The sequence below is a fragment of the Streptomyces fradiae genome, from assembly GCF_041270065.1.
In the GTDB taxonomy this organism is placed as follows: domain Bacteria; phylum Actinomycetota; class Actinomycetes; order Streptomycetales; family Streptomycetaceae; genus Streptomyces.
The window spans coordinates 1087372-1145042 of sequence record NZ_CP065958.1 but is presented as its reverse complement, the minus strand read 5'-3'; the positions used below and the strand labels follow the sequence as shown (position 1 = coordinate 1145042).

General features: G+C 75.0%; 46 protein-coding genes (2 of these 46 only partly in view). 27 read left to right on the top strand and 19 right to left on the bottom strand.

Annotated features, from left to right (window positions below; translation table 11 throughout):
* Both ddaH and JAO84_RS05055 read left to right on the top strand, forming a co-directional pair.
* Positions 1-576, top strand: the 3' portion of a protein-coding gene (gene ddaH, locus JAO84_RS05060) for a dimethylargininase (protein ID WP_370410772.1). Its footprint begins 237 nt before the window's first position; the window shows 576 of its 813 coding nt (coding positions 238-813); the start codon falls outside the window, past its left edge; the stop codon is at positions 574-576.
* A 197-nt stretch (positions 577-773) separates the two neighbouring features.
* Entirely contained in the window at positions 774-980 is a 207-nt protein-coding gene (locus JAO84_RS05055) for a hypothetical protein (protein WP_370410771.1), read from the top strand.
* A 65-nt stretch (positions 981-1045) separates the two neighbouring features.
* Here JAO84_RS05055 and JAO84_RS05050 read toward each other — a convergent pair whose 3' ends face one another.
* Positions 1046-4291, bottom strand: coding sequence for a BTAD domain-containing putative transcriptional regulator (locus JAO84_RS05050; protein ID WP_370410769.1), 3246 nt, complete (start codon positions 4289-4291; stop codon positions 1046-1048).
* 294 nt (positions 4292-4585) lie between these two features.
* Between JAO84_RS05050 and JAO84_RS05045 the strand changes: the two genes are divergently transcribed.
* Positions 4586-5626, top strand: a complete 1041-nt coding sequence (locus JAO84_RS05045) for a hypothetical protein (protein ID WP_370410767.1) — start codon at positions 4586-4588, stop codon at positions 5624-5626.
* Positions 5627-5654: 28 nt separating this feature from the next.
* On the opposite strand, the gene JAO84_RS05040 is transcribed toward JAO84_RS05045, so the two are convergent.
* The gene (locus JAO84_RS05040; RefSeq protein ID WP_370410765.1) at positions 5655-6878 is read right to left on the bottom strand and encodes an erythromycin esterase family protein; all 1224 of its coding nucleotides are present in this window, start codon (positions 6876-6878) and stop codon (positions 5655-5657) included.
* Positions 6879-6947: 69 nt separating this feature from the next.
* On the opposite strand from JAO84_RS05040, the gene JAO84_RS05035 reads away from it, so the two are divergent.
* Positions 6948-7682, top strand: a complete 735-nt coding sequence (locus tag JAO84_RS05035; protein ID WP_370410763.1) for a MerR family transcriptional regulator — start codon at positions 6948-6950, stop codon at positions 7680-7682.
* 115 nt (positions 7683-7797) lie between these two features.
* Positions 7798-8994 carry an acyl-CoA dehydrogenase family protein gene (locus tag JAO84_RS05030; protein ID WP_370410761.1) on the top strand — a complete coding sequence of 399 codons (1197 nt, stop codon included), beginning with the start codon at positions 7798-7800 and terminating at the stop codon, positions 8992-8994.
* Here JAO84_RS05030 and JAO84_RS05025 read toward each other — a convergent pair.
* Positions 8957-9163, bottom strand: a complete 207-nt coding sequence (locus JAO84_RS05025; protein WP_370410759.1) for a hypothetical protein — start codon at positions 9161-9163, stop codon at positions 8957-8959. The genes JAO84_RS05030 and JAO84_RS05025 overlap by 38 nt on opposite strands.
* Before the next feature lie 357 nt (positions 9164-9520).
* On the opposite strand from JAO84_RS05025, the gene JAO84_RS05020 reads away from it, so the two are divergent.
* Complete coding sequence (locus tag JAO84_RS05020) at positions 9521-10642, top strand: hypothetical protein (RefSeq protein ID WP_370410758.1); 1122 nt, start codon at positions 9521-9523, stop codon at positions 10640-10642.
* 52 nt (positions 10643-10694) lie between these two features.
* Entirely contained in the window at positions 10695-11786 is a 1092-nt protein-coding gene (locus tag JAO84_RS05015; protein ID WP_370410756.1) for a phosphotransferase family protein, read from the top strand.
* A 21-nt stretch (positions 11787-11807) separates the two neighbouring features.
* Here JAO84_RS05015 and JAO84_RS05010 read toward each other — a convergent pair whose 3' ends face one another.
* Positions 11808-12176: a hypothetical protein gene (locus JAO84_RS05010; RefSeq protein ID WP_265867084.1), complete on the bottom strand. Its 369-nt coding sequence runs from the start codon at positions 12174-12176 to the stop codon at positions 11808-11810.
* Between the two features lie 235 nt (positions 12177-12411).
* Here JAO84_RS05010 and JAO84_RS05005 point away from each other — a divergent pair, with 235 nt between their 5' ends.
* The 4 genes from JAO84_RS05005 (at position 12412) to fxsA (ending at position 16374) form a co-directional block, all read left to right on the top strand.
* Positions 12412-12852 carry an Lrp/AsnC family transcriptional regulator gene (locus tag JAO84_RS05005; RefSeq protein WP_189976755.1) on the top strand — a complete coding sequence of 147 codons (441 nt, stop codon included), beginning with the start codon at positions 12412-12414 and terminating at the stop codon, positions 12850-12852.
* 56 nt (positions 12853-12908) lie between these two features.
* The gene (locus JAO84_RS05000) at positions 12909-14531 is read left to right on the top strand and encodes an amidohydrolase (protein ID WP_370410754.1); all 1623 of its coding nucleotides are present in this window, start codon (positions 12909-12911) and stop codon (positions 14529-14531) included.
* 402 nt (positions 14532-14933) lie between these two features.
* On the top strand, positions 14934-15707 hold the full coding sequence (locus JAO84_RS04995; protein ID WP_370410752.1) for a polyprenol monophosphomannose synthase: 774 nt from the start codon (positions 14934-14936) through the stop codon (positions 15705-15707).
* Positions 15708-15774: 67 nt separating this feature from the next.
* Positions 15775-16374, top strand: coding sequence for an FxsA family membrane protein (gene fxsA, locus JAO84_RS04990; protein WP_370410750.1), 600 nt, complete (start codon positions 15775-15777; stop codon positions 16372-16374).
* A 114-nt stretch (positions 16375-16488) separates the two neighbouring features.
* Here the strand turns inward: fxsA and JAO84_RS04985 are convergent, their stop codons facing one another.
* The 4 genes from JAO84_RS04985 to JAO84_RS04970 form a co-directional block, all read right to left on the bottom strand.
* Positions 16489-16863 carry an RNA polymerase-binding protein RbpA gene (locus JAO84_RS04985; protein WP_026278069.1) on the bottom strand — a complete coding sequence of 125 codons (375 nt, stop codon included), beginning with the start codon at positions 16861-16863 and terminating at the stop codon, positions 16489-16491.
* 255 nt (positions 16864-17118) lie between these two features.
* Positions 17119-18492: an MFS transporter gene (locus JAO84_RS04980; RefSeq protein ID WP_370410747.1), complete on the bottom strand. Its 1374-nt coding sequence runs from the start codon at positions 18490-18492 to the stop codon at positions 17119-17121.
* 85 nt (positions 18493-18577) lie between these two features.
* Complete coding sequence (locus JAO84_RS04975) at positions 18578-19345, bottom strand: glycerophosphodiester phosphodiesterase (protein WP_370410745.1); 768 nt, start codon at positions 19343-19345, stop codon at positions 18578-18580.
* The gene (locus JAO84_RS04970; protein ID WP_370416663.1) at positions 19342-20010 is read right to left on the bottom strand and encodes a YitT family protein; all 669 of its coding nucleotides are present in this window, start codon (positions 20008-20010) and stop codon (positions 19342-19344) included. Before JAO84_RS04970 ends, JAO84_RS04975 begins: the two co-directional genes overlap by 4 nt.
* 156 nt (positions 20011-20166) lie before the next feature.
* On the opposite strand from JAO84_RS04970, the gene JAO84_RS04965 reads away from it, so the two are divergent.
* Positions 20167-21669, top strand: a complete 1503-nt coding sequence (locus tag JAO84_RS04965; protein ID WP_370410743.1) for a PLP-dependent aminotransferase family protein — start codon at positions 20167-20169, stop codon at positions 21667-21669.
* Positions 21670-21753: 84 nt separating this feature from the next.
* On the opposite strand, the gene JAO84_RS04960 is transcribed toward JAO84_RS04965, so the two are convergent.
* Positions 21754-23448: a hypothetical protein gene (locus tag JAO84_RS04960; protein WP_370410741.1), complete on the bottom strand. Its 1695-nt coding sequence runs from the start codon at positions 23446-23448 to the stop codon at positions 21754-21756.
* A gap of 43 nt (positions 23449-23491) precedes the next feature.
* Positions 23492-23686: a hypothetical protein gene (locus tag JAO84_RS04955; RefSeq protein WP_128976945.1), complete on the bottom strand. Its 195-nt coding sequence runs from the start codon at positions 23684-23686 to the stop codon at positions 23492-23494.
* Positions 23687-24041: 355 nt separating this feature from the next.
* On the opposite strand from JAO84_RS04955, the gene JAO84_RS04950 reads away from it, so the two are divergent.
* The 6 genes from JAO84_RS04950 (at position 24042) to JAO84_RS04925 (ending at position 35130) form a co-directional block, all read left to right on the top strand.
* Positions 24042-24488, top strand: coding sequence for an ankyrin repeat domain-containing protein (locus JAO84_RS04950; protein WP_370410739.1), 447 nt, complete (start codon positions 24042-24044; stop codon positions 24486-24488).
* A 231-nt stretch (positions 24489-24719) separates the two neighbouring features.
* A complete protein-coding gene (locus JAO84_RS04945) occupies positions 24720-26141 on the top strand; it encodes a HEAT repeat domain-containing protein (RefSeq protein ID WP_370410737.1) in 1422 nt (473 codons plus the stop codon).
* Between the two features lie 364 nt (positions 26142-26505).
* Complete coding sequence (locus tag JAO84_RS04940) at positions 26506-27633, top strand: glycosyltransferase family 4 protein (RefSeq protein WP_370410735.1); 1128 nt, start codon at positions 26506-26508, stop codon at positions 27631-27633.
* Positions 27634-27812: 179 nt separating this feature from the next.
* On the top strand, positions 27813-28994 hold the full coding sequence (locus JAO84_RS04935) for a glycosyltransferase (protein WP_370410733.1): 1182 nt from the start codon (positions 27813-27815) through the stop codon (positions 28992-28994).
* A 1103-nt stretch (positions 28995-30097) separates the two neighbouring features.
* Positions 30098-31072, top strand: a complete 975-nt coding sequence (locus JAO84_RS04930) for an SGNH/GDSL hydrolase family protein (protein ID WP_370410731.1) — start codon at positions 30098-30100, stop codon at positions 31070-31072.
* Positions 31073-31497: 425 nt separating this feature from the next.
* The gene (locus tag JAO84_RS04925; RefSeq protein WP_370410729.1) at positions 31498-35130 is read left to right on the top strand and encodes a hydantoinase B/oxoprolinase family protein; all 3633 of its coding nucleotides are present in this window, start codon (positions 31498-31500) and stop codon (positions 35128-35130) included.
* Between the two features lie 357 nt (positions 35131-35487).
* On the opposite strand, the gene JAO84_RS04920 is transcribed toward JAO84_RS04925, so the two are convergent.
* The 4 genes from JAO84_RS04920 to JAO84_RS04905 form a co-directional block, all read right to left on the bottom strand.
* The gene (locus JAO84_RS04920; RefSeq protein ID WP_370410727.1) at positions 35488-36360 is read right to left on the bottom strand and encodes a biotin-dependent carboxyltransferase family protein; all 873 of its coding nucleotides are present in this window, start codon (positions 36358-36360) and stop codon (positions 35488-35490) included.
* Positions 36357-36983, bottom strand: coding sequence for an allophanate hydrolase subunit 1 (locus JAO84_RS04915; protein ID WP_370410725.1), 627 nt, complete (start codon positions 36981-36983; stop codon positions 36357-36359). The genes JAO84_RS04920 and JAO84_RS04915 overlap by 4 nt, the downstream gene beginning before the upstream one ends.
* Complete coding sequence (locus JAO84_RS04910; RefSeq protein WP_370410723.1) at positions 36980-37744, bottom strand: LamB/YcsF family protein; 765 nt, start codon at positions 37742-37744, stop codon at positions 36980-36982. The genes JAO84_RS04915 and JAO84_RS04910 overlap by 4 nt, the downstream gene beginning before the upstream one ends.
* A 68-nt stretch (positions 37745-37812) precedes the next feature.
* Entirely contained in the window at positions 37813-39093 is a 1281-nt protein-coding gene (locus JAO84_RS04905) for an MFS transporter (protein WP_370410721.1), read from the bottom strand.
* Between the two features lie 167 nt (positions 39094-39260).
* On the opposite strand from JAO84_RS04905, the gene JAO84_RS04900 reads away from it, so the two are divergent.
* From JAO84_RS04900 to JAO84_RS04885, 4 genes are all read left to right on the top strand, one after another.
* Entirely contained in the window at positions 39261-39980 is a 720-nt protein-coding gene (locus JAO84_RS04900; protein WP_370410720.1) for a GntR family transcriptional regulator, read from the top strand.
* Positions 39981-40443: 463 nt separating this feature from the next.
* Positions 40444-41991, top strand: a complete 1548-nt coding sequence (locus tag JAO84_RS04895) for a hypothetical protein (protein ID WP_370410718.1) — start codon at positions 40444-40446, stop codon at positions 41989-41991.
* Positions 41992-42982: 991 nt separating this feature from the next.
* Positions 42983-43879, top strand: coding sequence for a hypothetical protein (locus JAO84_RS04890; RefSeq protein WP_370410716.1), 897 nt, complete (start codon positions 42983-42985; stop codon positions 43877-43879).
* Between the two features lie 58 nt (positions 43880-43937).
* Positions 43938-48614 carry a hypothetical protein gene (locus tag JAO84_RS04885; protein ID WP_370410714.1) on the top strand — a complete coding sequence of 1559 codons (4677 nt, stop codon included), beginning with the start codon at positions 43938-43940 and terminating at the stop codon, positions 48612-48614.
* A 71-nt stretch (positions 48615-48685) separates the two neighbouring features.
* Here JAO84_RS04885 and JAO84_RS04880 read toward each other — a convergent pair whose 3' ends face one another.
* The gene (locus JAO84_RS04880) at positions 48686-49195 is read right to left on the bottom strand and encodes a hypothetical protein (protein WP_370416662.1); all 510 of its coding nucleotides are present in this window, start codon (positions 49193-49195) and stop codon (positions 48686-48688) included.
* A 425-nt stretch (positions 49196-49620) separates the two neighbouring features.
* Between JAO84_RS04880 and JAO84_RS04875 the strand changes: the two genes are divergently transcribed.
* Genes JAO84_RS04875 through JAO84_RS04860 form a run of 4 tightly spaced genes read left to right on the top strand, consistent with a single transcriptional unit; the run spans position 49621 to position 53893 of the window.
* On the top strand, positions 49621-52440 hold the full coding sequence (locus JAO84_RS04875) for a nitrate- and nitrite sensing domain-containing protein (protein ID WP_370416661.1): 2820 nt from the start codon (positions 49621-49623) through the stop codon (positions 52438-52440).
* Entirely contained in the window at positions 52437-52874 is a 438-nt protein-coding gene (locus JAO84_RS04870) for a roadblock/LC7 domain-containing protein (RefSeq protein WP_265867063.1), read from the top strand. The genes JAO84_RS04875 and JAO84_RS04870 overlap by 4 nt, the downstream gene beginning before the upstream one ends.
* A gap of 16 nt (positions 52875-52890) precedes the next feature.
* Complete coding sequence (locus JAO84_RS04865) at positions 52891-53304, top strand: DUF742 domain-containing protein (protein ID WP_265867062.1); 414 nt, start codon at positions 52891-52893, stop codon at positions 53302-53304.
* A complete protein-coding gene (locus JAO84_RS04860; RefSeq protein ID WP_265867061.1) occupies positions 53285-53893 on the top strand; it encodes an ATP/GTP-binding protein in 609 nt (202 codons plus the stop codon). The genes JAO84_RS04865 and JAO84_RS04860 overlap by 20 nt, the downstream gene beginning before the upstream one ends.
* Positions 53894-53913: 20 nt before the next feature.
* On the opposite strand, the gene JAO84_RS04855 is transcribed toward JAO84_RS04860, so the two are convergent.
* The 3 genes from JAO84_RS04855 to JAO84_RS04845 are packed head-to-tail and all read right to left on the bottom strand — an operon-like array spanning position 53914 to position 56492.
* Positions 53914-55101 carry a lipid-transfer protein gene (locus tag JAO84_RS04855; RefSeq protein WP_370410711.1) on the bottom strand — a complete coding sequence of 396 codons (1188 nt, stop codon included), beginning with the start codon at positions 55099-55101 and terminating at the stop codon, positions 53914-53916.
* Positions 55098-55607, bottom strand: coding sequence for a Zn-ribbon domain-containing OB-fold protein (locus tag JAO84_RS04850; RefSeq protein ID WP_265867059.1), 510 nt, complete (start codon positions 55605-55607; stop codon positions 55098-55100). Before JAO84_RS04850 ends, JAO84_RS04855 begins: the two co-directional genes overlap by 4 nt.
* 45 nt (positions 55608-55652) lie before the next feature.
* Complete coding sequence (locus tag JAO84_RS04845) at positions 55653-56492, bottom strand: M15 family metallopeptidase (protein WP_370410708.1); 840 nt, start codon at positions 56490-56492, stop codon at positions 55653-55655.
* Between the two features lie 59 nt (positions 56493-56551).
* On the opposite strand from JAO84_RS04845, the gene JAO84_RS04840 reads away from it, so the two are divergent.
* Entirely contained in the window at positions 56552-57100 is a 549-nt protein-coding gene (locus JAO84_RS04840; protein ID WP_265867058.1) for an NUDIX domain-containing protein, read from the top strand.
* 121 nt (positions 57101-57221) lie between these two features.
* On the opposite strand, the gene JAO84_RS04835 is transcribed toward JAO84_RS04840, so the two are convergent.
* Positions 57222-57671: the final stretch of a glycoside hydrolase family 31 protein gene (locus JAO84_RS04835; RefSeq protein ID WP_370410706.1), read on the bottom strand. 1923 nt of this gene lie beyond the right edge of the window; only the last 450 of its 2373 coding nucleotides appear in the window; its start codon lies off the right edge, out of view — the gene reads right to left on this strand; it ends in the stop codon at positions 57222-57224.

Sequence of the window (57671 nt, the reverse complement as noted above, 5' to 3'; positions counted from 1 at the left end):
GACGGCAGGGTGCTGGGCGCCCGGTTCCGCAACGCCGAGCGCGCCGCGGAGGGCCCGGCCTACCTGGAGTGGTTCCGCGCCAACGGCTTCGTCACGCACGACCCGGTCCATGTCAACGAGGGCGAGGGCGACCTGCTGCTCACGGGCAGCTGGCTGCTGGCCGGGCGCGGCTTCCGCAGCGTCTCCGCCGGGCACGCGGAGGCGCAGGAGTTCCTCGGCCGCCCGGTGATCGGCCTCGACCTCGTGGACCCGCGCTTCTACCACCTGGACACGGCGCTCAGCGTGCTCGACACCGACGAGGTCATGTACTACCCGGGCGCGTTCTCGGCGGGCAGCCGCGCGGTGCTGCGCCGGCTCTTCCCGGACGCGGTCCTCGTGGCGGAGGCCGACGCGGAGGTGTTCGGGCTCAACGTGATGAGCGACGGCCGCAACGTGGTGCTGCCGGAGGCGGCGACCGGGGTGGCGGCCAGGCTGCGCGAGCGCGGCTTCCGGCCGATCGGGATGGACCTCTCCGAGCTGTTCAAGGGCGGCGGCAGCGTGAAGTGCTGCACGCTGGAGATCCGCGAGGCGGTCTGAGCCCGATCACCGACCGGATCACCGACCGGATCAACGCCCCGATCAACGCCCCGATCAACGATGCCGATCGACGTACGGTGCTCGTACGTCGATCGGCCGTTGAACGCGCCTTGCCATGCTGATCCCATCAGCCCGGAACACTCCGGAAAGTCCCGCGAAACCCCTTCCCATCAGGGAAGACGTCCCAGGGAGCAGTCATGGCGAAGCGTGCGAACATCCTCGGTGCCACCCGGATCCGGCTGGCCCTCGCGGCCCTCGGCCTCGGCGCGGCGATCGCCCTCGGCGCGGCCGGTACGGCGACGGCCGACGGCGCCGACGCGACCGGCACGTCCACCACCCAGCCGGCCCCCGCCCCGACCCCCACCCCGACCGACGACACGGACTGGAACAGCACCGGTTCCTGACCGGCGGCCGCACGAACGGCAGCCGCACCACCGAGCAGTACCGTTTCTCCAGGATCTCCAGGATCTCAGGGATCGACCAGGGCGAACGCCGGCTCCTGGAGCAGCCCGGCCACCTCGGCGGCCTCCGGAAGTCCCAGCCGGCCGAAGATCTCGTACGCCTGCCGCAACCGCGCCCCCGCCTCGGCCCCGCGTCCGAGGTCCGCCAGCGAGCGGCCGAGCACCACCAGCGCCTGGGCCTGGTCCCGTTCCGCCCCCAGCTCCTCGCAGAGCACCAGCGCCTGACCGGCGTGGTCGAGGGCCTCGTCGGCCCGGCCGAGCGAGCGGAGACTGTCCGCGAGCCGGTAGCGCGCGTGCGCGGCCCGGTCCCGCAGACCGGCGCCCGTCGCCACCGTCAGACACTCGACGAACCAGGTCACCGCCTCCTCGTGCCGCCCGAGCCCGTGCAGTGCCAGGCCGAGGACGTACAGCGTGTACGCACGACCGGGATCGTCCTGCCGGGTCCGCAGCTCCGCGAGCACCTCGTGACAGATCTCCACCGCCTCGGCCGCCCGCCCGCTGCGCACCCGCGCCAGCGCGGCGTTCACGGTCGTCACCAGGGCGCCGGAGCGGTGCCCCAGTTCATTGGCGAGCAGCAGCGCCTCGTCGTAGTGGTTCACCGCCTCGTCGAAGCGGCTGAGGAACTGGCAGATCAGCCCGAGATCGTTGAGCGCCTGCCGCAGGATCACCGTGTCGCCGGCCGCCCGCGCCGCCTCCACCGCCTGTCGTGCCGCCGCCTCGGCCGCGTCGAGGCGGGTCGCCGCCAGGGCGACGTTCCCGCGCAGGAAATGCGCCCGCCCGGCGGCCCGCAGGTCGCCGTGCCGGATCGCCGCATCCGCCAGCGCGTCGGCGGTGGTGGCGAGTTGGCGGCTCGGCGGGGTGAGGACGAACGGGGTCAGCGCGATCAGCAGGTCGATCGCGGCACGCAGAGCCGTTCCCCGCACACCGTCCGGCGCCGTCCCACCCCCACCCGCGGCACCCGGGGCCACCGCGGTTCCCGTGGCTCCTGGAGTTCGTGGGGGAGCCTCTCCCGCGTCGGCGGCCACCTGGGCCGCGAGCGCCGCCGCGCCCGCGCGCTCCGCCACGACCCAGTCGCGCGCGGCGGCCCAGCCGGCCAGCGGTACGCCGGGGGAGCGGGCCGGACCCAGCGCGCCCGCCGCCGGATCGCCCGGGACCGCGTGCTGGAACGCCGTGCAGGCGGTGGCGAGCAGGTGGTCGAGGAGCCGGTCCCGGGCCGCCATCGCCTCCCCGCCCGCCGGTGAATCGCCCGCCGGCGAGGTGCTCCCCTCTTCCGCCGGGCGCCGTCGGGCGAACGCCCGCAGCAGGTCGTGGTACCGGTACCGGCCCGGGAAGGGCGACTCCACCATCGCCACGTCCACCAGCGCCTCCAGCAGGTCCTCGGCGTCGTACTCGTCGAGGTCGAGCAGCGCCGCGGCGGCCGGCAGCCCGATGTCGGGCCCGTCCACCGAGGCGACGAGCCGGAACGCCCGGGCCTGGTCCGCGGTCAGCTGGCGATAGCTCAGTTCGAAGGCGGCGGCGACCGCGAGATCACCGATCCGCAGCTCGTCGATCCGCCGCCGCTCGACGTGCAGCCGACGGCTCAGCGTCTCCACCGTCCAGCCCGGCCGGGCCGCGAGCCGGGCGGCCACGATACGGACCGCGAGCGGCAGGTACCCACAGGCCACCACGAGATCGAGCGCCGCCTCGCGTTCGGCGTCCAGCCGCTCCTCGCCGATGGTGCGGCCGAGCAGGGCCAGTGCCTCCGAGGGCTGGAAGACGTCCAGATCGACCTGCACGGTGGCCGGCAGCCCGGCCGGCCGGGTACGCCCGGTGGTCAGGACCGCGCACCCGACCGAACCCGGGAGCAGCGGCCGGATCTGCGCCAGGTCCTTGGCGTTGTCGAGCACCACGAGCAGCCGCCGCCCGTCCACCACGGAACGGAACAGCGCCGAACGCGCGTCGAGACCGTCCGGCACCGCGTCACCGGACACTCCGAGCGCCACGAGGAACCCGCTGAGCACCGCCTCCGGATCGGCCGGCAGGGGATCGGAGCCGCGCAGGTCCACGTACAGCTGCCCGTCCGGATAGAACTCCCGCACCCGGTGGGCCACGTGCAACGCGAGCGCCGTCTTGCCGACGCCGCCCATGCCGACCACGGTGGCGATCACCAGCGCCTGCGCCGACGGCGCACCGAGCGCCTCGTGCAACACCCGGACGGGCGCCGTCCGCCCGGTGAAGTCGGCGGCGTCCGGGGGAAGTTGGGCGGGACGCGGGGGCGCGGCCGCAGCCCGACCGACCCGCTCGTCCTGCTCCTCGCGAGGGCCGGATCCGTCCTCCCGGGAACCGGCCGGGCCCGGGGCGTCGTCGCCTGCGCCGCCCCGGACGAGGCCCGTCTCCCGCTCCGCCGGCACCTCCGCCCGCGCAGGAGCCCCCGGCTCCACTGCTCCCGTCGCCGTCGCCGTCGCCGTCGCCGTCGCCGTTGCCGTCGCCGGGCTCGGCTCCGGAGCGGCCAGTGCCGGGTCGCCCTCCAGGATCCCGCGATGCAGCTGGTCGAGCTCCGCGCCGGGCGCGACGCCCAGCTCCGCGAGGAACAACTGCCGCGCACCGCGGTAGACCGCCAGCGCGTCCGCCTGTCGCCCGGCCTGGTAGAGCGCCCGCATCAGCAGCCCGTACGCCCGCTCGTGCAGCGGGTGTTCGGTGGTGAGCGCGGTCAGTTCGGGGATGCACCGCGAGTGGCGGCCCAGGGTCAGGTCGAGCCCGATCCGTTCCTCCAGGAGGGTCAGCCGCAGCTCCTCCAGGCGCTGCCGGTGCCGCTCCGCGAACGGTCCGGGGATGCCGGTCAGCGGTTCGCCCTGCCACAGCTCCAAGGCCTGGTTGAGCAGGTCGCGGGCGCGCAGCGGTTCGGTCCGCGCGGTCCGCTCCGCCTCGGCGGCCAGTGACTCCGCCTGTGCCGCGTCGACGGCGAGCTTCGGCAGCACCAGCCGGTAGCCGTCGCCCATCGACACCAGCACGCTCGACGCGGGCCGGGCGCCCTGGCCGGATCTCGCCCCCTCGTCATCGGCGCCCGGGTCCCCCGCGTCCAGCATCTTGCGCCATCGCCACGCGTACGTACGCACCGTCGTCATCGCCGCGCTCGGCGGCTCCTCGCCCCACAGCGCGCCGATCAGATCGGTGGCGCTCGCCGAGTACCCCGGCCTGAGCAGGAGAACGGCCAGCATCGCCTGCTGCTGCGGACTTCCCACCTTGAGCGGAGTCGCCCCACGGTGAGCCCGCATCAGACCGAGTAACGAGAAACGGAGATCGCCCATACTCTGCCCCCACCCGCCCCAGAACACAGTGGCCGCCCCGTTCGGCGCACATGTCAGCCTTTGTGTCACCTTATTAACCACAGCGTCGCACTCGGTGTCGAGAGTCTGTCGAGTCTGTTGAGCCTGTGGTGATCAGGTGTTGAACCCCGAAGGTCAGAATCGCCGTGCCGCGGGCCTGCCGGAGACGGAACGGCGCAGCCCGCCCGCCCCCTCGGCCGCCGGTGGCGCCCGGGCTGACCATACATTCGGAGGCGGATGTCCGTGAATACCGCATTGCTGTACCGGTTGCTCGACACCGACCCGGCGGACGGGCCCGCCGAACTGCTCCACCGTGCGCGGGCCGACCGTCACCTGCCGCACCTGGTGCTGTCCGCGCTGGCCCGCGACGGCGTACGGATGGGGGAGCCCGCCCGCGCCGAACTCCGCCGCGCCCACGACCGCGCCGCCCACTACGCCCGCCTGGCGGCCGAACTGGCCCGGTCCACCGGCGTCCGCGCCATCCGGGGCCTCCCGCTCGCCGGCTACTACCCCGCGGGCCTGCTCCGGCCGCTGGACACCCTCGACCTCGTCGCGCCCGACCAGGCGGCCCTGTGGCAGGCCGTCATCCGGCTGGTCACCGACCGGCCGGTGGAGCACATCGACGTCTCCCTGCTCGGCGACCGGCCCCACCACACGGCCGTCACCGTCCACTGGCCCGCCGAGGACCCGCTGGCCGACCCCTGGTACCGCGTCCACCTCACCACCGCGGCGCTGCCCGGCGACGGCTCGACCGTGCCCGTCCGGCCGTACCTCGCCGCCGACCAGCACGTCGAGTGCCTCATCGCGCTCGCCGAGGCCCGCCTGCGGGAGCCCGCCCGCTCACCCGGCGCCGTCACCGTCCTCGACGTCGCCGGCCTCACCGGCCGGCCCTTCGAACCCGCCGAGACCGCCGCCGTCCTGGCCGCCTACCGACTGGCTCCCGAGGCGGCCGGCCTCCTCGACCACGCCGCCGGCCATCTGCCGCTCGGCCCACTGGCCGCCGTCCGCGCCGCGCTCGCCCCGGAGCTCGCCCCCGAACGCCGCCGCCGCGCCGAGGCCGCCACCAACCGACGCCTCGTCACCCGCCACGGCGCCCTCCTGCGCCGCACCGTCATCCGTCACACCTGGGACGAGTCCCGCCTGCTCACCCCGGCCCCCGACACCCCCCTGCTGCTCACCCCCGTGGCCGACTACCTCCTCACCCCCACCCCCGTCACCCCCGTCACACCGACCCTCCGCACCGCGGCCCTGAGGGCCCTCCACGAGTGGGACACCGTGTGCTGAAGCGCTGATGCGAGCCTGCCGGCGCCGGTCACGGGGTCTTCGGTACGTCCCTGACGAAGACCAGCCCGTCCGCCGCGCCCAGGTGCGCCGGGTCCAGCGGGGCGTAGCCGAACCAGGGGGAGACGCGCGCCTCCGGGAGCGTGAGGGTCGCCGCGAGGCGGCGCGCGTCGACGAGGGAGGGCGTCGGGGGGAGCTGCTCGTGCAGCAGGCCCTCCAGGGTGTCCGGCGCGGGTGTGTCCACGCCCTGGTGGCGGAGGGTGCCGAGGGCCGTGGGGAGGAAGGCGTACTCCGCGCCGAGGCGCGCGCTCACCTGGGCGCCGGCGCTCCACCACTCCAGCGGGTCGCCGCCCATTCGCATCGTGCTCTTCTCCCGCTGGAGGTGGGAGTTGTGGGCGTACACGAGGACCGGGCCGCGGTCGGCGAGGGCGAGCAGGTTCTCGGCCATCATCCGGCCGCGGACGCCGAGGAGCCGGGGGAGCCGGGCGGGCGAGGTGTCCGCCATCCAGTGGTGGTACTGGAGCAGGCCGCGCGCGGTGCGCGCGTGGAGGCGGGCGAGGTCCACCTCCTCCCGTGAGGCCGCCGCGAGCAGCAGCGGTGCCTGCTCGTCGAGCAGGGCCGCCAGGTCGTCGGCGATCAGCCGCAGTTCCACGGCCTCGGGGGAGCGGCCCACCGAGCGGGTGGGGTCGTACATGACGGCCGGTTCGGTCCACCGCTCGTCGGTGCCGAGCAGCCGGTCGAGGCCGTCCGCGGTGCAGGGCAGCAGGGCCGGGTCCACCCGTGCGGCGAGCCGGGCGTGGAGCGCGGTGAGGGCCTGGCGGGGGCTCGCGGCGGCGGTGATCTCCAGCGGGCCGTCGAAGCCGGCGAAGCGGAGCCGGTCGTCGGCGGGCCGCCCCTCGTTGAAGGCGCGCATCCAGCGCACCAGCGCCCGGTTGGCCGCGGAGGCGCCCCAGCCGTGGCTGATCCCGCGCTCCACGACCTCGTCGAGGGCGCCGCCGGCGCCCCCGGTCACGTACGCGTCGACGAGCAGCCCGGCGAGGCAGTCGCTCTCCAGCGCGATCGTCCGGTAGCCCTCCTCCTCGACGAGCTGCCGGAAGAGCGCGTTGCGCAGGTCGAGCAGGAAGTCCTCGCGATGGGTGGGCTCGCCGAGTGCGAGCAGCCGGGGCGGCCGGGGCGGGTGGGGCCGGTCCTGGAGCAGCTCCAGGACGGCGGCAGCGGAGAGGGAACGGGCGGTGTCCTTGATGTCAGTCGCCATGCCTTCAACCGTATCGTTGAAGCCTCGGTGGAGACTTTTCGTCGACTCTCCCGCGATATCGTGGACTTCATGGGGCAGAATCTTCAAAGCAGGGGTATGGGCGGGCGGCTGCGGCCGGTCGACCTGGCACGTGCGCACGGGCTGTCCACCCAGGCGGTCCGCAACTACGAGGACGCCGGCATCCTCCCGCCCGCCGCCCGCACCCCCTCCGGCTACCGCGCCTACACCCCGCTCCACGCGAGCGCCCTGCGCGCCTTCCTCGCCCTGCTGCCCGGCCACGGGCACCCGACGGCGACCGCGATCCTGCGGGCCGTGCACGAGGGCGACCCCGACGAGGCCTTCCGCCTCGTCGACGAGAGCCACGCCCTGCTCCTGGAGGACCGCCGGACCCTCCGGGCCGTGGAGAGCGCCCTGCGCGATCTCGGCCCGAACCCCGCGAGCGGGCACGACGGGTCGCCCGGGGACACCTTCATCGGGCCGCTGGCCCGCCGGCTCGGCATCCGGCCCGCCACGCTCCGCGCCTGGGAGCGCGCCGGGCTGGTGCGCCCGCGCCGGGACCCCCGTACCGGATACCGGGTGTACGCGGAGGCCGACGTACGGGACGCCCGCCTCGCCCACCAGCTGCGCCGCGGCGGCTATCCGCTGGAACGGATCGCCCCGCTGCTCGAACAGGTACGGGCCGCGGGCGGCCTCGAACCCCTGGAGGGCGCGCTCGGCGACTGGCGCGCCCGGCTCTCGGCCCGGGCCCGGGCGATGCTGGCCGGGGCGGCGGAGCTGGACGCGTACCTCCGCGAACGCGGCTGAGCGGGCACCCGTCAGGGGCTCCGGCGCCCCGGAACCGTGAGACCGGGCCGGCGACCGGGCATAACCCTCCCTGCAGGACCCGATCCCCGATCCCCTCAGGGAGGAGCGCGCCGCCATGGTCGAGCAGGTCGAACGCCGGCTGCCCACCGACGAGGCCCGGGAGCTGCTCGCCCTGGTCCGGGAGATCGCCGCGCGCGAGATCGCGCCGGGCGCCGCCGACGAGGAGGCCGCCGGGCACTTCCCGCGCGAGCTGTTCCGGCTGCTGTCCGCCTCCGGGCTGCTCGGACTGCCGTACGACTCGGCGTACGGCGGCGGCGACCAGCCGTACGCCGTCTACCTCCAGGTCCTGGAGGAACTGGCCGCCGCCCGGCTCACCGTGGCCCTCGGGGTCAGCGTGCACAGCCTCTCCTGCCACGCCCTGGCGGCCTTCGGCACCGACGAGCAGCGGGCCGCCCACCTGCCCGCGATGCTCGGCGGCGGACTGCTCGGCGCGTACTGCCTGTCCGAACCCTCCTCCGGCTCCGACGCGGCCGCGCTGCGCACCCGGGCGGTCCGGGACGGTGGGGGTACCTCCCGCTCGGGCGAAGCCGCGAGTGGGGGAGACTGGGTGCTCGACGGCACCAAGGCGTGGATCACCCACGGCGGGATCGCCGACTTCTACACCGTCATGGCCCGCACCGGCGGCGAGGGCCCCAAGGGGATCACCGCCTTCCTGGTGCCCGGGGACGCGCCCGGTCTGAGCGCCGCCGCGCCCGAGCGGAAGATGGGCATGAAGGGTTCGCCCACCGCACAGGTGCACTTCGACGGGGTACGGGTCCCCGACGCCCGCCGGATCGGGGCCGAGGGGCAGGGCTTCGCCATCGCCCTCGCGGCCCTGGACTCGGGGCGGCTCGGCATCGCGGCCTGCGCGGTGGGCGTGGCGCAGGCCGCGCTGGACGCGGCCGTGGCGTACGCGCGGGAGCGCCGCCAGTTCGGCCGGCCGATCGCCGACTTCCAGGGGCTGCGCTTCCTGCTCGCCGACATGGCCACCCAGGTCGAGGCGGGCCGGGCGCTCTATCTGGAGGCGGCCCGGCTGCGCGACGAGGGCCGGCCCTTCGGCAAGCAGGCCGCCATGGCGAAGCTGTTCTGCTCGGACGCGGCGATGCGGGTCACGACGGACGCGGTGCAGGTGCTCGGCGGTTACGGCTACACCGCGGACTTCCCCGTCGAGCGGCTGCTGCGGGAGGCGAAGGTGCTCCAGATCGTCGAGGGCACCAATCAGATCCAGCGGGTGGTCATCGCCCGTCACCTGGCCGGACCAGAGTCCCGTTGACCCGGACCGTGCGGTCCGCCCAGACGGGGCCCGCGGCGAGCCGGCTCCATTCCTGGTCGCGCAGGCCCGGCAGGGTCTTGCCGTGGCTGGCCCACAGGTCGAGCACCGCCTTGTAGATGGGCGGGTCGGCGGGATGGGCCGGCGAGGCGGCCGGCGCCGGAGCGGGCATGGGGGCAGGCGCCGGGACGGGGGCGGGGGCCGGCCGTGAGGTGGCGGCCTGCGCATCGGGCGCCTGGGCGGGCGCGGGAACCGGCGCCGGAACCGCCTGCTGAACCGATTCTTCAGAACGCGGCTCGGACTGTCGATGCCGGCCGTATCCGCTGGGTGTCGTATACAGCGTGGTCATGCCCGGACCAACGCTTCGGCACGGGCCCCGGTCACCGCCGGGCGCGGTCGAGCGGGAGTTCGAGACGTCCCCAGGGGTGCTCGCGCGCGGGCCTGCCAGCGCTCCGCGGTGCACGACTCTGGCCGCCGGCTCGGCTTCTGACGTACCGTCAGATCTCCATCGCCGCCGAGGAGGTCACACGTGTCAGACGACCGGCCCGTCCCGCTCGACGAATACCCCGTGCACCAGGCACCGCTCTCCATGAAGCACCACGTCAGCGGCGACCGGAACGCCTACGACCGGTGCATCTTCCACGTCTTCGACCACCAGGGACGCGCCCTGCTCATCGCCGGGCTCGGCGTCTACCCCAACACCGGGGTGGTCGACGCCTACGCGACCCTGCGCACCGGGGACCGGCTGCACGCGGTCCGCGCCTCCGACGCCCTCGGCGAGGACCGGATGAACCTCTCCGTCGGCCCGCTGACCATCACCGTCGACGAACCGCTCAAGCGGCTCTCCCTGCACTGCGACCCCGATCCCGCCGACCCCGACGGGCTCTCCTTCGACCTCACCTGGACCGGCGACTTCCCGGCCGTCTGGGAGCCGCACCACACCCAGCGGCGCGGCGACCGGCTCACCCTGGAGGGCCGCCGCTTCGTCCAGGCCGGGCACTGCGCGGGCGTGATCCGCGCCGGCGGCGAGGAGTTCGCCGTCACGGCGGGGGAGTGGACCGGCACCCGCGACCGCAGCTGGGGCGTGCGCCCGCTGCCCGGCGAAGAGCCGGGCCGCGCCGAGGAGTTCCGCCCCGAGGGCTTCCACTGGCTCTGGATCCCGATGCGCTTCGAGGACCGCTTCGTCATGGTCGTGGTGCAGGAGGACGCCGACGGCTACCGCACCCTCAACGAGGCCCTGCTCGTACGCGACGGGCACCGCGACACCCAACTCGGCTGGCCCCGCACCGACATCACCTACCGGCCCGGCACCCGCGACCCCGAACGGGCCGTCGTGCACCTCACCGACCCGGCCGGCAAGCCCCTGGAGGCCGGCGTCGAGATCCTCGCCTCCTCCCCGCTCGCCGTCGGCGCCGGCTATCCGCCCGCCCCCGACTGGCAGCACGGCAGCTGGCAGGGCCGCGACTGGACCGACCGCCGGGTCTACGACCTCTCCGACCCCGCCGCCCACCCCCTGGCCGCCTACGGCGTCACCGACCACGCCGCCCGCTTCACCCTCGAAGGGCAGACCGGCTACGGCATCTTCGAACACGGCTCCTTCGGCCGCCACGACCCGAGCGGCTTCGCCGACCACACGTCAATCGCCCGTTGAACGCCCCGCACAACCGGCGAGTGAACCGAGCCCTCAAAGAGAAGGGTCCCTCATGACATCGGCACCCCGTCCCCGTACCTCCACCCGCGACCCCGAGGAGCTGGGCCGCCGGCTCGCCGGATGGCTCGACGGGCGGCTGCCCGGCGCCCGGGTCACCGGCCTCGCCGTGCCCGGCTCCAACGGGATGTCCAGCGAGACCCTGCTCTTCGACCTGGAGCACCCGGACGCGCCGGTACGGGGCTGCGCCCTGCGGCTGGCCGCCGACCCCGCCGCGTACACCGTCTTCCCCGTCTACGACATGGCCCGGCAGCACCGGGTGATGCGGCTCGTCGGCGCGCACACCGACGTGCCGGTGCCGCGCGTGCTGTGGCTGGAGGAGGACCCGGGGCCGCTGGGCGCGCCGTTCTTCGTGATGGCCTGCGCCGAGGGCAGGGTCCCGCCGGACGTCATGCCCTACACGTACGAGGGGAACTGGCTGCACGCGGCGAGCGACGCCGAACGCGCCCGCCTGGAGGCCGCGTCGGTCGCCGTCCTGGCCCGGCTGCACGACCAGTTCCCCGCGCAGCAGGCGGAGTTCCTGCTGCCCGCGGGGACCGGCAGCCCGCTGCGGCGGCACGTCGACGCCCAACGCGCCTACTACGCCTGGGTGGTGGACGGACTCGCGCCCTCGCCGCTGATCGAGTCGGCCTTCGACTGGCTGGAGGCGCACTGGCCGGCCGACGAGGGCCCTGCGGTGCTCAACTGGGGCGACGCCCGGATCGGGAACATCGTCTACGACGCCTTCGAGCCCGCCGCCGTGCTCGACTGGGAGATGGCGGCCTGCGCCCCGCGCGAGGTCGACCTCGGCTGGACGGTCTATCTGCACCGCTTCTTCCAGGACCTGACCGTGAGCTTCGGCCAGCCCGGCCTGCCGGACTTCCTGCGCCGCGACGCGATCGAGCGCCGGTACGCCGAACTCACCGGCCACACACCCCGGGACATGGAGTTCCACACCCTGTACGCGGCGCTGCGGCACGCGATCGTGATGCTCAGGATCGCGTACCGGCAGGCGTACTTCGGCGAAGTGGACGTCCCGGAGAATCCGGATGGGCTGATCCTGCACCACGCCACGCTCGCGGCCATGGTGCAGGGACGCTACTGGTGAGGGCCCCGGGCCCGGACGGGCTCAGGCCGCGCGGCGCAGCTGGGCCGGCTTGATCGGGCGCGAGCCCGGTCCGCCCACGTGCGAGAACGGCTGCATCCGCCAGTCGAGGCCCTGAGGCAGCGTCAGGAGCAGGGCGGTGTCCTGCTCCTGGACCTCCAGGGTGTCGTCGGCGGCGCCCGCCTCGGCGGCGGCGCGGCCGGTGCCGGAGCAGACCGTGAGCACGAAGGGGTTCCACGGCGTCGGGCAGAGCGCGTGCTCCGGCAGGACGTCCTCGTCCGCGAGCAGCGCGATCGGCTGCTCGCAGTCCGGGCAGATCACCCGGTACATCTCAAAGGTGTCGTACGCGTCGAGCTCGTCGACGGTGTCGACGGAATCAACAGGCTCCTGCATGGAGAATCTCCCCCTCGGACGGGTCGGCCGGATCTGAGTGGCCTCGACCACAGCAAGCAATTCCCATGCGGCCCGCCGCATAACCGTGAGGTCACGCCCCAGACCCCGAGATGCCTGTGGCGTTCGTCACATGCCGCTCGCAGGTGCCTCCCGGATGCCCCGAACACCGGCGAACACCGGCATACGGACCGCCCCCGGCTGTGCCCCGGTCCCGCCGGGGCAATAGGGTCACCGCATGGAGGAGCTGGATCGTCAGATCGTCGAGTTGCTCGTCAAGGACGGGCGCATGAGCTACACCGACCTGGGCAAGGCCACCGGCCTGTCCACCTCGGCTGTGCATCAGCGCGTCCGCCGCCTCGAGCAGCGCGGTGTCATCCGCGGCTATGCCGCCGTCGTCGACCCGGAGGCCGTCGGTCTGCCGCTCACCGCCTTCATCTCGGTGAAACCCTTCGACCCCAGCGCCCCCGACGACACCCCCGACCGGCTCGCCGACATCCCCGAGATCGAGGCCTGCCACAGCGTCGCCGGCGAGGAGAACTACATCCTCAAGGTGCGCGTCGCCACCCCGCTGGAGCTGGAGCACCTGCTCAGCCGCATCCGCTCCCAGGCCCATGTCTCCAGCCGCACCACGGTCGTGCTCTCCACCCCGTACGAGGCCCGCCCGCCCCGTATCTAGAACGTCCCCGGGGCCCGGGGGACAAACCGGGTCTCCGTAGGTCCTAGCCTGGTGGGATGAGCGCGAACGAACACCGCACCGTGCTGCTGCGCGGTGGAGAAGTCCACAGCCCCGCCGACCCCTTCGCCACCGCCATGGTGGTGGAGCGCGGGCACGTCGCCTGGGTCGGCTCGGAGGGCGCGGCCGACGCCTTCGTCGCCGGCGTGGACGACGTGGTCGACCTGGACGGCGCGCTCGTCACCCCCGCGTTCGTCGACGCCCATGTGCACACCACCGCCACCGGCCTCGCGCTGACCGGCCTCGACCTGTCCGCCGCCGGCTCGCTCGCCGAGGCCGCCCAGCGAATCCGCGGCTACGCCGAGGCCCGCCCCGCCGACCGGATCCTCATCGGGCACGGCTGGGACGCCGCCCGCTGGCCGGAGCGCCGCCCGCTCACCCGCGCCGAGCTCGACGAGCTCACCGGCGGCCGGCCGCTCTACCTCACCCGGATCGACGTCCACTCGGCCGTCGTCACCACCGCGCTGCTCGACCTGGTGCCGGGCGTCCGCGCGCTCGACGGCTTCCACGACGGGCAGCAGCCGCTCACCGGCGACGCCCACCACGCCGTACGGTCCGCCGCCTACGCCGCCCTGTCGCCGCGCCAGCGCACCGAGGCCCAGCGGGCCGCCCGGGAGCACGCCGCCTCGCTCGGCATCGGCACCCTGCACGAGTGCGGCGGACCGGAGATCTCCTCCGAGGAGGACTTCACCGGTCTGCTCGACCTGGCCCGCAGCGAGCCCGGCCCGCGGATCGTCGGCTACTGGGCCGACCTGGACGTCGAGCGGGCCCGCGGTCTCGGTGCCCTCGGCGCGGCCGGCGACCTGTTCGCCGACGGCTCCCTCGGCTCGCACACCGCCTGTCTGCACGACCCGTACGCCGACCACGCGGGCGCCGGGCACACCGGCACCGCCCACCTGGACGCGGCCGCCGTCGCCGCCCACATCGTGGCCTGCACCGAGGCCGGCCTCCAGGGCGGCTTCCACGCCATCGGCGACGCCGCCGTGGACGCGGTCGTCGAAGGCGTCCGGACGGCCGCCGAGAAGCTCGGCCTGGCCCGGATCCGGGCCGCCCGGCACCGCGTCGAGCACGCCGAGATGATCAGCCCCGAGTCGATCGCCGCCTTCGCCGAGCTCGGCCTGACCGCCTCGGTGCAGCCGGCCTTCGACGCGTACTGGGGCGGCGAGCAGGGCATGTACGCCGACCGCCTCGGCGTCGAGCGGGCCCGCGGCCTCAACCCGTACGCGGCGCTGCTGCGGGCCGGTGTGCCGCTCGCCTTCGGCTCCGACAGTCCGGTCACCCCGCTGGACCCGTGGGGGACCGTGCGGGCCGCCGCCTTCCACCGCACGCCCGAGCACCGGGTCTCGGTGCGGGCCGCCTTCACCGCGCACACCCGCGGCGGCTGGCGCGCGGTCGGCCGCGACGACGCCGGCACCCTGGTGCCGGGCGCCCCGGCGGACTACGCGATCTGGCGGACCGGCGAACTGGTGGTGCAGGCGCCGGACGACCGGGTGGCCCGCTGGTCGACCGACCCGCGCTCCGGAACGCCCGGACTGCCCGATCTGTCCCCCGGTGGCGATCTTCCGGTCTGCCTGGAGACGGTGGTGTCCGGACAGACCGTGTTCGTACGGCCGAACGTGTGACGTAAGGACATTTCGTACCGCCGCTCGAACCCAGCCGGGCTCGCCCGCGACCTGCGGATCTTCCTGGACCGCCTGCAGAGACGGTTCATCACCGCAGGTCAAACGGGTGTTGACAGCGGGCGGGGACCGGCCGGTAGGTTCGGCGCGTCCACCAAGGACGTCCGACCGGTTTCAAACCTCCACGCAGGCACCGAACGCCGCCCGCGCCTCGGGGGCGAGGGAAGGTTTTTCCGGCGGAGGGTGCGACCCGGGTGGGGCCCCGGCGTTCAGTAGACAACGGCCTCGGTCGATCCGCAGCCAGCGGATCCCGGGTCGGCCCGAAGGACGCCGGGCCCCGATCCCGCACCCCGTGCGCATCGCTCGCTATGGTGGGGGCTCGCGTATGTATCCGAAGGGGCAGTAGTGAACGACGGTGGCCAGAGGCGTTACGGCCCGCTCGGCGAGGCCTTGGTGATCATCCCGACCTACAACGAGGCGGAGAACATCAAGCCGATCGTCGCGCGCGTACGGGAGGCCGTACCGGAGGCGCACGTACTCGTCGCCGACGACAACAGCCCCGACGGCACGGGCAAGTTCGCCGACGAGATCGCGGCCGAGGACGACCACGTCCACGTCCTGCACCGCAAGGGCAAGGAAGGGCTCGGCGCCGCCTACCTCGCGGGCTTCCGCTGGGGCATGGAGCACGGCTACGACGTCCTGGTCGAGATGGACGCCGACGGCTCCCACCAGCCCGAGGAGCTGCCCCGGCTGCTCACCGCCCTCAAGGGCGCCGACCTGGTGCTCGGCTCCCGCTGGGTGCCCGGCGGCCGGATCGTGAACTGGCCCAAGTCCCGCGAGTTCATCTCGCGCGGCGGCAGCCTCTACTCCCGGCTCATGCTCGACGTGCCGATCCGCGACGTCACCGGCGGCTACCGGGCCTTCCGCAAGGAGACCCTGCTCGGCCTCGGCCTGGACGACGTAGCCTCGGCCGGCTACTGCTTCCAGGTCGACCTGGCGCGCCGCGCCGTCGCCGCCGGCTTCCATGTCGTCGAGGTGCCCATCACCTTCGTCGAGCGGGAGATCGGCGACTCCAAGATGAGCCGGAACATCGTCGTCGAGGCGCTGTGGCGGGTCACCGGATGGGGCCTGAGCGCCCGGGCCGAGAAGGTCGGCAAGCTGCTCGGCCGCAAGCCCTGATCGCCCCTTTCAGGCCCTGATCTCTCCTTTACGACGTTCCTGCGGGCCGCCAGGCACACTGGGGTCCATGACGACCGGCGCACCGACCTCTCCCGCCCACGCCCCCCGGCGCTCCCGCGCCCGCACCTTCCTCCCGCTGGGCCTCGCCGTCTGGCTGGTCCTGGAGATCTGGCTGCTCACCGTCGTGGCGGACGCGGTGGGGGGGTTCACCGTGTTCCTGCTCCTGGTGGCCGGCGCCGTGCTCGGCGGCACCGTCATCAAGCGGGCCGGCCGGCGGGCCTTCGCCAACCTCACCGGCACCTTCCAGCGCGCCCAGGAGGCGGTCCAGCGCGGCGAGGCGCCCCAGGCGCCCGACCGGGCCGCCGCCGAGGACCGCAACGGCTTCCTCATGCTCGGCGGACTGCTCCTGATGATCCCCGGCCTGATCTCCGACGCGCTCGGCCTGCTCCTGCTGATCCCGCAGGTGCGCACGGCCGTCGGGCGGTACGCGGAGCGGACCGTGGAGCGCCGGATGAGCGCCGCGCCGCCCGGCAGCCTCCAGGACGCCTTCCAGCAGGCCCGGATGCGCCGCCCCGACGGAAAGGTCGTCCAGGGCGAGGTCATCCGCGAGGACGCGCCCCAGGGCTCGTCGCGGCCCCAGGAGCCCCGCCCGCCCCTGATGCCCTGACCCGCCCGGGGCTCGTAGGCGCTCGTAGGCGAACGCCGAGGGGCCCGGTACACGACATCGTGTACCGGGCCCCTCGGCGTATCTCTCATGGCCGTGCCACCGGCCTGGTGTCCGTCAGGCGGACTTGCGGCTGTCGCGCGGATGCACGGCGATGTTCATGGCGCCGGACCGAAGGACCGCCAGCCGCTCGGCCAGCACCTCCTCCAGCTCCTCGCGGGTGCGCCGCTCCATGAGCATGTCCCAGTGCGTACGCGCAGGCTTGCCCTTCTTCTCCTCGGGGCCGTCCCCGTCCACCAGGAGCGCCTGGCTTCCGCAGACCTTGCACTCCCACTCCGGCGGAATCTCCGCCTCGACCGAGAAGGGCATCTCGAAACGATGGCCCTTCTCGCATGCGTACTCCACCGCCTGGCGCGGGGCCAGATCGATGCCGCGGTCGGTCTCGTAGCTGGTCACCACGAGGCGCGTGCCGCGAAGAGCTCGCTCACTCATGAATCGTGCCTCCCGGGCTTGTCGCCCACAGGACAGGTGTCGCTGTCGTCGTCATCCGGTCAACGTCCGGTCGGCGGTAAAGATTCCCGTTCCGGGTCATGCGTCGCCCGTCGTGCCGCCCCTTTTTGTACCCACCAGTGCCCGTTTTGTCACATCTGGCATGAGATGTCACTCAACGTCTTCACCAAGTCAGTACGCAGTAACGGTCCGCCTGGCAGGCCAAACGCGTACACTACCGCCCTTTCACTCCCGCGTCTAAATCCGGGCCGGAACGGGATTGCCCGCGGCCGCCACCGCGGCCCGAACCGGCACCCGCGCCAGGAGCACGAAGCCGATCGCGAAGAAGATCACCAGGGAGATGATGGCATCCCGATAGCTTCCGGTCAGCTGATACGCGAGACCGAACACCAATGGCCCCAGCCAGCTGAGCCCGCGGTCGCTCATCTCGTACGCGGAGAAGTACTCCGCCTCCTTGCCGCGCGGCACCAGATGCGAGAACAGCGAGCGCGACAGCGCCTGGCTGCCGCCCAGGACCAGGCCGATCGCCGCCGCCAGGCAGTAGAAGAAGACCGGCGCGCCGGCCGGCAGGAAGTAGCCCGCCGCCAGGATCAGCGTCCACACCGCGAGCGAGCCGAGGATCGTGCGCTTCGCGCCGTACGAGCGGGCCATCCGGCCCATCCCGAGCGCCCCCGCCACCGCCAGCACCTGGACGAGCAGCACCGCCGTGATGAGCGTCGTCTGGTCCAGGCCCAGCTCCTCGGAGCCGTACACCGAGGCCTGCGAGATCACCGTCTGCACGCCGTCGTTGTAGATGAGGTACGCCAGCAGGAAGGACAGCGTCAGCGGGTGCCGCCGCATGTCCTTCAGGGTGGCCCGCAGCTGCTTCCAGCCGCTGCCCACCGCGCCCTCGCCGGGCGCGCCGCCGGCCCGCTCCACCCGCCGGTCCCGCAGCCGGCGCAGCGGCACCAGGGTGAAGGCGCCCCACCACAGTCCGGCCGAGGCCAGACAGATCCGCACCGCCGCGCCCTCCGACAGACCGAAGGACTCGTGCCCCGAGTACACGACCAGGTTGAGCACCAGGACCAGGGCCCCGGAGGTGTAGCCGAAGGCCCAGCCGCGCGAGGAGACCGCGTCCCGCTCGTCGGGCTCGGCGATCTGCGGCAGATAGGCGTTGTAGAGCACCATCGACACCGACAGCGAGGCGTTCGCCACGATCAGCAGGAACGCGCCGAGCAGATAGCGCTCCCCGCCCAGGAAGAACATCCCGGTCGTCGCCGCCGCGCCCACGTACGCCGCGGCCGCGAGCAGCGGCTTCTTCCGGCCCGTGCGGTCCGCCGCCGCGCCGACCAGCGGCATCAGCAGAACCGCGACGACGATCGACGCGGAGACGGCGTACGCGAAGAGGGAACCGGCCCGCACGGGGATGCCCAGCGGGTGCACGAAGCCCTCCGGGTCCGCCGCCGCCTTCGCCACCGAGGTCAGATACGGCCCCAGGAACACGGTGAGGACGCTGGTCGAGTAGACCGAGCAGGCGAAGTCGTAGAAGTACCAGCCGCGCTGTTCCCGGCGCCGCTCGGCCGGGTCGGCCGCCCGGCCGTCCGGCTGTCCGTCAGTGTCGACGTCGGTCAAGGCCGCGCCCCCTCGCTCGTCCCCGTGGTGCCTCGTGGCGCCACGGGGTGCCCCGTTCTGGTGTGTGCTGCGTGCTGCTGAGCGCTCAGGCCCACAGTCCCCGGTCGGTGAGGACGGTCCGCAGCGTCTCCAGATGATCGGTCATGATGCCGTCCACGCCAAGGTCCAGGAGGGCGTGCATGCGTTCCGGCTCGTTGATCGTCCACACGTGCACCTGCAGACCGCGGGCGTGCGCCTCGCGCAGGAAGCGGCGGTCCACCACCGGGATGCCGGCCTGGCTCTCCGGGACCTGGGCGGCGACCGCGCCCGCGCGCAGCGGCACGGGGACGCCGAGGGAGCGCAGCCGCAGGGCGGCGACGCCGGTCATGCCGTACGAGGTGGCGAGCCGCGGTCCGGCCAGCTGCTGCGCCCGGGCGATCCGCGCCTCGGTGAAGGAGCTCACACAGACCCGGTCCCAGGCGTCGGTCCGGCCGATCAGGTCGAGCAGCGGGACCAGCGCCGACTCGGCCTTCATGTCGACGTTCCAGCGGGCCTCCGGGAACTCCTCCAGGAGGTCCTCGAAGAGCGGCAGCGGCTCCTTGCCCGCGACCCGGGCCTCGGCCACCGCCGCCCACGGCAGGTCCCGGATCCGGCCCCCGGTGTCGGTCACCCGGTCCAGGGTCGCGTCGTGGAAGGCGACGAGCCGTCCGTCGGCGGTGGTGTGCACATCGGTCTCGAAGTACCGGTATCCGGCCGCGGCGGCCCGCCGGAAGGCGGCCGCGGTGTTCTCCAGGCCGTCCGCCGTGCCGCCGCGGTGGGCGAAGGGCAGCAGCGGAGCCGGGTGGTCGAGGTAGGGGTGGCGTACGCGAGTCACCGCCGCAGTATGGCCTGCCCCGGTGTCCCCGAGGCGACCGGAGTGCTGCCGGAGCCCTCCCCGGGCACGGCGAAGAAGCGCAGGAAGAACTGGGCGAGGGGGCCGATGGCCAGCGCGTACAGCACCGTGCCGACGCCGACCGAGCCGCCGAGCAGGAAGCCGGTGGCGACGACGGCGATCTCGATCGCCGTCCGCACGAGCCGGATCGACCGGCCGGTGAGCCGGTGCAGACCCGTCATCAGGCCGTCGCGCGGGCCCGGGCCGAAGCGGGCCGCGATGTAGAGGCCGGTGGCCACGCCGTTGAGCACGATGCCGAGCAGCATCAGCGCGATCTCGGCCGGCAGCCCGTCGATCTCCGGCACCAGGGCCAGCGTGCCGTCCATCGCCAGGCCGATGACGAAGACGTTCGACACCGTGCCCAGGCCCGGCCTCTGCCGGATCGGGATCCACAGCAGCAGCACGACCGCGCCCACGATGATCGACACCACACCGATGGTCAGCCCGGTCCGCTCGGCGAGCCCCTGGTGCAGCACCCCCCAGGGCTCCAGACCGAGCCCGCCGCGCACGAGCAGCGCCGAGCTCACGCCGTAGAGCGCCAGACCGGCGTAGAGCTGGACGAGCCGGCGGGTGAGGTGCCGGCCGCGGGGGCCGGAGGCGAGGGACAGCCGGCCGCGGAGACCGGAGGCGACGGACAAAGGAATGCCCCCTTGTGTGACGGCTCGGACGGAGCCTGGGTGGTGAAAGTGGACTGGCTCATGACACTCTGTGGCGGGGGACGACATGCCAACCATGGCCAATTCGCGGAAGGTGGACTGATTTCCATGGCCCAGTGGACCTCGGCCGTGGGGCCGGCCCAGCTCGCCCGGCAACTGCAGGCCCAGCAGCCCCGGCCCGCCGCCCCCGGCACCCGCAAGCCGCCCGCCTACCGCGCCCTCGCCGACGGCATCCGGCTGCTGGTCCTGGAGGGCCGGGTCCCGGTCGCCGCCAGGCTGCCCGCCGAACGCGAACTGGCCCTCGCCCTCACCGTCAGCCGCACCACCGTCGCCGCCGCCTACGAGGCGCTGCGCACCGAGGGCTTCCTGGAGTCCCGGCGCGGCGCCGGCAGCTGGACCGCCGTCCCGGCCGGCAACCCGCTGCCCGCCCGCGGTCTGGAGCCGCTGCCGCCGGAGTCCCTCGGCTCCATGATCGACCTCGGCTGCGCCGCGCTGCCCGCGCCCGAGCCCTGGCTCACCCGCGCCATCCAGGGCGCCCTGGAGGAGCTGCCGCCGTACGCCCACACCCACGGGGACTACCCGGCCGGGCTGCCCGCGCTGCGCCAGATGCTCGCCGACCGCTACACCGAGCGCGGCATCCCCACCATGCCCGAGCAGATCATGGTCACCACCGGCGCGATGGGCGCCATCGACGCGATCTGCCACCTCTTCGCCGGGCGCGGCGAACGGATCGCCGTCGAGTCCCCCTCGTACGCCAACATCCTCCAGCTGATGCGCGAGGCCGGCGCCCGGCTCGTGCCCGTCGCCATGGCCGAGGGCCTCGGCGGCTGGGACCTGCCCCGCTGGCGCCAGGTGCTGCGCGACGCCGCGCCGCGCCTCGCGTACGTCGTCGCCGACTTCCACAACCCCACCGGCGCCCTCGCCGACGAGGACCAGCGCCGGCAGCTCGTCGAGGCCGCCCGCTCGGCCGGCACTGTGCTCGTGGTCGACGAGACGATGACCGAGCTCTTCCTCGACGAGGACCTGGACATGCCCCGGCGGGTCTGCGCCTTCGACCCGGCCGGCGCCACCGTCCTCACCGTCGGCTCCGCCAGCAAGGCCTTCTGGGCGGGCATGCGGATCGGCTGGGTGCGGGCCGCGCCCGACGTCATCCGCTCCCTGGTCGCCGCCCGCGCCTACGCCGACCTCGGCACCCCGGTCCTGGAGCAGCTGGGCGTCAACTGGCTGATGCGCACCGGCGGCTGGGAGGAGGCCGTCGGCCTGCGCCGCGCCCAGGCCCGGGAGAACCGCGACGCGCTCGTGGCGGCCGTCCGCAAGGAGCTGCCCGACTGGGAGTTCGAGGTCCCGCGCGGCGGGCTCACCCTCTGGGTGCGCACCGGCGGCCTGTCCGGCTCGCGGCTCGCGGAGGTCGGCGAACGGGTCGGCGTCCGGGTGCCCTCGGGCCCGCGCTTCGGCGTGGACGGCGCCTTCGAGGGCTACGTCCGGCTGCCCTTCACCGTCGGCGGCCCGGTCGCCGAGGAGGCCGCCGTCCGGCTCGCCGCCGCCGCCCGCCTGGTCGAGTCCGGCGCGGGCACGGGCGGCGAGGCCGGCCCGCGGTCCTTCGTGGCCTAGGGCCCCGGACAGATCCCCGGACAGCAGAGGGCGGCCGCACCCCGGTGGGTGCGGCCGCCCTCTTCGCGTACCTGTGACGGCTGCTCAGCCCTCCGCCGGCACGGGGGAGGGGAACGCCGCGGTGCCCGGCTCCTTGCGCACGGTCGGCGCCGTGTCCGTGTCCAGGTGGGTGTCCAGCTGCGTCTCCGGGTGCGTCGCCAGTTGCGTCGTCAGGTCGGGCTCGGGAGCCGAGCCCGGCACCGTCTCGACCGCAGCGACCGCCGCGACCGTCGCCGTACGGCGCTCCGGCAGCAGCTCCAGGACCGCCCGGCGGTGCGCCTCGCTCGTCGCGTCGTCGTACGGATCGGGGGTCGCCGGCACCTGCAGGCGCAGCACCGGGCCGGCGCCGAGCCGGGCGTATCCCCGGCCGGGCGGGACGTCCGGGACCGGGGTGGTGTGCGGGGCGGTGCCCAGGACCGCGGCGACCTGGTCCGGCGCGGCGGGCCCGAGCACGATCCGGGCGCGGGTGTGCGTCCGTACCGTCTCGCCGAGCCCCTCCACGCTGTCGAACTGCTCCGCGACCACGACCGTCACCGACGCGGCCCGGCCGTGCCGCAGCGGCACCTGGAGCAGGTCCTGCGGATCGGGGCGGCCGTCGGCGGCGGCCAGGTGGCCGAGCACGCTGGGCCGGTCGAGCAGCAGCCACAGCGGCCGGCGGGTGTCCTCGGGCGCCGGCTGACCGGCCTGCCGGGCCCGGTTCGCGGCGATCAGCCGCCGCTCGGTCTCGTGCGCGGCCCACTCCAGGCTGGCCAGGGCGCCGGCCAGGCCGCATTCGACGGCGAGCACGCCGTCCCGGCCGACCAGGCACGCGTACTCGCCGGTGCCGCTGCCCTCGATCACCAGGACGTCGCCGTGCGGCAGCGCCTGGAGGGCGATCGAGCGCAGCAGGGAGCTGGTGCCGCTGCCCGGCTGGCCGACGGCGAGGAGGTGCGGCTCGGTGGACCGGGGGCCGGTGCGCCACACCACGGCCGGGGCGTCCTCGGTGCCGTCGGAGGCGCGCACCGGCACGGTGCGCTGCACCGCGTCGGCGTCGGTGAAGCCGAGCACCGTCTCGCCCGGCACCGTCACGAAGCGCTGGGCGGCGATCGTGGTGGGCAGCGGGGACAGCACGCGCATGGTGAGCCGGTTGCCCTCCTCGTCCCAGTCGAAGAGGTACTCGCGGCCCCGGCCCGACTTGGCGTGCAGCAGCTGCTCGATCCGGGCCCGGGCGGCCGGCTCGCCGTCGGTGAAGTAAGGGGGGTAGGAGATCCGCAGCCGGGTGATCCGGCCGTCCTCGTCGAAGGCGTGGTCGCCGAAGACGGCGGCCCAGTCGCCGCCGTGGGCGAACAGCGGCTCGGGGTCCTCCGGGTGGGACAGATACGGCACCAGGGCCTCGTAGAGCCCCTTGAGCCGGGCGATCTCGGCGTCGTCCGGCCCGGTCTTGACGACCGGGCGCTCACGTCCCTGCCAGGCGGCCGCGCCCATCAGCGCCACGAGGGCGAGCAGCGGACCGTACGGCACGAGGGCGACGACCAGGACGCAGGCCGCGACCAGGAACAGCGTGGGACCGCGCCGCTCCTTGGGGGTCGCGGCCCACTTGGCGCGCGCGGTCGCGGCCAGCTTCCGCAGACCACGCGAGAGGGTGATCAGCGGATGGAGCACGTCGGTGGCGCTGTCGGCGGCCGTTCGCGCGATCTCTCGGCTGCGCGCGAGCTGTGCGCTGCCGCTGCTCAGAATGCGGGGGAGTGGGCGCCGGGCCACGTCGTACTCCTGAAGGGGTGGAGGTGGGAGGGGCTGGGGGACGTCAGAACTTGATCCCGCCCAAGAGACTGGCGAGGCTCTGGCCGCCGGCGGTGATGCTGGGGGCGATCGCGGTGCCGGCGAGATAGAAGCCGAAGAGCGCGCAGACGAGCGCGTGCGAGGCCTTGAGCCCGTCCTTCTTGAAGAACAGGAAGCAGATGATGCCGAGCAGGACCACGCCTGAGATGGACAGGATCATGAGGTGTTCTCCTGGTTGAGGGGACAGTCACCTTGAGTCCTTCCAGGTTCACAGCAAGTATCTATGTGACTAAAGGTGCATACGGGTGAATCCCGGGCGTTTTCACTTGACCGGCCGACGCCGGGTGCCCCTCCGGGTGGCGAAACGCGCGCGCTGAGGTAGTGCACCGGTCCGGGGGCGGACCGCGATCATCCTTGCCGCGGACGGGGCCCCTCATGTGCTCCGGCGGGCAGTACCCTGTCGATTCACTCGTACGGCCGCCGTCGCCGTGCGTGGTCGGGCACGTCGTGCAGGACGGGCCGAGGCAGGGCGCGTCGTGCGGGACGGGCCGAGGCAAGGAGAGGCAGGCACCACCATGAGCGAGCAGCTGAGCGGGCAGCCAAGCGGGCAGCCGAGCGGGCACGAGACCCCGGACCCCGAGGTCGTCGAACTGGCCGGCAAGGTCTTCGACCTGGCCAGGACGGGCGACGCGGCGACCCTCGCCGCCTACCTCGACGCGGGCGTCCCGGCGAACCTCTGCAACGAGAAGGGCGACTCGCTCGTCATGCTCGCCGCCTACCACGGGCACGCCGAGGCCGTCACCGCCCTGCTCGCCCGCGGCGCCGACGCCGACCGCGCCAACGACCGCGGCCAGACCCCGCTGGCCGGAGCCGTCTTCAAGGGCGAGGACGCCGTGATCCGCGCCCTGCTCGCCGGCGGCGCGAATCCGGAAGCAGGAACTCCGTCCGCTGTGGATACCGCGCGGATGTTTGGGAAGACGGAACTCCTGGAGCTCTTCTCCGGATCGGTGAACGAGGGCTGAACCCCAGGTGAGACGGCGCCGTAAATGTGGTCGCGGTGGCGAAATGGGTGGGTCATCATGACGTCGGGCCCGCAGGGGGCCACCGACGAGAGGCAGAGGAAGATGGTCACTGGCAAGCGCAGGACGACGGGCGGCCCGACATGTTGCCGCACGGCCTAGGCGAACAGCCTGCCCCGGTTCATCCCGGGAATCCCCCCGGTCGTGTCGACAGCTTGATGTGAGGCGTCTTCCATGTTCGATCCAGTCATAGCGCCGAGCGGCACCTTGCTCGGTCTGCTGCAGAGGGGCCGCGGCGACGGCACCCTCCACGCGCTCGCCGCGCCACGCGCCGAGGCCCTCGCGGCCCTCAACCACTGCGTGCTCGACGACCCCCGCCACGACTGGCGGGTCGAGAACCGCTCCCTCTACTACGCCCGGCTCTACCTGGACCTCCACGGAGGTCTTGAGGAGATCGAGGCGCACCTCTTCGGAGCCGAGGACCACCTCGACACCGAGGAGTCCCGGACCGGGCTCGCGCTCGCCGTCCTCGGCCACCTCGCGTCCTACGGACGCCGGGACGCCCTCGCACTGCTCCGGCGGTACGCGGCGGGCGGCGCCAACTGGGCCTGGGCCCTGGACGAGCTCGCGCTGCGCGACGACGACGCGGGCCTGCGCGCCCTCGCCGAACCCGTGCTCGCCCGCTTCCCGGCCACCCCCGAGGGCGAGGCCGAGCTGGCCGCCACCGTCCGCGACGCCTACGAGCCCCGGCCCTGGCGCCTGTGGGCCGAGGACCCGCGGCCCGCCGTCGGCGCCCGCATCACGGCCGCCCGCGAGCAGGGCTCCTTCGACCGCTGGCAGCGCCAGCTCAGCCCGGCCGGCCCCCGGCCCGGCTGGAGCGTGCGGGCCGTCCTCGACTGGGCCCAGGAGGGCCACGAGCGCGGCGCCGAACTGCACGGGCCCGCCGCCCGCTGCCTGGTCGCCGTCGCCGGACCCGAGGACCGCGAGACGATCCTCGACGCTGCCCGCAGCGGCCCGGACGGCGCCCGCTGCGCCGCCCTGCACTACCTCGCCGAGGCGCAGGACCCCGCCGTCCTCGACCTCGTCGAACTCGCCGTCGGCGACGGCTCCCGCACCGTCGCGGACGCCGCCGTCGCCGCGTACGGCCGGATGTGCGGCGAGGCCGCCGTCGACCGCGCCCGCGGCTGGATCCACCGCCCCGACGAGCTCGGCGCCGCCGCCGCCGGGACGCTCGCCTGCCGCGGCGGCTCCGAGGACTCCCCCCTCGTCCTCGGCGCCCTCCGCGAGACCGTGCGCTCCCAGGGCCCCGACGCGCCCGCCCTCTACCCCCTGGTCGACGGCGCCGGCCGCCTCGGCATCGTGTGCGCCGCCCCCGTGCTGCGCCACGTCTACCGGGAGACCTCCTCCTCCCAGCTGCGCGGCCGCACCGCCCAGGCCCTCGCCGCCACCGACGCCGGCTTCCCCACCGGCTTCGCCGTCGAGTGCCTCTGGGACTGTGAGGAGACCACCCGCGAGGTCGCCGCCCAGCACGCCGCGACCGGCGACGCGCGCGTCGCCGAACGGCTGCGCCGGCTCGCCGCCGACCCCGCCGAGGAGGCGGAGGTCCAGACGGCGGTGCGCAACCGGATAGGACCGGACCTCGACCTGCAGGTCTGAGGACCTGAGGTACGGGACGAGTACGACGGGGGTGGCCGGTGAGGGCCGCCCCCGTCGTGCGTGCGGGCGGCGGGCGGCCGGCGGCCGGGCGCAGGGGCGCGCGGACGTTCCGGGCCGCTGAGCTGCTGAGCCGCCCGAGCTGCTGAGCCGACAAGGCAGCGGGCCGCCGGGCCGGCGCGGCCTCGGGCCGGTGCCGGTCGGCGGTACGCGCAGGCGTGCGCGCCGGCGGTACGTGCCGGGCGCAGGGGCCGCGCGGGCGCCGGGCCCGCCCGACCGACCCGGCGGGGAAAACGCTCATGGGACGTTTTCCGGCCGTCCAGATCCACTTTGACGGGGACACGCCGGGTCCGACGACAACACGGGTATGCGTGTCGTCATCGTCACCGAGTCCTTCCCGCCCGATGTCAACGGCGTGGCCCACACGGCCCTGCAGACCGCCCGCCACCTCGTCCGCCGCGGCCACGACCCCCTCGTGGTCGCCCCCGCGGTCCCCGCATCCGCCCCCGGAACGGACGCCGACGCGCCCTGTCCCGTCGTCCGCGTCCCCTCCCTGCCGCTGCCCGGCTACCCCCAGGTAAGGGTCGCCCTGCCCAGCCGCCGCGTGGCCGCCGCCATCGCCGCGCACCGGGCCGACCTCGTCCACCTGGCCAGCCCCTTCGTCCTCGGCGTGCGCGGCATGACCGCCGCGACCCGGCTCGGCCTGCCCGCCGTCGCCGTCTACCAGACCGACCTGGCCGGCTACGCCCGCACCTACATGGGCGCCGGCGAGTCCGCCGCCTGGCGCCGGCTGCGCACCGTGCACGGCGCCGCCGACCGCACCCTCGCCCCCTCCACGGCCGCCGTGGCGGACCTGGAAGCGCACGGCATCGGCCGGATACGCCTGTGGGGGCGCGGCGTCGACACCAGGCGCTTCCGCCCGGAGCTGCGCGACGAGACCCTGCGCCGCGAACTCGCCCCCGCCGGCGGGACGATCGTCGGCTACGTGGGCCGGCTCGCCCCCGAGAAGCGCGTCGACCTGCTTGCCGGGGTGTGCGGACTGCCCGGCGTACGGGTCGTGGTGGTCGGCGACGGCCCCAGCGAACCGGGCCTGCGCGCCGCCCTGCCCGGCGCCGTCTTCCTCGGCCGCCGCACCGGGGCCGACCTGGCGCGGATCTTCGCCTCGCTCGACGTGTTCGCCCACACCGGGCCGTACGAGACCTTCTGCCAGACCGTCCAGGAGGCCATGGCCAGCGGCGTTCCGGTGGTCGCGCCCGCCGTCGGCGGCCCCCTCGACCTCGTCGACCACGGCACGACCGGCCTCCTCGTCCCGCCCTCCGACCCGAACGCGCTCCGCACCGCCGTCGCCTCCCTGGCCGCAGCGCCCGCGCTCCGCGCCGCGTACGGGAGGGCGGGTCGTACCGCCGTCGAACGGCGCACCTGGGAGGCGATCGGCGACGAACTGATCGGCCACTACCGGGAGGTGCTGCGCGAGCGGACGGCGGTGGCGGCGTGAGGGCGGGCGGCGATGGGCGGGGGACGCGGACCGCGGGTGCGGGAGTGAACGTTGGCGCCGGCCTCGGCGCGGGGCGGGACGCCGACGGGCCGCGTGGTCCGGGCGGTGCCCGGGAGACCGCGATGCCCGGCGTGAGCGCGGGCGTGCCGCGTGGTCCGGGTGATGTCCGGGAGACCGCGATGCCCGGCGTGAGTGCGGGCGCGGACTCCGGTGGCGGTCTGCGGATCGTCCGCCTCGCCAACTTCGTCACGCCCACCTCCGGCGGCCTGCGCACCGCCCTCGACCGGCTCGGCCGCGGCTACCGCGCCGCCGGCCACGACCCCGTCCTCGTCGTCCCCGGCGAGACCGCGAGCGACGTCGACACCGCCCAGGGCCGGGTGATCACCCTGCCGGGACCCGAACTCCCCGGCACCGGCGGCTACCGCGTCCTCACCGACCGGCGTGGCCTGCGCCGTCTCCTGGAAGAGCTCGCCCCCGACCGCCTGGAGGTCTCCGACCGCACCACCCTGCGCTGGACGGGCGAGTGGGCGCGCCGCGCCCGGGTGCCGTCCGTGATGGTCTCCCACGAGACCGCCGACGGGGTGCTGCGCACCTGGGGCGCGCCGGGCGCGTTCGCGGAGCGGGCCGCGGACCGGCTCAACCGCCGTACCGCGTGGGCCTATTCGCGGATCGTCTGCACCACGGAATGGGCGGAACGGGAGTTCGTACGGATCGGAGCACGCAATGTCGTCCGCGCCCCGCTCGGCGTCGACCTCGCGCACTGCCGCCCCGAGCGCCGCACCACGGCGACGCGCGAGCGGTACGCGGCGGGGGAGCGGGTCCTCCTCGTGATGTGCTCGCGCCTCTCGGTCGAGAAGCGCCCGCTGCTCGCGGTCGAGGCCCTCGCCGAACTGCGTGCCCAAGGGGTGCGGGCCGCGCTGGTGGTGGCGGGCGACGGGCCGCTGCGGGGCGCGATGGAGCGCCGCGTGACGGAACTGCGGCTTCCGGTGCGCTTCCTCGGCCATGTCGCCGACCGTGACGCCCTTGCCGACCTCCAGGCCGCCGCCGACCTCTGCCTGGCCCCCGGCCCGGCCGAGACCTTCGGCCTCGCCGCCCTCGAAGCCCTCGCCTGCGGCACCCCCGTCGTCTGCAGCGCCTCTTCCGCCCTCCCGGAGGTCATCGCCGACGCCGGCGCCGCCGCCCCCGACGACCCCTCCTCCTTCGCCCGCGCCATCCGCACCCTCCTCACCCACCCGGAGCCCGCCCGCCGCGCCGCGGCCCGCACCCGCGCGGAGCTGTTCTCCTGGCCCCGCGCGACGGCGGCCTTCCTGGCGGCCCACGACGCCGCACCGGTTCGGGCGGGGTGGGAGGGCGCGCGATGAGGGCGGGAGCAGAGGAGACGGCGGCGCCGTGCGCGGTGGGGGACGCCGATGCCCGGCCGGTGCCTGACGCGCCGCCTGCCTCGGCGGCGGCCGGCGAGCTCGTGCCCGGTCCGGAGGGGGCAGGCGTTCTCGTGGACCCGGGGGGACCGGGTCGCCGGCTCGCGTGTAGCGCGGCGCCTGTCTCGGCGGCGGCCGCCGAACCACTTCGTGGCCAGGTGGACGCCGGCACACTCGCGTGCCCGGCCGGCCGGCCGCGCATGCCCGCGGTGCCGGTGTCGCCTGACCTGTCCGGACCGGCTGATGGCAGTGGATCCGCAACCCCGTGGGTTCTGGAGTGCCGGCCGGCACTCAGCGTGGCTCCGGCCTCGGCGGCGGGGACCGCACCTGGCACGGCTCGCTTGGCAGAGGCCGCCGAGCCACTGCCCGGTCCGGCGTGCCGCCCGGCGCCCGGCGTAGCCGCTGCGTCGGCGGCTCGGGGCGAGTCCGGCGCTGCCTGCCCGGCGGCGGTCGGCGAGCTTGTGCCCGGTCCGGAGGAGGCAGGTGTGCTCGTGGACCCGGGTGGTCTGGGTCGCCGGCTCGCGTGTGGCGTGGCCGCTGCCTCGGCGGCTCGGGCCGAGCCCGGCGGGGCCCGCTCGGCGGAGGCCGGCGAGCTTGTGCCCGGTCCGGCGTGTCGGCCGGTACCCGGAGTTGCGCCTGCTCCGGCGGCTCGGGCCGAGCCGAGCCTGGCCCGCCCGGCTGCGGCCGGTGAGCTTGTGCCCGGTCCGGAGGATGCTGGTGTGCTCCTGGACCCGGTTGGTTTGGACTGCCGGCCCGCGTGTGGCGTGGCGCCCGCTTTGGCGGTGGGGTCCGCGCCTGGCACAGGGCGCCCGGCGGAGGCCGGCGAGTCCCTGCCTGGTCCGGCGGACGCTGTCGTGTCAGTGGGCTCGGTCGGCCGGCCGCGAAGGCCCGCGGTGCCGGTGGCGGCCGTAGCGGACGTGACGGCTGATCGGAGGCGCGTTCCGGCCGACGCCGACGGCCCGGAATGCCCGCCGGTGCCCGGCGTGGTGTCGGCCTCGGCGGCTTGGGCCGAGCCCGGCCTGGTGGCCGGCCTGTCAGGGCGTCGGGTGGCGCCCGCCGCAGCGGCGCCGCCTCCTGCGACGGGCGCCGGAGGCCTCCCGGCCGCGCCGCGCACCCGCTTCGTCGTCCTCGGCGACTCGCTCAGCGAGGGCGTCGGTGACCGGGTCGAGGGCGGCTGGCGCGGGTGGGCCGCGCTGCTCGCGCAGGGGCTGCGGCCCGGTGGCGAGGACGTCGCGTTCACCAATCTCGCCGTGAGCGGAGCGCAGAGCCGGGACGTGGTCGAGACGCAGTTGCCGGCCGCGCTGGCCCTGCGGCCGCAGCTGGCGTCCGTGGTGGTGGGGGTCAATGACACGCTGCGGCGGACGTTCGACATCGGGCAGCTGGCACGGCGCCTCGACCGAGTGTGCGGAGAGCTGACGGCCGCCGGGGCCGTGGTGCTGACGGCGTGCCTGCCGGATCCGGGGCGGATGCTCGGGCTGCCAGGGCCGCTCGCCCGCCCGCTGGCGCGGCGCCAGCGGGCGGTGAACGCCGTCGTCCACGCGCTGTCCGGGCGCTACGGCGCGGTCCACCTGCACCTGGCCGCCCCCGGCTGGACCGAAGATCGGGCGCTGTGGAGCGCCGACCGGCTGCATCCGGGGGAGCGCGGGCACCGGGCGGTCGCCGCCGCGTTCCACCGGCTCCTCACGGAGCGCGGCCTCGCGCTCGGCCCGGCGCCGTCGCCCGAGCCGGAACAGCCGCCGCCGACCCGTACGGACGCCGTGCTGTGGCTGGCCACCGCCGGCACCGCGTGGCTGGTCCGGCGCTGTGGAGACCTGCTGCCGCAGCTCCTCGGGCTCGCCGCCGCCGAGCTGCGGCACTCCGCGGCCGGCACCGGCGCCCTCCTCGACGCCCGCGCCGAGGCCGCCCTGGTGCGCGCCCTGCGGACCGTTGGCCCGGCTGGGGGCACCAGCGACGACGCCAGGGCGCCGTCTCCCCTGGGCCCGGAGGGCCTGGGGAGCCCCGAAGCCGCAGCTCGTCGGTAACGCCTGGGGTCTGGGCGCCTGGCATGTCGCCATGCTTCCCTCGGCCGCGGCGGGCCTGCCGAGGCCGCACCCCTCATCCCTGGCTCCGGGAGACCCGACCGCCCCGGCCCTGGCGGCCCTGGTGGCCGGGGCACCAATCCCCTTGGCCCTGGCGGGCCTGACGGCCGCCCCGCCCCATCGGCCCTGGCTGGCCCGGAGACGCCCCGCCCCCTCGGCCCCCGGCGTTCCCGAGAGACCCACCCCTCTGCCCCAGCGGGCTGAAGACGCCCACCCTCCGCCCCAACGGGCCAGGGGTCAGCGCCCAGGGCCCGGGCAAGCCCCGCCCCCTCGCGCCCCCCAGCGGGTTCGGGCGGGGAGCCCGAACACCACCCCGCCCCGGCCCGTAAGACCCGCCCCGACCCCACCCCCGCCGCCACAATGAAGGCATGACCGGACGCTGGGAGTTCTGGATCGACCGGGGCGGCACCTTCACCGACATCGTGGGCCGGCGGCCCGACGGGCGGCTCGTCACCCGGAAGCTGCTGTCGCACGACCCGGGCCGCCGCCACGACGCCGCCGTCGCCGGCATCCGGCTGCTCCTGGGGCTCGGGCCCGAGGAACCCGTGCCCGCCGAGCGGATCGCGGTGGTCAAGATGGGCACCACCGTCGCCACCAACGCCCTCCTGGAGCGGCGCGGCGAGCCGACCCTGCTGCTGATCACCGCCGGGTTCCGGGACGCGCTGCGCATCGCGTACCAGAACCGGCCGCGGATCTTCGACCGGCACATCGTGCTGCCCGAGGCGGTGTACGAGCGGGTCGTCGAGGTTCCCGAACGCGTCGACGCCCACGGCCGCGTCGTCACCCCGCTGGACGAGACGGCGGTCGCCGCCGCCCTGGCGGACGCCCACCGCGACGGGCTGCGCTCGGCCGCCGTGGTCCTGATGCACGGCTACCGCCACCCCGGCCACGAGACCCGGATCGCGGCGCTCGCCAGGGCCGCCGGGTTTCCGCAGGTCAGCTGCTCGCACGAGGTCAGCCCGCTGATCAAACTGGTGCCGCGCGGGGACACCACCGTCGTGGATGCCTACCTCTCGCCGATCCTGCGCCGCTACGTCGACGAGGTCGCCCGCGAACTCGCCGGGATCCGGCTGATGTTCATGCAGTCCAACGGCGGCCTGCGGGAGGCCGCGCACTTCCGCGGCAAGGACGCCGTCCTGTCAGGACCGGCCGGCGGGGTCGTCGGCATGGCCCGCACCTCCCGGCAGGCGGGCTTCGAGAAGGTCATCGGCTTCGACATGGGCGGCACCTCCACCGACGTGTCCCACTACGCGGGCACCCTGGAGCGCGAACTCGGCACCCAGGTCGCCGGGGTGCGGATGCGGGCCCCGATGACCAGCATCCACACCGTCGCGGCCGGCGGCGGCTCCGTCCTCCACTACGACGGGCAGCGCTACCGCGTCGGCCCCGACTCGGCCGGCGCCGTCCCCGGCCCCGCCTGCTACCGGCGCGGCGGCCCGCTCACCGTCACCGACGCCAACGTGATGCTGGGCAGGATCCAGCCCGACCACTTCCCCGCCGTGTTCGGTGAGCACGGCGACCAGCCGCTCGACGCCGACGTCGTGCGCGAGCGGTTCACCGCCCTCGCCGCGGAGATCGGCGGCGGGCGCGGCCCCGAGGAGGTCGCGGCCGGCTTCCTGGAGATCGCCGTCCTCAACATGGCCAACGCCGTCAAGAAGATCTCCGTGCAGCGCGGCCACGACGTCACCCGCTACGCCCTCACCAGCTTCGGCGGCGCCGGCGGGCAGCACGCCTGCGCGGTCGCCGACGCGCTGGGCGTCGACACCGTGCTCGTACCGCCGCTCGCCGGTGTCCTCTCCGCGTACGGGATCGGGCTCGCCGACGCCACCGCCATGCGGGAGCAGTCGGTCGAGGCGGAACTCGACGCGACCGGCACGCCCGAGCGCGTCGACGGGCTGTGCGCGGACCTCGCCGACCGCACCCGGCAGGAGCTGCGCGCCGACGGACTGCCCGAGGACGCGATCACCACCCACGCGCGCGTGCTGCTGCGTTACGCGGGCACCGACGCGAGCCTGCCGGTACCGCTCGCCGCACCGGAAGCGATGAAAACCGAGTTCACAGACGTTCACCAGGCGCGGTACGGCTTCACCATGGACGCGCCGGTCGTCGTCGAGGCCGTCTCCGTGGAGGCGATCGGCGCCGCCGGGCCGCACGGCCCCGTCACCGTGCCCGAGGGAACCCGCGACGGCGACCTCGCGCCGCGCGCCACCGTCACCACGTACAGCGGCGGCCGCACCGTCCCCACCCCGTTGCACCGCCGCGAGGACCTGCGCCCCGGCGACGCCGTCACCGGCCCCGCGATCCTCGCCGAGGCCGACGCCACCACCGTTGTCGACCCCGGCTGGGAGGCCACCGCCACCGACACCGGGCACCTGCTGCTGCGCCGCGTCACCCCGCGCCCCGCCCGCACCGCCGCCGGCACCGACGTCGACCCGGTCCTCCTGGAGGTGTTCAACAACCTCTTCATGTCCATCGCCGAGCAGATGGGCGTGCGCCTGGAGAACACCGCGCACTCCGTGAACATCAAGGAGCGGCTCGACTTCTCCTGCGCCCTCTTCGACCCCGAGGGCAACCTCATCGCCAACGCGCCCCACATCCCGGTCCACCTCGGCTCCATGGGCGAGTCCATCAAGGAGGTGTTGCGCCGCAACGAGGGCGGGGCCGAGGGGGACGAGGCCGAGAGCGGGTCGGCGGGCGGGCTGCGCCCGGGCGACGTGTACGCGGTCAACGACCCGTACCATGGCGGCACCCACCTGCCCGACGTCACCGTCGTCACCCCCGTCTTCGACCCCGACGGCACCGAACTCCGCTTCCTCGTCGCCTCCCGCGGCCACCACGCCGAGATCGGCGGCATCACCCCCGGCTCCATGCCCGCCTTCAGCCGCACCGTCCACGAGGAGGGCGTCCTCTTCGACAACTGGCTGCTCGTCCGCGACGGCCGGTTCCGCGAGGCCGAGACCCGGGAGCTGCTCACCGGCGCCCCGTACCCCTCACGCGACCCCGACACCAACCTCGCCGACCTGCGCGCCCAGATCGCCGCCAACGAGAAGGGCATCGAGGAACTCCACAAGACCGTCGACCAGTTCGGCCTCGATGTCGTCCACGCCTACATGCGGCACGTGCGCGCCAACGCCGAGGAGTCCGTCCGCCGCATCGTCGCGCGCCTGAAGGACGGCTCGTACCGCTACGAGACCGACGGCGGCGCGGAGATCCGGGTGACCGTCACCGTCGACCGCGAACAGCGCTCCGCCGTCCTCGACTTCACCGGCACCTCCGCCCAGCTGCCCGGCAACGCCAACGCCCCCACCTCGGTCGTCATGGCCGCCGTCCTCTACGTCTTCCGCACCCTCGTCGACGACGACATCCCGCTCAACAGCGGCTGCCTCGCCCCCCTCGACGTCCGCGTCCCGGCCGGCTCCATGCTCGCCCCCGCCTACCCGGCCGCCACCGTCGCCGGCAACGTCGAGACCTCCCAGGCAGTCACCGGCGCCCTCTACGCGGCCCTCGGCGTCCAGGCGGAGGGCTCCGGCACGATGAACAACCTCACCTTCGGCAACGACCGCGTCCAGTACTACGAGACCATCGCCAGCGGCTCCGGCGCCGGGGACGGCTTCCGCGGCGCCGACGCCGTCCAGACCCACATGACCAACTCCCGGCTCACCGACCCCGAGGTCCTGGAGTGGCGCCACCCCGTCCGGGTCGACGCCTTCACGGTCCGCGAGGACAGCGGCGGCCGCGGCCACTGGCACGGCGGCGCCGGCGTCGAGCGCCGCATCCGCTTCCTCGAACCCATGACGATCGCCCTCCTCACCGGCCACCGCCGCATCCCCCCTTACGGCATGGCCGGCGGCGAACCGGGCGCCCTCGGCACCAACACGATCGAACGCGCCGCCGGCACCGTCGACCACCTGGCCGGCGTCGACACCACGGACGTCGGCATCGACGACGTCCTCGTCGTCCGCACCCCCGGAGGCGGGGGTTACGGCCCGCCGCCCCTGTGACGGGGGCCGGGCCGGGCTCTGCCGCGCGGCCTTGGCGACGCCTGCGGCGGGCTGTTCCCCACCCCACCCTCCCCCTGGGCTTCGCCCGGGAGGTACCCCCATCCCGAAACCGGGGCTTCGCCCCGGACCCCGTATGGCCTTCGGCCGTGTCCTCAAACGCCGGCGGGGCTGAAAACTCAGCCCCGCCGGCGTTTGAGGCGCGGGGGTCCGGGGACAGAGCCCCCTCACGCGGCGGAGCCGCATATGTCACAGCCGGGAAGGGGCGGGGTGGGGAACAGCCCCGCGCAGCGGCCCGGCACCGGGGCCGTGGGCCTCCGGCCCCGGCCGCCGAGGAGACTCCGCCCGGCCGCCCAACCGCTACGCGTACGGCACGAACCGCACCGGCGTCCCCGGTGCCGCCTGGGCCGCCGACGGCAGGTCGTGTTCGTGGACCACGGCCACCACCGGGTAGCCGCCGGTGGTGGGGTGGTCGGCGAGGAAGACGACCGGGCGGCCGTCCGGGGGGACCTGGACCGCGCCCAGGGGCATGCCCTCGCTGGGGAGTTCGCCCGGGACGGCGCGCTCCAGGGCGGGGCCCTCGGTGCGCAGGCCGATGCGGTTGCTCGCCGGGGACACCCGCCACGCGCGCGTGGCGAGGGCGTGGAGCGCCGCAGCGGTGAACCAGGAGTGGCGCGGGCCGAGCCGGACGCGCAGGACCAGTTCGTCGGGCGGCCCCGGCCACGGCGGGGCGTCGACCCGTCCCCGTACCGCCGCAGGAATCGGCGCGGGCCCCAGCGGCAGCACCGCGCCGTCCGTCAGCGGCGCCGGGCCGAGGCCCGAGAGGAGGTCGGTGGAGCGGCTGCCGAGGACCGGGTCGACCGCGATCCCGCCGCTGAACCCCACGTACGAGCGCACCCCGCGCACCGCCGCGCCCACGTCGAGGAGTTGACCGGCGCCGACCCGGACCGGGGTGCCCCACGCGGCGGGCCGCCCGTCCACCCGTACCGGACAGGGGGCGCCGCCCACCACGACCGTCACCGCGCGGCGCGGCCTTACCGCGCAGCCGGTGAGCGTGGTCTCCAGGACGGCCGCGGAATCGGCGTTGCCGAGGAGCCGGTTGACCAGGCGTACGGCACCGGGGTCCAGGGCCCCGGAGCGCGGCACGCCCAGGTGGGCGTGGCCGGGGCGGCCGAGGTCCTGCACGGTGGTCAGCGCCCCGGCCCGTACGACGGCGACGGCGCGGTCGGTCATCGGCCCGCCGCCGTGAACCGGACCCGGGTGCCGGGGGAGAGCAGCGCGGCCGGCTCGCGCGCGGTGTCCCACAGCGTCGCGTCGGTCCGCCCGATCAGCTGCCAGCCGCCCGGCGAGGAGCGCGGATAGACCCCGGTGTACGGCCCCGCCAGCGCGACCGAACCGGCCGGCACCGCGGTGCGCGGGGTAGCCCGGCGCGGCACCCCGTACCGCTCGCCGAGTCCGGTCAGATAGCCGAAGCCCGGCGCGAACCCGCAGAACGCCACCCGGAATTCGGTTCCGGCATGGATCCGTACGGCCGCCTCCACCGACACTCCCCACAGGGCGGCGACCTCGGCCAGGTCGGGCCCGTCGTAGCGCACCGGAAGCACCACGGACGCCGCCACGCGCGCGTGGAGCGGCGGAACGTCCCAGGAGCGCAGCTCGGCCGCGAGCCGGTCCGGCGCGGCGACCCCCTCCAGGAGCACGGTCCGCGCGGCCGGCACGATCTCCCGCACCCCGCCGAGCAGACCGGCCGCCCGGCGGCGCAGCAGCTCGGCGTGGAAGGCCTCGGTGGCCTCCCCGCTCACCAGCTCGACGAGCAGCCCGCGCTCGCCGACCCGGAGCACCTCACGGGCCCTCATGCGAAGGCCTCCACCCGGACCCCGGCGGACTCCAGGGCCGACCGCACCCGGTGCGCCAGCTCCACGGCACCGGGCGTGTCGCCGTGCAGGCACAGCGAGCGGGCCCGTACGGCGACCGGGCTGCCGCAGTGCGCGCCGACCGTCCCGAACCGGGCCATGGACACCGAGCGCTCCACCACCTCGGTTGGGTCGTGCAGCACGGCGCCCTCCTGCCCCCGGGGCAGCAGCGTGCCGTCCGCCCGGTAGGCCCGGTCGCCGAACGCCTCGCCGACCACCGGCAGTCCGGCCGCCGCCGCGGCCTCGTGCAGCCGCGAGCCGGGCAGGCCGAGCACCGGAAGGTCGGGGGAGGCGAGCAGCACCCCGGAGACGACCGCCGCCGCCTGCTCCGCGTCGCGCACCACCCGGTTGTAGAGCGCGCCGTGCGGCTTCACGTACGCCACGGTGGCGCCGGCCGCGCGGGCGAACACCTCCAGGGCGCCGATCTGGTACGCCACCTCCGCGGCGAGCTCCGCGGCCGGCACGTCCATGGCGCGCCGCCCGAAGCCCGCCAGGTCGCGGTAGGAGACCTGGGCCCCGATCCGTACCCCGCGCTCCGCGGCCAGCGCGCACACCCGGCGCATGGTCGCCGCGTCCCCGGCGTGGAAGCCGCAGGCCACATTGGCGCTGGTGACCACCGAGAGCAGCTGCTCGTCGTCGGTGAGCGTCCAGCGGCCGAAGCCCTCGCCGAGATCGGCGTTGAGGTCGATCGAGACCCGGGTCATCAGAGTTTCTCCTTCCTTGGCCCCGTGTGCGGGCACTGTGCGGATGCGGGTGCGGGGGTGGGGGACGTTCAGGTCAGTTCCCGGCCGCGGGTCTCGGGCAGGCCGAGCAGCGCGAGCACCGCCAGGCCGTAGCCGACCGCGCCGAACACCAGGGCCCCGCCCACGCCCCAGCTCTCCGAGAGGAAGCCGACGAGGGTGGGGAAGAGGGCGCCGACCGCGCGGCCGGTGTTGTAGGTGAGGCCCTGTCCGGTGCCGCGCACCGCCGTCGGGTACAGCTCGGCGAGGAAGGATCCGAAGCCGCTGAAGATCGCCGACATGCAGAAGCCGAGCGGGAAGCCGAGCACGAGCAGCAGGTCGTTCGCGCCGGGCGGCAGATGGGTGTAGGCGAGGACGGCGGCCGCGGAGAGCACGGCGAAGAGCGCGATGTTCTTCTTCCGCCCGAGGACGTCGGTGAGGTGCCCGCCGGTCAGATAGCCGAGGAAGGCGCCGGAGATCAGGAAGGCGAGGTAGCCGCCGGTGCCGACCACGGTGAGCCCGCGCTCGGTCTTGAGGAAGGTCGGCACCCAGGTGGCCAGCGTGTAGTAGCCGCCCTGCACGCCGGTGGACAGCAGCACCGCGAAGAGCGTGGTGCGCAGCAGCGGCCCCCGCAGCACGGCGGTGAACGAGCCCCGGTCGGCGCTCGCCCGGCGCACCGCGGCCGCCTGCGGCGCGTCCTCGACATGGCGCCGGACGAAGACCACGAGCAGCGCCGGCAGCGCGCCGGTCCAGAACATGACCCGCCAGGCGGTGTCGGCGTCCACGAAGCGGAAGACCAGGGTGTAGACGATCACCGCGAGCGCCCAGCCGGCCGCCCAGGCGCTCTGGACGCCGCCGAGGGTACGGCCCCGGTGCCGGGCGGAGGCGTACTCGGCGACCAGGATCGCGCCGACCGCCCACTCGCCGCCGAAGCCGAGGCCCTGCAGCGCCCGGAAGACCATCAGCGTCTCGTAGTTCGGCGCGAAGCCGCACAGCACGGTGAAGAGCGCGTACGTGACGACGGTGACGAGCAGCGCGCGCACCCGGCCGACGCGGTCGGCGAGGATCCCGGCGACCGCGCCGCCGACCGCCGAGACCACCAGCGTGACGGTGGTGAGGAGTCCCGTCTGGCCCTTGTCGAGGCCGAAGTACGCGGCGATGGCCACCATCGACAGCGGCAGCGTGAAGAAGTCGTACGAATCCAGGGCATAGCCGCCGAAAGCACCGGCGAAGGCGCGCCGGCCGCGCGGGCCGAGCGCGCGCAGCCAGGCGAACGCGCCCTGGTGGTCGGGGCGTTCGCCCGTCGTCTGGCGTGGGGTCTGGGTCGTGCTCATCTGCACCTCGCAGGAGGGAGGGGAGGGTGCGGGAGAGACGTGCCGAACTCGTCGTTCAATGTAGGGATCGTTCAACAATCCGACAAGCCTCGCGGAGGCACGTTCTTGTCTAGCGGGAGCTCCTGCGCTTGACTCGGCGGCGTACGACGCGGAGGAGACGAGGCACGATGGACCCGATCGGCGAACTGGCGGACGACCGCGCCCTGCTGGGCCGCACCAGCACGGCGGAGCGGGTCGCCGACATCCTGCGCACCCGGATCGCCGAGGGCTTCTTCCCGCCCGGCACCCGGCTCTCCGAGGACGGCATCGGCGGCGCCCTCGGGGTGTCCCGCAACACCCTGCGCGAGGCCTTCCGGCTGCTCACCCACGAGCGGCTGCTCGTCCACCGGCTCAACCGGGGGGTGTTCGTCCGGGTCCTCACGGTGGACGACGTGGCCGACCTGTACCGCACCCGGAGGCTCGTCGAATGCGCTGTCGTACGGGGCCTGGGCCTGGGGCTGGGCCCGGGCCTGGAGGAGCCGCTGTTCGTCCTCGACGCCCTCGCCGCCGCCGTCGCCGAGGGCCAGGAGGCGGCGCGGAACGGCGACTGGAAGGGCGTCTCCACCGCCAACATCCACTTCCACCGCGAACTGGTCGCCCTGGCCGGCAGCGCCCGCACCGACGATCTGATGCGCGGCGTCCTCGCCGAACTCCGGCTCGCCTTCCACGTCGTGGACGACGCCCGCGCGCTCCACGAGCCCTACCTCCAGCGGAACCGGGAGATCCTGGACGCCCTGGAGAGCGGCCGGTACGACCGCGCCGAACAACTCCTCGCCGGTTACCTCGACGACTCCCGGACCCGGATCGTGGCGGCGTACGCGAAGGCGGTCGACGCGCCGGAGACGTGACGGGCGCCACAGTTGTTGTGGTGGGTGGGGCCGACGGCACACGCGGTACGGGTGAGGTGCCCCGGTCCGCGGGGTCGGCCGGTACCCGGGCGGGGCCCGCACCCAGGGCCGGGCCGGCGCCGGGGCGGCACCGGCGACCGCGCCGGGCCACACCCCGCCTGTCGCGCACCGGCGCCCGTCCCGCGCCCGCGACGGGCCCGCGGCGGTGACCGCCCGCACCCACCCGCCGCGCACCTGGGCTGGGGCCGCGCCCCGCCCGGGTACCGGACCCACGCCGGGGCCGCACCCCGCCTGTCGCGCACCGGCGCCCCCGCGCCCGCCTGCCGCGCGACTGCGCCGGGGTCGCAGAGGTGATCGCCCGCGCCCGTTCCGGCCCGGCGCCCGCCACGCCGAGGGGCGCACACCCCCGGTCGTATAAGCGCCGTTTCGACCGTTGTCAGTGCGAGGACCTACTCTGTGCACCGTGACTTCGCCTGCCTCGACGGACCTCGCTCCGCCCCAGCTCAGCGCGGGGCCGCGGCCCGCGCAGGGCCCGGCCGCCGACGAAGGGCTCGCGCGGCGCCTCCGCGCGCTCGCGTGCACCGCTCCGCTGCACGACCTCGACGCGCGCAAGGCCAACCTGGCCGGCGAGTACTCGGTCTACGCGATGGCCGAGGTCGCCCTCGCCGCGATCGACCTGGTCACGCTCAACATGGACTTCGACACCGGCGCCGACCACGAGCAGATAGTGGCCCGCCTGCTGCCCCGCGTCGCCGCCCAGGCCCCCCAGCGCCCCGCCGCCGAGCACGAGCGCGTCGCCCGCTGGGTCCTGGAGAACCTGATCAACGTCGGCAGCGTCGACCGCGGCTTCCGCGCGGTCTACGGCACGTTCGGCGCCGACGGCGTCTACACGCGTCGCGACTACGACTTCAAGCTCATCGAAGAGGTCCCCGGCTACGGCGGCGGGGTGTACCTGCGCACGACCGACGAGGCGGTCAACGTCCTGGTCGGCGCGCTCGACACCGACGTCACCAGCGCCCAGATCGCCGCCGAGGTCAAGCTGGAGGTCCTGATCAGCCGGGGCCGCCTCGCCGACGCGCAGCTCGCCGCCGAGCAGGCCCGCTACCGCACCGTGCAGTACGCGGAGACCCTCCGGAAGACCCTGGAGGCCACCCGGCGCAACGTCCGCGCGGTCGACTGGCTCAACACCGTGCCCGACATGATCGCCGAGGCGCTCGACCACGTCGCCGACCGCTACCGCCACGAGAACGCGATCCTCACCAACATCCGCAAGGCCCGCGACGAGGCGGAGGCCGCGACCGACGCCAGGACCGCCGAGCACAAGCGGCGCGCCGCCGAGCTCGTCGACATCGTCAAGGACTGCATCCGCCGCCACACCCAGCTGCAGTCCCGCCTCCTGGAGGCCGGCCCGCTGTTCCGCGCCGAGCAGGACCGCCAGGCCTTCGCCGCGCCCACCGCGTACACCGGACTCGACCTGTACGGGCAGCTGGTCGCCCCGGTCCTCCCGCTCCCCGTCGAGCAGGCCACCCGGGTCACCGACGCCTTCTTCGCCCGCGGCACCGGACTGCGCACCCCCGCCGCCGTGCGCGTCGGCGACCTGGTCGACCTGCTCCTCACCCCGCCCGTGGAGCGCCAGCACCTGGGCGCCGAGATGCCCGAGCCGGACCTCATCGCCACCCCCGACGACAGCCGCTTCAGCGACGAGCAGCTCGCCGCCGCCATGGAGCTGCTCGACCTGGAGCACGACGCCCCCCGCCGGCTCTCCGGACTCCTCGCCGAGGCCCGCCGCGGCGGCGACCCCGACCTCGCCTACCTGGTGGCGCTGCTCGCCGTCCACGCCGCCAGCCCCCCGGTCGGCACCGCCTACCGCCAGGGCGAGGAGCGCCTGCTCTTCGCCGTCGACGACGGCACCCCGCTCGACGACCCCGAGTTCGGCGGCGCCGACCTCATCGTCGGCACCGCCCTCCTCGACGCCGTGGGCATGGCCGCCGACCGCACGGAGGCCTCGTGACGCCGCCGGCCCCGGAGAACACCGCCGCCGCCCCGCCGTCCCCGCGCCCCGCCGCGCCTGTGGTTCCGGCACCCGCGGGACCTGCCGCGCCGGACGCGCCGGCCGTTCCCGCCCCTGCCGGACCCGCCGCCGTGGACGACGCGGACCGGGCGGCGCCCGTCCGCGCCCCCGGGCCGCGCGTGGCCCGGGTGGTCGTCGCGCGCCCGAGCGCCGCCGCGCCGGCGGAGCCGCTGCCCGGGGACGTGCCGTGGGCCGCCGTGACGGATCCCGTCACCGAGAGCGGTCCGCGCGTCCGGGGCGTCGACGTCGGCACCCCGGCCCCACCCATGCCCCGGGTCCACGTCCGACCGGTCCCGCTGACCCGCAACCGGCCCCCCGCGCCCGATCCGGCCACCACCCCACCGCCCGTCTCCGTGACGCCAGTGCGCCTCCCCCTGCCCGAGCCTCGTCCCGAGCCCGCGGCCCCCGCGCGGACTGGCCGGACATCGGCGGACCCCGTGCCGACCGGTCGCGAGTCGCCGACCCGCGCAGCGGGCCACGGCCCGGCCGCCCCGGCGCCGGCGGACGCCGGGTCGACGGTTCCCGTGCCCACGGCCCCCGATTCAACCGGTCTCGCCTCGGCGAACCCCGTGCCGACGGGCTCTGCCCCGGCCGCCCCGGCGTCGGCGGACGCCGAGTCGAGCGGTTCCGCGCTGACGGACTCCGCGATGGTGGCCGGCGCGGCGACGCTCCCCGCGCCGACGGATCGCGCAGTGAGGGCTCCTGGCCCTGCCGCCCCGGCGTCGAAGGGCGCCGAGTCGACCGCTACCGCGCCTGCGGACTCCGGGCCGGCTGGCCCCGCGCCGACCGTCCCCCCGCGAGTGGACTCCGCGCCGACCGGCCCCGCGCCAGCAGATCCCGCCCCGACCGTCCCGGCCACCCCCGCCGCGTACGACCGCCCCGCCCCCACCGACCCCGCGTCACCGAACCGCCGCACCGAGGAGCCCCAGCCGTGAGCGAACACCACGTCGAGCACGCCGACGCGTGGAGCGAGCCGGAGGCACCCCGGACGCCGGCCGCGCCCGCCGCGCTGACCCCGGCCGACGCGGCCGACGCCGCCCGGCTCGTCTCCTTCGGGCTGCAGCCGAAGCTGCTGCCCGCCCGGGACCACGAGTACGCGGAACTGCTGCGGCGGTACCGGGAGGACCCCGCGTTCGCACGGCTCGCCGACGCCGTCGCCACCGGCCTCGGCCTGGTGGTCCTGGAGGTGTCGCCGCGGGCCGGGATGGCCGTGACGGCCGGCGAGGACTCCGTCTTCGCGGTCCGCATGGGCGACTACGCGCGCCGCGCCTCCACCGACTCCGCCGACCGGTTCCTGCACGGCCTCGCCCACCTCGCGGTCGCCGCCATGGCCTTCCCGCGCCCCGAGGACCTCGCCGACGACGGCTACATCGGCCGGCTCACCGTCAACGGTGTCGACGCCTTCGTACGCCAGGCCTGCCGCCGCCTGGAGGAGCGCGCCGAGCAGGACGGGGAGAACACCGACCCGGCCACCGACGCCCCCGGCCTGGAGGCCGCCTGGCGGATCTACGCCCGGCGCAGCTCCACCGGCGCAACGAAGGACGCCCGCCGCCTGGCCGGCTCGACCACCGGCATCGTCGGGAAGGCCGTCGCCTTCCTCACCGACTCCGGCTTCCTGCAGCGCACCGGCGACGAGTCCGGCGGTTCCTATCGCACCACCGCCCGTTACCAGCTCCAGGTCCGCGACATGGCCGGCAGCGCCGCCCTCGCCGAGCTCCTCGACCTGGGCGTCGTCCCCGTCAGCGACGGCTCCGCGACCCTCCTGCCGCCGCCCGAGGGCGACGACCTGGAGATCGCGGCCGACGCCGGCCTGCCCTTCCACGGCTGAGCCCCACCCGATCCCCCGATCCCGCACGCCACGAACGACACGACGAGAGTCCGCCGCAATGTACGAGCTGTCCCGGGTCCGCCTCTACTCCATCGGACCGGCCGGTGCCCGCTACGCCGACACCGTCCTGGACCTGCGCGGGGTCGGCGAGCCGGTGCCCCACCCCGCGCCCACCCAGGCGGAGTTCTTCGAGGAGGAGCCGGTCGGCCCGCCGCGCCGCCCCGCCCCCGCCGGCGTGCTCTTCCTGGAGAACGGAGGCGGCAAGTCCGTCCTGCTCAAGCTGATCTTCTCGGTGATGCTTCCGGGCCACCGCAACACCCTCGGCGGCGCCAGCTCCGGCGTGCTGCGCAAGTTCCTGCTCGCCGACGACTGCGGCCATGTCGCCCTGGAGTGGCAGCACACCCTCACCGGCGAGCTGGTCGTCGTCGGCAAGGTCAGCGAGTGGCGCGGCCGCCAGGTCTCCAACGACCCGCGGAAGTTCGCCGAGGCCTGGTACTCCTTCCGCCCCGGCCCCGGCCTCAGCCTGGACAACCTGCCGGTCGCCGAGGCCACCTCCGTGCGCCCCGCCGCCGAGGGCGCCTCCGGCGCCACCGGCCGCCGCCGCACCATGAAGGGCTTCCGCGATGCCCTCACCGAGGCGGGCAAGGCCTACCCGCACCTGGAGGTGTACTGGGAGGAGATCCACGACCGCTGGAACGAGCACCTCGGCGACCTCGGCCTCGACCCCGAACTCTTCCGCTACCAGCGCGAGATGAACGCCGACGAGGGCGAGGCCGCCGGCCTCTTCGCGGTCAAGAAGGACTCCGACTTCACCGACCTGCTCCTGCGCGCCGTCACCGACACCCGCGACACCGACGGCCTCGCCGACCTGGTCAGCGGCTTCGGCAACAAGCTCGGCCGGCGCGCCGAACTCACCGCCGAACGCGACTTCACCGCCGGCTCCGTCGACCTCCTCGGCCGCATCGTCGAGGCCGCCGGCACCCGTGCCCGGGCCCGCGACGTGCACGCCGGCGCCGAGCGCCGCACCCGCACCCTGGCCCGCCGGCTCTCCGCCCGCGCCGCCCTGGAGCGCGGCCGGACCGCCGAACTCGCCCAGCAGGTCACCGAGGCCGCCCACGCCGTCTCCGAGGCCGAGACCGCGCGCGGCCGCAGCGCCCTCGTCGCCGCCGAACTCGCCTACCGGCACGCCTCGCTGGCGCTCACCGCCGCCGAGAAGGGCGCCGCCGCCCAGCGCCGCGAGCTCACCGACGCCCGCACCCTGCACTCCGCCTGGCAGGCCGCCGAGTCCGTGCTGCGCCACCGCGCCGCGAGCGACCGTTCCGCCCGCGTCGCCGCCGCCATCCGCGAGGCCGAGCGGGACGCCGCCCCGGCGCTCGCCGCGCGTGCCAAGGCCGCCGCCGATCTCGTACGGGCGCTGGCCTCCGCCGCCGAGGAGGGGGAGCGGGAGGCGGCCGAGGAGGAGGAGCGTTCCGCCGCCCTCCAGGAGACCGGCGAGGCCGCCCACCGCGACGCCACCGCCGCCGCCACCGACGCCCAGCGCGCCCGCAGCGAGGCCGGACATCTGCGCCAGCGGCTCGCCGAGGTCGAGCAGGAGACCGCCGAGGCCGTCCGGGCAGGCTGGCTCGACGACACCGCGCCCGACGCCGACCCGGCCCGCGCCGCGCTCGCCGCCAGCGACGCCGAGAAGACCACCGTCGCCGCCTGGGACACCGCCCGCGAGGCCGCCCGCAGCGCCACCGAGCGGGCCCGCGAAGCCGCCGCCGCCGAGTCCCGCGCCGAACTCGCCGCCGCCCGCGCCGCCGACGCGGCCGAGGCCGCCGAGAACGCCTACGACGCCGAGCGCCGCGCCGCCGAGTCCCTGGCCGCCGACCCGCGCCTGGCCGAGCTGCTGAGCCTGCCCGACGCCCCCGCCGCGCCGCTGCCCGGCCAGCGGGCCACCGACGCCACGGCCCCGGCGCCCGCCGCCGCCGACCCGGCCCGCCCCGCCGACCGCGCCCACGGCCCCCTCACCGTCACCGACTTCGACCGCTACGCCGACGAACTCCGCGGCCTGCTCGACCAGTCGATCGCCTCCGCCGAGCGCCAGCTCTTCGACCTGCGCACCGCCGCCGCCGACGACAACCGCATCCTCGGCGCCCTCGGCGACGGCGGTCTGCTGCCGCCCGGCCCCGACGTCCTCGCCACCGTCGAGTACCTCGGCGAGCACGGCATCCCGGCCCTCCCCGGCTGGCGCTATCTCGCCCAGGCCGTCGACCCGGCCGACCACGCCGCCGTCCTCGCCGCCCGCCCCGAGCTCGTCGACGGCGTCGTGATCACCGACCCCGTCTCGTACAGCCGGGCCCGCGAAGTCCTCGGCGGCGCCGCGCTGCTGCCCCGCTCCACCGTCGCCGTCGGTACCGCCGCCGCGCTGCTCGCCCCCGTACCCGCGCCGGAGACCGGCCAGGAGACGGACGTCTTCCTCGTCCCGCCGAACCCGGCCATGCACGACGAGCACGCCGCCGACGAGGAGCGCCAGACGCTGCGCGCCCGCGCCGCCGCCCGCGACGAGGAGATCCGCACCCTCGCCGCCCGGCTCACCGGCGACCGCTCGCTCGCCGCTCGGATCGGCGCCTGGCGCGCCGACTGCCCGCCCGGCATGCTCACCGAGCTGGCCTCCGTTGCCGCCGCCGCCCGCACCGCCGCCGAGACCGCCGACGCCACCCTCGCCGAAGCCCGTACGGTACGGGCCGAGGCCGACGAGGCCGCCGCCGACGCCACCCGGGTCCGCGACGAACGCCAGGAGGCCGCCCAGCGCGCCCGCCGCGCCGCCGACGCGCTGGCCGGACTCGCCTTCCGGCTCCGCGAGCGTTCCGCCTGGCAGGCCAAGCTCCGCGAACTCGCCGATGAGGCCACCGAGTCCGAGGCCCGCGCCCAGACCTGCCTGGAGCGCGCCCGCGCCGCCGACGAGGACCGCCGCGCCGCGCAGCGCGCCGCCGACGACGCCCACCGCACCGCCCGCGCGCTGCGGGCGGAGCGCGCCGAGATCGCCGGCGCCCCCGAGAACCTCCCCGAGGAGGACGCCGACGCCCCGCGCGCCGCGCTCCCCACCCTCCGCGAGGCCTACCGGGCCGCCTCCCAGGTGTACGAGAAGGTCGGCGTCGGCGCCGACCTGCGCGCCGAGCAGGCCCGCGCCGAGAGCGACGAGTCCGCCGCCCTCGCCGAGCTCGACCGGCTCACCAACAAGGTCCGCACCCGCGCCGAGCAGCTCCTGGAGTCCACCGACGGCGCCGACGGCCCGTCCCGCCAGGCCGCCGCGGCCCGCGCTGAGGCGCTGGTGCAGAAGCTGGAGACCCGTGCCTCCGAGGCCAGCGAGAAGCTGGGCCGGCTGCGCGGCGAGGCCGAGCGGCTCGCCCCCGAGGACGGCGAGGCGCACACCGAGCTGCCCGAGGAGCTCGTCCCGGCCGACGCCGAGCACGCCCAGACCCTGCTGCGCGGAGCCACCACCGAACTCGCCGCCCGCACCGACGCCCTGGAGGCCGCGCGCGCCGCGCACACCGGCCTGCTCCAGGCCCACCGGGCCGCCGAGGACGCCGCCGGCGGCTTCGACGAGACCGCCGCCCTGCTGCGCGACCTGCTCCGCGACCACGCGGAGGAGGAGCAGGAGGAGCCCGAGCCGTACCCGGGCCCGCTGGCCGAGGCCCGTACCTCGGCGGCGGAGGCCCGCCGTTCGCTGCGCGGCTGCGCCGCCGACCTGTCCGCCGCGGACGCCGCCGTCCGCGAGGCCGGCGACATCCTCGTACGGCATGCCAACGCGACCCGCTTCGAGCAGGTCCGCACCCCGGCCCGGCAGCAGATCCGCGAACTGCCCGCCGCCGCGCTGCCCGAGCACGCCGCCAAGTGGGCCGAGGCCTTCGCACCGCGCCTTCGGGTGCTCACCGACGAACTGGCGCAGCTGGAGCGCAACCGCGACTCGATCGTGGACCGGCTGCGCGGCCTGGTGGAGTCGGCGCTCACCACGCTGCGCTCCGCCCAGCGCCTGTCCCGGCTGCCCGAGGGCCTGGGGGAGTGGTCGGGCCAGGAGTTCCTGCGGATCCGCTTCGAGGAGCCCGACCAGGCCACGCTCACCGAGCGGCTCGGCGAGGTCATCGACGAGGCCACCCGCGCCGCCGTCAAGAAGAACTCCGACCTGCGCCGGGACGGCATGTCCCTGCTGCTTCGCGGCGTCCAGGCCGCCCTGGAACCCAAGGGCATCGCCGTGGAGATCCTCAAGCCGGACGCGGTGCTGCGCGCCGAGCGCGTCCCCGTCGGACAGATGGGCGACGTCTTCTCCGGCGGCCAGCTGCTCACCGCCGCCATCGCCCTCTACTGCACGATGGCCGCGTTGCGCTCCAACGACCGGGGCCGCGACAAGCACCGGCACGCCGGCACCCTGTTCCTGGACAACCCGATCGGCCGCGCCAACGCCACGTATCTCCTCGAACTCCAGCGGGCGGTGTCGGACGCGCTCGGCGTCCAGCTGCTCTACACGACCGGTCTGTTCGACACGACCGCGCTCGCCGAGTTCCCGCTGGTGATCCGGCTGCGCAACGACGCGGACCTGCGGGCCGGTCTGAAGTACATCAGCGTGGAGGAGCACCTGCGGCCGGGTCTGCCGCAGCAGCGCACCGAGGGCGAGACGATCCACGGCGAGATCACGGCGACCCGGGTGTTCCGCCGTACACCGGCGGAGCAGCCGGCGCCCGACGCCGAGCAGTAGAGCCCCCGGACGCACGACGGCCCGGCATCCCCCGAAGGGGAGCCGGGCCGTCGGCCGTTCTCGTGCGCCGCTCAGGCGGCGTCGGTGAGCACCCGGCCGTCCTCGGCGGCGCGCTCCGCGGCCGGCTCCCCGCCCGCCACCCGCTCACCCTTCTTCACGCTCGCGGTCTTCTCCGCACGCGCGGTCTTCGTCGCCCTCGCCGACTTCTTCACGCTCGCGCTCTTCTTCGCCTCAGAGCGGGCGGCCCGCTCCTCGCGGCGCCGCTCGCGCCGCGCCTGGCGCGCCACGCTGCTCGGCTCCGACACGACCCCGTTGCGCTGGCGCCAGACCTGACGGGTCACCCACACGTCCAGGACGCTCCACGTGGCGACGACCGTGCTGGCGACGCTCGACACGGTCAGCGGGAAGGCGAGCCAGGAGCCGGTCACCGAACAGAAGAAGGCGACCATCGCCTGTATCAGCGTCACCGAGGTGAGGAGCACCGCGCGCACCGCGGCGGTGCGCACCGGATCCGGTAGCCGGTTCCGGCCCCGGTCGTCCTCCACCCACAACTGCCGCACCGGCCGCGCCTCGTGGCCCATCGCGCCCTCACTCCCCACCACGGATGTCTCCAGGGTGACTGCTGCCCGTCTTGGGTCGCTTTACGCGGACACAACCCCCCCCGGTACAGAATGACGTACGCGTGGGGGAAAAGGTTTCGCCGGGGTCCCCTTCACCCGCTTCCGGAACGAAAAGTTCCAGCCATCTGCCCGGAGCCCGGAATTGTCCCGTTGTCAGGTGTCCTACGCCACACTGCCGGAACTCAACTCCCCGAATACCGGGACATCTCATGATCAACGCTCACTCGACCGGCTGAAAATCGTCCGGACACGTCTTCGAGATGGCTGTGATGCAGTAGTAGGCTCGCGCGCGGTTTGTTGAAGATGAAGGTTGACGCCACGAGTTGACGCCGGGCGTGACGACGTGAGGGACCTCCGTGGCCGCGGAGGCCGAGCTGGGGGAGGCCATGCGCTTTCGCGGGAAGTCCATCCGCAGGAAGATCGTGGCTCTGTTGCTCGTGCCGCTCGTCTCCCTCACCGGACTGTGGGGGTTCGCGACCGTCCTCACCGGGCGTGAGGCACGCCAGCTCCTCGACGTCGGCTACATCGTCGAGAAGATCGGCTATCCGATCGAGGACACGGCCCGCGTCATCCAGAAGGAACGCCGCCAGTCCCTGATCTACCTCGCCGACCCGCGCGCCGCCGACGCCCAGACCCGGCTGCGCGAACAACGCGAGGCCACCGACCGGCAGATCGAGCTGATCCGCCGCAACGCCGCCGACAGCGGCGTGCGAGCCGACATGAACCCTGTCACCGGTCAGCGGCTCGACTCCTTCCTCACCGCTCTCGAAGGCCTCTCCTCGCTGCGCCGCTCCGTGGAGAACCGCAGTATCGGCCGCATGCAGGCCCTGGAGTTCTACAACCGGCTCGTCGACCCCTGCTACGGCTTCCTCATGACGCTCCACGCCCTGGAGAACGTCGAGATGGACAAGCAGGGCCGCGCCCTCGTCGGCGTCACCCGCGCCCGCGAACTCCTCTCCCGCGAGGACGCCGTCATCGCCTCCGCGCTCATCGCCGAACGCGTCACCGGCGAGGAGGCGCGCCTGGTCACCGACCTCGTCGCCGGCCGCAAGCTGCTCTACGAGACCAGCCTCGAAGTGCTGCCCGGAACCGAGCGCGACCGCTTCGAGAAGTACTGGTCCGGTGCCGACACCGCCCCGCTGCGCAAGGCGGAGGAGGCCTTCATCACCGAGGGCGCCACCGACCGCCCGCACTCCGTCACCGCCGAACGCTGGCAGGAGCAGTCCGGACCCGTCCTCGACAGCCTCGCCCGCGACAACTACGCGGCCGGCGACCGCTACCAGGAGCGCGTCCAGCCCGCCGCGTACAGCGTCCTCCTCAAGGCGGGCGTCGCCGGCGTCCTCGGCTTCGTCGCCCTCCTCGTCTCCGTCATCGTCTCCGTCCGCATCGGCCGCGACCTCGTCCGCGACCTGCGCCGGCTGCGCAAGGAGGCCCAGGAGGTCTCCGGCGTCCGGCTGCCCAGCGTCATGCGCCGGCTCGCCGCCGGCGAACACGTCGACGTCGAGACCGAGGTGCCCCACCTGCGGTACGAGGACGACGAGGTCGGCCAGGTCGGCCAGGCCCTCAACACCCTCCAGCGCGCCGCCGTCGAGGCCGCCGTCAAGCAGGCCGACATGCGCCGCGGCGTCTCCGAGGTGTTCGTCAACCTCGCCCGCCGCAACCAGGTCCTGCTGCACCGCCAGCTCACCCTGCTCGACACCATGGAGCGCCGCACCGAGGACACCGAGGAACTCGCCGACCTCTTCCGGCTCGACCACCTCACCACCCGTATGCGCCGGCACGCCGAGGGCCTCGTGATCCTCTCCGGCGCCGCCCCCTCACGCCAGTGGCGCAAGCCCGTCCAGCTGATGGACGTGGTCCGCGCCGCCGTCGCCGAGGTCGAGGACTACGAGCGCATCGAGGTCCGCCGGCTGCCCCGGCTCGGCGTCGGCGGCCCCGCCGTCGCCGACCTCACCCACCTCATCGCCGAACTCCTCGAGAACGCCACCGTGTTCTCGCCCCCGCACACCGCCGTCCAGGTGCTCGGCGAGCGCGTCGCCAACGGCTTCACCCTGGAGATCCACGACCGCGGCCTCGGCATCAATCCCGACGCCCTGCTCGACGCCAACCTCCGGCTCGCCGAGACCCCCGAGTTCGAGCTGTCCGACACCGACCGGCTCGGCCTGTTCGTCGTCAGCCGCCTCGCCCAGCGCCAGAACGTCCGCGTCTCGCTCCAGCCCTCGCCGTACGGTGGCACCACCGCGGTCGTCTTCATCCCGGCCGCGCTGCTCACCGACGCCCCCGAGACCCAGGGCGCCGGCTTCCGCCTGGACCGCAAGACCCCCGACCGCACACCCGGCGGCACCCTCGACCGCAGCACCCTCGACCGCACCGGCGGCACCGGCCCGGACGGCCTGCCGTCCCGCCGCCCCGCCCTCACCAAGGTCCCCGACCCGGCCCTCGAACCCGCCGCCCCGCTCCTCGACGGCCCCGTCGAACTCGAGGCCCCGCTCGGCGCCGAGGGCTTCGGCGCCCTGCTCGGCGGCGCGGACGACCTGCTCGACACCGAAAGCGAGCGCGGCGGCCTGTTCCGGGCCCGCGAGCACCGCCGCCGCGGCGAGCAGCACCAGCAGACCCCGGAGCACTCCGGCGGCCGCGCCGCCGACGGCACCCCCGCCCGTCCCGTACCGCTGCCGCGCCGCCGCCCGCCGACCCTCGTCGTCGACCACGGCCGCCGCCTCGACGAGGACGGCCGCGCCCACCCGGCCGGCGGCCCGGCCGACGACGACTCCGCCGGCACCCGGCCCGACGACACGATGGAACTGGCCCGGGTCCGCCCCGCGCCCACCCTCGTGCCCGTACCCGTGCCGGTGCCCGTCGCCGAGGACGACGGCCCCGCCCCCTTCGCCGGACTGCCCCGCCGGGTCCGGCAGGCCAGCCTCGCGCCCCAACTGCGCGACACCGGCGACCGCACCGGGGACCGCGCCGACGACCGGCCGGCCCGCCAGGCCGGCCCGGCGCCCGCCGGCCGCACCGACTCCTTCGAGCGGGACGCCGAGGAGGTGCGCAGCCGCATGGCCTCGATGCAGCGCGGCTGGCAGCGCGGCCGCCGGCAGAACGCCCGAACGACCGCACCCGACACGACCGCAGCCGACACGACCGCACCCGGAACCACAGCACCCGGAACGACAGCACCAGGAACGACACCCGAGGGGGACGGTCGATGACCGCACCGAACGCCGCAGCCCACAGCTCCGCCCACGGCAACGGGGAGCTGAACTGGCTCCTCGACGAACTGGTCCAGCGCGTCGGCTCCATCCGCAAGGCCCTGGTGCTCTCCAGCGACGGTCTGGCCACCGGCGCCTCGCAGGACCTCACCCGCGAGGACGGCGAGCACCTCGCCGCCGTCGCCTCCGGCTTCCACAGCCTCGCCAAGGGCGTCGGCCGCCACTTCGAGGCGGGCCGCGTCCGGCAGACCGTGGTCGAGCTGGAGGACGCCTTCCTCTTCGTCACCGCCGCCGGCGACGGCAGTTGCCTCGCCGTGCTCGCCGACGCCGACTCGGACGTCGGCCAGGTCGCGTACGAGATGACCCTGATGGTCAAGCGGGTCGGCGCGCACCTCGCCACGGCCCCCCGGTCCGGACTGACCGCCGGAGGATGAGGAGAGGGGGGACGGCATGACCGACGCAGACACCGACCAGTCCCGCGAGGAGCCGGTCGCCCGCTGGTTCGACGACGAGGCGGGCCCGGTGGTCCGCCCGTACGCCATGACCCGCGGCCGCACCAGCGCCGCGACCCGCCACCGGCTCGACCTGATCGCGCTCGTGGTGCTCGACCCGGCCGCCGACGACCCGGGACGTGACCAGACGCTGTCCCCCGAGCACGTGGAGATCGTCGAACGCTGCGCCGAGCAGCCGCAGTCGATCGCCGAACTCGCCGCCGCCCTCGACCTGCCCGTAGGGGTGGTACGGGTGCTGGTCGGCGACCTCGTCGACGACGAGCTCGTGCACGTGACCCGCCCCGTTCCGCCGGCCGAACTGCCGGACGTGAGCATCCTTCGCGAGGTGATCAATGGCCTTCGGGCGCTCTAGCTCCACCCGCCAGCAGCCGCCGGTCGAGCCGGTCACGCTGAAGATCCTCGTCGCGGGCGGATTCGGGGTCGGCAAGACCACTCTGGTGGGCGCGGTCAGCGAGATCCGGCCGCTGCGCACCGAGGAGATCCTGAGCGAGGCGGGCCGGCCGGTCGACGACCTGCACGGCGTGGAGGCCAAGTCGACCACCACCGTCGCCATGGACTTCGGCCGGATCACGCTGCGCGAGGACCTGGTCCTCTACCTCTTCGGCACGCCCGGCCAGGACCGCTTCTGGTTCCTCTGGGACGAGCTCGCGCAGGGCGCCCTGGGCGCGGTCGTGCTCGCCGACACCCGGCGCCTGGAGGACAGCTTCGCCGCCATCGACTACTTCGAGCGGCGCGGCATCCCGTTCACGGTCGCCGTCAACTGCTTCGAGGGCGCCCGCCGTTACCCGGCGGAGACGGTCCGGGGCGCGCTCGACCTCGACCCCGAGGTCGAGCTGGTGATGTGCGACGCCCGCGACCGGGAGTCGGTGAAGAACGTCCTGGTCGCGGTCGTCGAGCACGCGCTCGTGCTCGCGGACGCGCCGAAGGCGCTCGCGCCCTGAGGGGGGCGGGTGCGCTGTGCTCAGCGCACCGCCACCACCGCCGAACCGTGCCCGAACAGGCCCTGGTTGGCGGTGATCCCGGCCCGCGCGCCCGGCACCTGCCGGTCGCCGGCCTCGCCGCGCAGCTGCCGGGTCAGCTCGCAGACCTGCGCGATGGCCTGCGCCGGCACCGCCTCGCCGAACGAGGCGAGCCCGCCGCTCGGGTTGACCGGGACGCGCCCGCCGAGCGCGGTGACCCCGTCCCGTACCAGCTTGGCGCCCTCGCCCGGCGCGCACAGGCCGATGTCCTCGTACCACTCCAGCTCCAGGGCGGTGGACAGGTCGTACACCTCGGCGAGCGACAGGTCGCCGGGCCCGAACCCGGCCTCCTCGTACGCGGCGCGGGCGATCGACGCCCGGAAGGAGAGCGGCGCCGGGGAGACGGAGACGGCCGAGTCGGTCGCGATGTCGGGCAGGTCCAGGACCGCCTTCGGATAGGTCGGGGTCACGGTCGACACCGCCCGGATCCGGACCGGATCGGGGTGCCCGTGCCGCCGGGCGAAGTCCATGCCCGACAGGACGAGCGCGGCGCCGCCGTCGGAGGTCGCGCAGATGTCGAGCAGCCGCAGCGGATCGGCGACCACGGCCGAGGCCGCCACCTCCTCCGCCGTCACCGGCGTGCGGTAGCGGGCCAGCGGATTGAGCGCGCCCGCCGCCGCGTTCTTCACCTTGACCAGGGCGAAGTCCTCGGGCGTGTCCCCGTACAGGGCCATCCGGCGGCGCGCGTAGAGCCCGAAGTAGGCCGGGTTGGTCGCCCCGAGCACCCGGAAGCGCAGCCAGTCCGGATCGTCCGGCCGGTCCCCGCCGGCCGGTGCGAAGAAGCCCTTCGGCGCCGCGTCCGCGCCCACCACCAGGACCACGTCCGCAAGGCCGGCGAGAATCTGCGCCCGTGCGGTGTTGATGGCCTGGGCGCCCGAGGCGCAGGCCGCGTAGACGCTGCTGACCCGCGCGCCCTGCCACCCGAGCGCCTGCGCGAAGGTCGCGCCCGCCACGTAGCCGGGGTAGCCGCCGCGCACGGTGTCCGCGCCGACGATCGAGCCGATGTCCCGCCAGTCGAGCCCGGCGTCGGCGAGCGCGGCCCGGGCGGCCGCCACACCGTACGAGACGAAACTCCGGCCCCACTTGCCCCAGGGGTGCATTCCGGCTCCGAGGACGGCGATGTCGTTCATGCGCGGGCCTCCGGGGATCCGGCGGCGGCGACGGGCCGCCAGTGCCAGGTGGTCCAGATGTGCTCGTCGTCCTCGTTCAGCACCCCCGGCACGAGCTCGACCTCGGCGCCGACCGCCAGATCCGCCGTGCGCACCCCCGGCGCCGCCTGCCCGAGGACGACCATGGCCTCCGCCGCCAGCTCGACCGCGACCAGGGTGTACGGCTCCCAGGGCGCGTCCGGGTCGGAGACGTACGGCGCGGGCGGCCGGTAGCGCCCGTCGGTGTACGACCAGATCCGGCCGCGCCGGGACAGCGGCGTCTCGGCCAGTTCGCCGCCGCCGGGGCAGCCGGGGTTGCGGCACCAGTCGTCCACGCGCGGGAAGAACACGGAGGAACAGGCGGTGCAACGGGTCCCGAGGAGCCGGAAGCCGCCCTCCCCGGATTCTCCGGATTCTCCGGTGTGTTCGGTGTGTTCGGTGTGCTCGGTGAACCAGCCGGCCACCACCGGCTTGCGCGTCCGTGCCATCTCCCGGCCCCTCCCGCCGCCCGCTCCACGTAATCTGACGAAGCGTCAGAAGTGTGCCACGGTCACGGACCGACGTGCCACCGGGAAGTCGAAGAAGGTCGACGGGAACGGCTCCGGCTTGAAGGTGAAGTGCCACCACTCCTCGGGCAGGTTGACGAAGCCCTGCTCGGCGAGCGAGCTTCGCAGCAGGTCCCGGTTGGCCCGCTGGACGCCCGTGATCCGCGGATCGTCGGTGTGGGAGAGGGTGTCGAAGCAGTCGAAGCCGGTTCCCATGTCGAGGGAGTTGTCGGGGAAGCGCTGGTCCTGCGGCGCGAAGCACGGCACCTGGGGCTCGCCCGGCACCGGCACGTGCGGGCGGGTCGGCGCGGCCGGCAGCGGCACCACCGTCACATCCACCGTCGAACCCCGGCTGTGCCCCGACTTCTCCGCGATGTACCCGTCCGCGAACAGCCGGTCCTTCTCCACCAGCGGATAGAACTCCTGCTTCATCCGCTCGTCGTCCAGGTCCTTCGCCCAGCGCACGAAGTGGTCCACGGCCCGCTGCGGCCGGTAGCAGTCGTACACCTTCAGGGTGTAGCCGCGCGCGAGCAGCTTCGTCTGCGCCCGGTGCAAGGCCTCGGCGGCCGGCCGGGTCAGGATGCACACCGGCTGGTGGTAGCCGTCGATCCGCTCGCCCACGAAGTTGTGGGCGGTGGTGTAGCGCATCTCCTGAAGGATCGTCGGGTCCACCCGGTCGAGCGCCACGAACTCCTTCGGGGCCTTCGGCTCGGGGGCGGCACTGGCGGAGGGGGCCGCGGCGGTGGCCGCGAGCAGCCCGGCGGCGGCGAGCGCGCCGAGGGTACGGAGAGCGGAGGCGAGTCCTGTCAGTCGCTTCAGTCCTGTCATGCGCACCGTCTATCAGTAACGGCAGCGCCGGGAAAGGGTGATCGCGTACGGTCGGCCGCGTGACCGACTCCGTCTCAGACCCCGACTCCGGCTCCGCGTCCGCCCCCGCACCGCACTCGCACTGCTCCTCCTGCGGCGCCCGCTACCCGGCCGACGCCGGCTGGCCCCGCACCTGCCCCGACTGCGGCACCACCGCCTACCGCAACCCGCTCCCGGTCGCCGTCGCCCTGCTGCCCGTCACCCACCCCGACGGCACCGCCCTGCTCGTCATCACCCGCACCATCCCGCCCCAGGCCGGCCGGGTCGCCCTGCCCGGCGGCTTCATCGACTTCGCCGAGGACTGGCAGGCGGCCGTGGTCCGCGAACTGCGCGAGGAGACCGGCATCGAGGCCGCCGCCGAGGACGTCCGCCTCGCCGACGCCCTCAGCTCCCCGGCCGGCCACCTCCTCCTCTTCGGTCTCCTCCCGCCCCGCCCCGCCGCCGCCCTCCCGCCGTCGACCCCGACGGACGAGACCAGCGGCCACCACCTCCTCCACGCCCCGGAGGAACTGGCCTTCCCCCTGCATACGGAGGCGGTACGACGCTTCTTCGCGGGGGTGTACGGGTAAGGGGGCGGGATTACGCGGGAGGGTCGGCGGCCCGGCCGGCGCCGGCCGCGGCCGGCGGGACCCGGAGGAGGCCGGGCCGGGCAACCGCGCCCGGGCCCCGGCACCGCCCCCGCCGGGGTGCCTACGCCCCCAGCCCCCGCACCCGCACCGGCAGGTCCGGCTCCGTCACGCCGTCGTCCGTGACCCGCTCCACCACCACCCGGCCGTCCACCAGGCGGGACTGGTAGCGCTCGATCTCGCCCGGCTCCCAGCCGTCGCCGGTGTCGCGGACCACCAGGCCGCCGCCGGTGCGGCCCGGGGCCGGGGCCCACACCTCCAGGACCAGGTCCTCGCCGTCCTCGCCGCGCACCGGGAGGACCGCGCCCGCGCGGGCGAGCACCGGGATCCGTGAGAGCGGTGCGTCGAGGAGCACCTGCCCGGGGCCCTCGTACGCCTCGCCGGTCGCCGTGTCGTACCAGCGGCCGCGCGGCAGCCGTACCGCCCGCCGGTCCGTGCCCCGGGACAGCACCGGCGCGACCAGCAGCGAGTCGCCGAGCAGGAAGGCGTCCTCGCAGTCCCGCAGCGCCCGGTC

What these genes read in the sequence shown, in the direction of transcription:
- JAO84_RS05055 (WP_370410771.1), top strand. Translation starts at nt 774, where the DNA reads ATGGCGAAGCGTGCGAACATCCTCGGTGCCACCCGGATCCGGCTGGCC.
- JAO84_RS05050 (WP_370410769.1), bottom strand. Translation starts at nt 4,291, where the DNA reads ATGCGGGCTCACCGTGGGGCGACTCCGCTCAAGGTGGGAAGTCCGCAG.
- JAO84_RS05040 (WP_370410765.1), bottom strand. Translation starts at nt 6,878, where the DNA reads ATGGCGACTGACATCAAGGACACCGCCCGTTCCCTCTCCGCTGCCGCC.
- JAO84_RS05035 (WP_370410763.1), top strand. Translation starts at nt 6,948, where the DNA reads ATGGGGCAGAATCTTCAAAGCAGGGGTATGGGCGGGCGGCTGCGGCCG.
- JAO84_RS05030 (WP_370410761.1), top strand. Translation starts at nt 7,798, where the DNA reads ATGGTCGAGCAGGTCGAACGCCGGCTGCCCACCGACGAGGCCCGGGAG.
- JAO84_RS05025 (WP_370410759.1), bottom strand. Translation starts at nt 9,163, where the DNA reads ATGCCCGCTCCGGCGCCGGCCGCCTCGCCGGCCCATCCCGCCGACCCG.
- JAO84_RS05015 (WP_370410756.1), top strand. Translation starts at nt 10,695, where the DNA reads ATGACATCGGCACCCCGTCCCCGTACCTCCACCCGCGACCCCGAGGAG.
- JAO84_RS05010 (WP_265867084.1), bottom strand. Translation starts at nt 12,176, where the DNA reads ATGCAGGAGCCTGTTGATTCCGTCGACACCGTCGACGAGCTCGACGCG.
- JAO84_RS05005 (WP_189976755.1), top strand. Translation starts at nt 12,412, where the DNA reads ATGGAGGAGCTGGATCGTCAGATCGTCGAGTTGCTCGTCAAGGACGGG.
- JAO84_RS05000 (WP_370410754.1), top strand. Translation starts at nt 12,909, where the DNA reads ATGAGCGCGAACGAACACCGCACCGTGCTGCTGCGCGGTGGAGAAGTC.
- fxsA (WP_370410750.1), top strand. Translation starts at nt 15,775, where the DNA reads ATGACGACCGGCGCACCGACCTCTCCCGCCCACGCCCCCCGGCGCTCC.
- JAO84_RS04985 (WP_026278069.1), bottom strand. Translation starts at nt 16,863, where the DNA reads ATGAGTGAGCGAGCTCTTCGCGGCACGCGCCTCGTGGTGACCAGCTAC.
- JAO84_RS04965 (WP_370410743.1), top strand. Translation starts at nt 20,167, where the DNA reads ATGGCCCAGTGGACCTCGGCCGTGGGGCCGGCCCAGCTCGCCCGGCAA.
- JAO84_RS04955 (WP_128976945.1), bottom strand. Translation starts at nt 23,686, where the DNA reads ATGATCCTGTCCATCTCAGGCGTGGTCCTGCTCGGCATCATCTGCTTC.
- JAO84_RS04950 (WP_370410739.1), top strand. Translation starts at nt 24,042, where the DNA reads ATGAGCGAGCAGCTGAGCGGGCAGCCAAGCGGGCAGCCGAGCGGGCAC.
- JAO84_RS04945 (WP_370410737.1), top strand. Translation starts at nt 24,720, where the DNA reads ATGTTCGATCCAGTCATAGCGCCGAGCGGCACCTTGCTCGGTCTGCTG.
- JAO84_RS04940 (WP_370410735.1), top strand. Translation starts at nt 26,506, where the DNA reads ATGCGTGTCGTCATCGTCACCGAGTCCTTCCCGCCCGATGTCAACGGC.
- JAO84_RS04935 (WP_370410733.1), top strand. Translation starts at nt 27,813, where the DNA reads ATGCCCGGCGTGAGTGCGGGCGCGGACTCCGGTGGCGGTCTGCGGATC.
- JAO84_RS04925 (WP_370410729.1), top strand. Translation starts at nt 31,498, where the DNA reads ATGACCGGACGCTGGGAGTTCTGGATCGACCGGGGCGGCACCTTCACC.
- JAO84_RS04920 (WP_370410727.1), bottom strand. Translation starts at nt 36,360, where the DNA reads ATGACCGACCGCGCCGTCGCCGTCGTACGGGCCGGGGCGCTGACCACC.
- JAO84_RS04915 (WP_370410725.1), bottom strand. Translation starts at nt 36,983, where the DNA reads ATGAGGGCCCGTGAGGTGCTCCGGGTCGGCGAGCGCGGGCTGCTCGTC.
- JAO84_RS04910 (WP_370410723.1), bottom strand. Translation starts at nt 37,744, where the DNA reads ATGACCCGGGTCTCGATCGACCTCAACGCCGATCTCGGCGAGGGCTTC.
- JAO84_RS04905 (WP_370410721.1), bottom strand. Translation starts at nt 39,093, where the DNA reads ATGAGCACGACCCAGACCCCACGCCAGACGACGGGCGAACGCCCCGAC.
- JAO84_RS04900 (WP_370410720.1), top strand. Translation starts at nt 39,261, where the DNA reads ATGGACCCGATCGGCGAACTGGCGGACGACCGCGCCCTGCTGGGCCGC.
- JAO84_RS04885 (WP_370410714.1), top strand. Translation starts at nt 43,938, where the DNA reads ATGTACGAGCTGTCCCGGGTCCGCCTCTACTCCATCGGACCGGCCGGT.
- JAO84_RS04880 (WP_370416662.1), bottom strand. Translation starts at nt 49,195, where the DNA reads ATGGGCCACGAGGCGCGGCCGGTGCGGCAGTTGTGGGTGGAGGACGAC.
- JAO84_RS04875 (WP_370416661.1), top strand. Translation starts at nt 49,621, where the DNA reads ATGCGCTTTCGCGGGAAGTCCATCCGCAGGAAGATCGTGGCTCTGTTG.
- JAO84_RS04870 (WP_265867063.1), top strand. Translation starts at nt 52,437, where the DNA reads ATGACCGCACCGAACGCCGCAGCCCACAGCTCCGCCCACGGCAACGGG.
- JAO84_RS04865 (WP_265867062.1), top strand. Translation starts at nt 52,891, where the DNA reads ATGACCGACGCAGACACCGACCAGTCCCGCGAGGAGCCGGTCGCCCGC.
- JAO84_RS04860 (WP_265867061.1), top strand. Translation starts at nt 53,285, where the DNA reads ATGGCCTTCGGGCGCTCTAGCTCCACCCGCCAGCAGCCGCCGGTCGAG.
- JAO84_RS04855 (WP_370410711.1), bottom strand. Translation starts at nt 55,101, where the DNA reads ATGAACGACATCGCCGTCCTCGGAGCCGGAATGCACCCCTGGGGCAAG.
- JAO84_RS04850 (WP_265867059.1), bottom strand. Translation starts at nt 55,607, where the DNA reads ATGGCACGGACGCGCAAGCCGGTGGTGGCCGGCTGGTTCACCGAGCAC.
- JAO84_RS04845 (WP_370410708.1), bottom strand. Translation starts at nt 56,492, where the DNA reads ATGACAGGACTGAAGCGACTGACAGGACTCGCCTCCGCTCTCCGTACC.